Genomic DNA, 56872 nt, shown 5'->3' on the forward strand with positions numbered 1-56872 from the left:
GGTTACCTTTCGTTCACCTGGTAGTTGGCAGGGAGTTGAGATCCGGCGTCGAACATCTCCTACGGTCGCAGGGATCCGCCCCGGAGAGAGCCCAGGTGTACGCGTGACCAACCGCCCCCCGACACTGTCCGTGATCGTCCCCTGCTACAACATCGAGTCGTACGTCCCCGAGACCGTGACCAGCCTGGTCAACAACGAACGGGACGACTTCGAGTTCATCTTCGTCGAGGACCGGTCCACCAAGGACAAGACGTACGAAGCGCTGCTGACGCTGACGAAGAGACTCAAGAACAGCAGGGTCATACGGCACGAGAAGAACGGCGGACTGGCCACCGCGCGCAACACCGGGATCGACGCCTCGGAAGGCCGCTACCTCACCTTCCTCGACGGCGACGACTGGCTGGCGCCGGGCTATCTCACGGATCTGGTGGACGCCATCGAGCGGTTCGACGTCGATTTCGTACGCACCGACCACGTCCAGGTGACGGGTGTCGAACGGACCGTGCACCGGGCACCCGAGGGCCGCCGCCACACCCCCCTCGACCCGCGCTCCTCGATCCTCCCTGTCGACGACACCACCATGGTCGACTACCCGTACGCCTGGGCCGGCGTCTACCACCGCCGCCTCCTCGACCAGGGCATGCTGCGCTTCCACGACGGACTGAAGACCGCCGAGGACCGCCCCTGGATCTGGGACCTGCACCGCAGGGCCGACTCCTACGCCGTGGCCAGCCTGCGCGGCGTCTTCTACCGCCGGGGCGTGGCCAGTTCGCTCACGCAGATCGGTGACGTCCGCCAGCTGGACTTCTTCCGCTCCTTCGACCTCGTCCTCGCCGAACTCGCCGAGGACCCGGAGGTCGGCCGCCTGCGCAAGAAGGCGCTGCGCAACTACTGCGTCGTCATCGCCCACCAGCTGCTCAGCCGGGGCCGGTTCGAACGCAGCATCGCCGCCAGGCTCAAGCAGATGGCCGCCGAGGCGCTGGGCAGGATGTCGGAGGACGAGCTGGAAGAGGCCCTCGTCGGGATGGGCGAGGAGCGCGTGTACATGCTGCGCCGGATACGGGGCGGCATGAAGGGAGTGGCGGCATGATCCAGATCTTCTTCTCGGCCACGCAGTACGCGGCCGCGACCGTCACCGCCGCCATACGGGCCGGCCAGTTCGGCCCGCGCGAGGGCGTCCGCCGCATCCTCGTCGTCAGCAACACCGCCGCCATCCCCGAGGTCGGCACCCCGCTGGACCGGATGGCCGGCTTCGAGAAGCTGCGCCCCGAGTTCGACGAGGTGCGCTCCTGGAACGAGTTCATCTCCCCGCACCACCCGGCCGGCTGGTCGCCGCGCGGCCAGGACACCCTCCTGTGGGAGAAGGCCGTACGCCTCGCCTGGAACCTGGGCGACGAGCCCGTCGAGATCGCCTGTGAGTCCATCCAGGCCAACCCCTCCCGCGCCGTCGCGGACATCTTCGCGGACAGCCCGATCCATGTGTACGCGGACGGCCTGATGAGCTACGGCCCCACCCGCAACCGCATCCCGCACGGCATGAGCAGCCGCATCAAGCGGGTCCTGCACCTCGACCTGGTGCCGGGCCTTACGCCCATGCTGCTGGCCGAGTACGGCGTCACACCCGAGGCGGTGCCGAACGACGCGATCGTCGACGTCCTCGCGCAGATCGGCGAGTCCGGCGCCGGCATCCTCGCCGAGCGCCTCCCGGCCGACGCCCCGCCCACCGCCGTGCTCCTCGGCCAGTACCTCTCCGCCATCGACCTGATCACCCAGGACGAGGAGGAGCAGCTCCACATCCGCTTCCTGCGCGCCGCCGCCCGGGCCGGTCACCAGGACGTGCTGTTCAAGCCGCACCCGAGCGCGCCCGCCGTCTTCAACGAGTCGCTGGAAGCGGTCGCGGCGGAACTCGGCGTCAATCTCACGGTGTTGAACGAGCCGGTCCTCGCCGAGACCGTCTTCGCCTTCCTGAAGCCGAAGCTCGTCATCGGCTGCTTCTCGACGGCCCTGATGACCGCCGCCGCCTTCTACGGCATCCCGGTCGCGCGCGTCGGCACGGACCTGCTCCTCGAACGCATCACCCCGTACGAGAACAGCAACCGCATCCCGCTGACCATCATCGACGCGGCCCTGCCCGACGCGGAGCAGGCCGAGCTCGGCTCCCCGCTCGAACTCGCCGGTATGGCCGAGGAACTGGCCCCGCTGGTGCGCAGCGTCGGCTACTGCATGCAGTCCCGCAAGCACCACGCCCTGCGCGACGAGGTGACCACCTGGCTGGCGGCCAACCTGACCCAGTACCAGGGCTACTTCAAGCGCCGCCGCCTCACGAGCCTGCGCCTCCCCGGCGGCAGCGCGGTACGTGCGGAGGCGCTGCGCAGGCACCCGGCAGTGCGGAAGGCCGTGCGCCAGCTGCGGCAGACGACGCGGAAGTAACGGACGGTTCCGAAAAGCGCGTTCGGCGCGTCTCCCCACCGGGGAGACGCGCCGAACGCGTCCAGGGGCGCGGGGCTGTATCAACATGCGGCTCCGCCGCGTGGGCGCGACCAGCCCCCACCGGGCCGCAGGGGAATTCGGCCCTCCTAGCGGAGCGGCACCGCCGGCAAAGCCTTCTTCAGCTTCGGCCCGAACGGCTTCTCCACGAACCGGTTCATCAGATACGCCAGCCCCAGCAGGCTCAGCACCGACAGCGCGAGCGTGGCATAGGAACCCATCCCGAGCCCCCGGTGCAGCACCCGGATGAAGAACCAGCCCAGGTGCTCGTGGATCAGGTAGAAGGGGTACGTCAGCGCCCCCGCCACCGTCAGCCAGCGCCAGTTGGCCCAGCTCATCCACCCCAGCGCGACCACCGCGACGGCGGCGAAGGCGAGGAAGACGATGGCCTGGATGACGTACGGGGAGCGATGGAACTCGCCCTGCGCCCCCGGGTGCCACAGCGCCATGACCGAGTAGCGCTGGCCCAGCAGGAAGGACATGCCGACGATCCCCCACAGCAGCAGATCGCTGCCGAAGCGGTGGATCAGGTACAGCGCGAGGCCGCCGATGAAGAACGGCGCGTGGTCGCGCATCACCAGCTCGTCCGTCAGCGGATTGTCGGCGACCCGGGCGAAGGCGGAGGCCAGCGTCCACAGGATGCAGAAGGTGACCACCCGCTTGTAGGTGACGCCCTTCCAGATCACGAACAGCGCGAAGAGGACGTAGAACTTCAGCTCCACCCAGAGTGTCCAGCACACACCGAGGACCCGCGGCACGCCGAGCGGCTGCTGCATCATCGTGAGGTTGACCAGGAGCTCGTCCGGCCGGACCGGGTGGACGACCACCGGCAGCAGCACCGCCGCGCCGGTGACCATGACGATGGCCACCCAGTACGCCGGGTAGAGGCGGGAGATCCGGGAGCGGAAGAAGTCGCCGAGGCTGCGGCCCCAGCTGCTCATGCAGATCACGAACCCGCTGATGACGAAGAAGAACTGCACACCCAGGCTGCCGTAGGTGGACAGCTGCGACAGCGTCGGGAACATGACGCCGGGGGACTGGTCCCAGGAGGCGGCGACCTCGCCGTTCTTGCCGGTGAAGTGGTACATGCAGACCATCAGGGCCGCCATCAGCCGCAGACCGTCCAGGGCGCGCAGCCGGCTCGCTCCCCGGGGCCGCGCGGAAGGCCGCTCGGCGAGGACCTGGTTCAGCCGGGGTGCCGGCGGCGCCGGTGCTGCCGGCGGTGCCGTGGCCTGGTCAGCCGCGCTCATCCTGGGGCCCTTCCACTGGGAGTCTCGAGGTGCGTTCGGTCGTACGTGACGGCTGTTGCCGTTTAATACGATGACCGAACGCTAAGTCCCTCGGACGGGTGAAAGGTGAGTGACGGCTGACGCTCAGGGAGCGCAAAGGTGTCACACGGATGAACAACCACCCCTTGTTTCTGGCTACTTTCGGCCGGCCACCTGCTTCAACGCCCGCGCCCGGCGCGCCAGTCGGCGCACGGTCGCGTTCCGCGGGATGAAGGAGAGCTGGGCGGGTACGGCGCCGGGCAGGGCCAGCGACGTCAGGCGCTTGCGCTTGAAGTAGCGCCAGGTGTGCGGGTTCAGGTGCTTGGCGAGGTACGCCTCGGCGGCGCCGCGCAGCCCCGGGTAGATCTTGGGCTGCATCGCGAAGCCGACCGCCCCCAGCAGCGCGGCCAGTTCGTCCACCCGCTCGCGCGTGGGCATCGCCCAGGCGTTCACCGCGGCGGTGTCGGCGATGTCCGGCAGCAGCACGTCGACGATGGTCAGCGGCACGCGGTTGCTGTTCTGGTACGGCGCGAGGCGGGCCAGCAGGGTGTCGGTGCCGACCCGCGCGACCGGGACGCCGTACAGACCGGCGGCGGTCAGCAGTGCGGTCGAGAAGCAGCCGACGACCAGCGCGGGCCGCAGCCGCTGGAAGGCCACCTCGGCGAGGACGGGCCGGTCCAGGAGGGTGAGTTCGGCGCCCAGCCTGCTCGCCTCGTCCTCCAGGAGCTTCGTCCAGCGGGCCGGCGCGACGGGGTGTGGCTTGAACACGATGCTGCGGTGGCCGAGCGCGACGGCGCCGCGCACCATCCGCAGGTGCAGGTCCTCCTCCTCGGCGTCGGTGAGGATGCCGAGCGCGGAGAGGTACTGGCCGAGCAGCAGGGCCGGCCGGCCCTCGGAGTCGTCCGCCGCGACCGCGGGCAACTCGCTCTCCGCCTCGGAGAGTTCACCGAGCACCTTCAGGAACGCCTCCGACGGCACCAGTTCGGACGGGACACCGAACTCGGTGAGCAGCAGCGGGGTGAGGCCCGGGACGAGATCGAGGTGCAGCAGGCGGCCGATACGGGTGCCGACCAGCGGGTCGATCTTGTCGCGCGTGGGGCCATAGCTTATGAGGCCGTCCGCGTAGACGTCGACGGGAGCGCCGGTGAACAGCTGGCACAGCGCGAGGGCCGGATTGACCTGGACGGACTCGACGGCCAGCTGGATCTCGTCGTCGCCGAGGTGCCACAGCAGCCGTACGTACCGCTCCCACATGGGTACGTCGTCGGCGCGGGGCGACCAACCGCTCGGGTGGAACGGGGAGATGGTCTCGTTCCAGGACAGCACCTCGTCGAAGCGCTCACGCAGCCGGTCGAAGCCCGGCATCGCGTCGACGGACGGGGTGGTCTCCGGGTTGGTCGCGTTGTTGGTGACCAGCAGCAGCCGGCGGTCGGCCGGTTCGAAGAGCCCGGCGTCCAGGGCGGCGGCCAGCGTCGCGGCGCCGTACAGCGTCGAGGCGCAGAAGATCTGGGTGGTGCGCGGCATCAGGCGGCCACCGTCCGGGTCCCGACCGCCCTGCGGCGCACCCGCCGCAGCCGGGCCGCGCGCTGCGCGTCCATCGAGTCCATTACCTCCGCGAGCACGTCCTGCGGCATTCTTTTCAGGGCGGAGGCGCTCATCGAGCGCAGTTTTCGAGCCACGGCGGGTTCGAACCTCTCGATTTGTCCGAGATGATGAGCCATGATCGCGCAATAAGTGCGCACGGCTTTCGGAAGCAGCTTATCGGCCTCGGGGTCAGCCGCCGTTTCCTCGATTACCTGATCGAACGCACGAATGAAATCCAGCTGTCGTACGTCACCGATCTGGGTGAGCGAGGACGCCACTCCGCGCCGGTAGTAGACACCGAGCAGCCCCACCGCGGCGAAGGATTCCGCCTCCCGGTGCAGCTTCCAGATCCACGGCCGGTCCTCGGCGGTGCGCAGCCCGTGGGTGAAGTGCAGGACCCCGCGGTCGACCAGGCGGCGGTGGTAGATGCCCGCCCACGCGTACGCGTAGTCCACGGACGTCGACCGGTCGGCGGGCAGGATCGCCTCGCGCGGGTTCATCACCGTCCAGCGCCGGCCGTGCGGCACCCGGTGGATGCTGCGCGCCCGCCCGGTGCACTGCACATGGTCGGTGCGCACGAAGTCGCAGCCCAACTCCTCGATCGCGGAGAGGAGTTGCGGGAAGTAGCCGGGCGCCAGCCAGTCGTCGCCGTCCAGGAACGTCAGGTATTCGCCGCGCGCCCTGTCGATGCCCGTGTTGCGCGCGGTGGCCAGCCCTCCGTTCTGTTCGTGTCTGACGACCACCGCTCCCGGCAGCTCGCGCTCCGCGCGCGCGAGGATGTCCGGTGTCCCGTCCGTCGAGCAGTCGTCGACGAGGATGAACTCGAAGTCCTCGCGTGTGTTCGCACGCAGGCTCTTCAGGGTGTCTGGCGCGTATTGCTGCACGTTGTAGAACGGCACGATGACGGAGAGCTTGACCACGCGAAGGACGTTAGGGGGCGGTCCGGCACCCGTCTTTACCCGGAGCTTGATGTCAGGTGAACGACGCGTGGCGATGCCGTGAACCAGGCTTTTTTACAACGACTTCGGACCCCGATTCGCCGTTCGTCGATGTGCTGTTAACCGTTTGTTGCATTCGGGTTGGGCAGAACCTCGAAATCGCTTCCTAGCGTCTTCGACGTGCCAGCAAGTGCGACTAAGACCCGGCGAGTGGCCGTACTCGCGGATTCCGACACCCGGTGGAAGTGGGGCGCGCTCACCGCGAACCGCATAGCTCCGGATAATTCGGACATCCGTCTGGACGGATTCCTCCTGCGTGGCCGGGCCACCCCCACCGCGCGCCAACTCCAGGAAGTCGGCGTCCACGCCGACTCCCTCCGTGAGGTGACCGCCGTCGAGTTCCTGCGCGTCATGGCGCAGGAGTCGTACGACGTCCTGGTCCTCTCCCTCGTCGGCGGCGGCGTACAGGCCATGCTGCACGGCCTGAAGCGGGTCTGGGAAGGGCGCGCCGAGCGGCCCGTCGTCGTCACCGGCTATGTCGGCGTCGTCTACGAGAAGCTCGCCGACGGTCTGCTGCTGCGGCACGGCGCGGACCTCGTCCTCGCCAACTCCCGCCAGGACGCCGAACGTTTCCGCGCGGTGTACGAGGGGGTCGGCGCCGACGCCACGTCGGTGACCGAGGTCGCGCTGCCGTTCCTCGGCGGGGAGCCCTACACCGGTGAGCACGACCCGTACACGGTCGTCTTCGCCGCCCAGCCCTCCGTGCCGGACAGCCGCAAGGACCGTACGTACCTGCTGAACCGCCTGATCCAGCACGCCCGCAAGCACCCCGAGCGCGAGGTGCTGCTCAAGCTGCGCTCCAAGCCGGGCGAGCACACCACGCACATCGAGGAGCTGCCGTACCAGAAGCTGGTCCAGCCGCTCGACCCGCCGGCCAACTTCAAGCTGGTCTACGGGAACATGGGCGAGGTCCTCGACCGCACCGACCTGCTGGTCACGATCAGCTCCACGGCGGCGCTGGAGTCGCTGCACCGCCGTATCCCCACCGTCGTCCTCACCGACCTCGGCGTGCGCGAGACGCTCGGCAACCACCACTTCGTGGGCTCCGGCTGCCTCGCCTCCTGGGACCGGCTGGACGACGGGCACAGCCCGAGGCCCGACGAGGAGTGGGTCTCCCGGCAGGGCGTGTGCGCCGACGGCTCGTACGCCACCGCCTTCGACGCGGCCCGTGAGCGCATCGCCAAGCTGCTGGACCGCCCGGGCGGCCTGCCCGCCCTCACGCCGTACTACACGCCGGCCACCGCGCCCGGCTATCTGCCCGGCATCCTCGCCCGCCACCACCTCGGCCCGGACGGCACCCCGCTGCCCGGCGCCCCCGCCCATGACAAGGAGCCCGGCCCGGTCCGCCAGATAGTGCGCCGGGCGGCACGCGGCGCCTACCGGCACGGCGTGCAGCGCGTGGCACCGGTCATCCGGCGGATGGGGGAGCTGTGAGCGACCCGACCGGGGCGCCGGGACGCGCCCCGAAGCCTCTGCAAGGAGCCCAAGGAGTGGAGCCCATGTCCAACCCGGAAGCAGACCAAGGCACTTCGGTGCCCCGCGTGCTCGCCGTGATCCCCGCGCGCGGCGGCTCCAAGGGTGTGCCCGCGAAGAACCTGATGCCCGTCGGCGGCGTACCGCTGGTGGCGCGGGCGGTGCGCGAGTGCCGGGCCTCCAGACTCGTCACGGACGTCGTAGTCTCCACCGACGACCAGGGCATCGCGGCCGCCGCCCGGCAGGCCGGCGCCGAGGTCGTGCTGCGCCCCGCCGCCATCGCCGGTGACACCGCCACCTCCGAGGCGGCCGTACTGCACGCCATGGACGCCCACGAGGCGCTGCACGGCGCCCCGGTGGACGTCGTCCTCCTGGTGCAGTGCACCAGCCCGTTCATCATCCGCGAGGACCTCGACGGTGTCGTCAAGGCGATCGTCGCGAACGGCGCCGACACGGCCCTGACCGTCGCCCCCTTCCACGGCTTCGTGTGGCGCCACGGCGACGACGACGCCACCGCCGCCGAGTCCGAGCGCGCGGCCACCACCGGCGGCTACGGCGTCAACCACGACAAGACCTTCCGCCCGCGCCGCCAGGACCGCCCCCAGGACTTCCTGGAGACCGGCGCCGCCTACGCGATGGCCGCCGACGGCTTCCGCGAGCACAAGCACCGCTTCTTCGGCCGCACCGAACTCGTGCGCACCGACCCCGCCCGGGTCCTGGAGATCGACGATCCCCACGACCTGGCCCGCGCCCGCGCGCTGGCTCCGCTGTTCGACGCGGACCGGCCCGGCGCCCTCCCGACCACGGACGACATCGACGCGGTCGTACTGGACTTCGACGGCACCCAGACCGATGACCGGGTGCTGATCGATGCCGATGGAAAGGAGTTCGTCTCCGTGCACCGCGGAGACGGCCTCGGCATCGCCGCCCTGCGCAAGAGCGGGCTGAAGATGCTGATCCTGTCCACGGAGCAGAACCCGGTGGTCGCCGCCCGCGCACGGAAGTTGAAGATCCCCGTGCTGCACGGCATCGACCGGAAAGACCTCGCACTGAAGCAGTGGTGCGAGGAGCAGGGCATCGCGCCTGAGCGCGTGCTCTACGTCGGCAACGACGTCAACGACCTCCCGTGCTTCGCCCTCGTGGGCTGGCCCGTGGCGGTCGCGAGCGCCCATGACGTCGTGCGCGGCGCCGCACGCGCGGTCACCGCCACCCCGGGTGGCGACGGCGCGATCCGAGAGATCGCCAGCTGGATCCTCGGCCCCTCTCTCGACTCCCTCACCAAGTAAGGACATCTCTGCAATGAGCACCTACTCCCGCCTCCGTAACTTCGGCTCGCGCGAAGTCGGCCCGGGCAAGCCCGTCTACATCTGCGGCGAGATCGGCATCAACCACAACGGTGAGCTGGAGAACGCCTTCAAGCTCATCGACGTGGCCGCCGAGGCCGGCTGTGACGCCGTCAAGTTCCAGAAGCGCACCCCGGAGATCTGCACCCCGCGCGACCAGTGGGACATCGAGCGCGACACCCCCTGGGGCCGGATGACCTACATCGACTACCGCCACCGCGTGGAGTTCGGCGAGGACGAGTACCGCCAGATCGACGAGTACTGCAAGAGCAAGAACATCGACTGGTTCGCCTCCCCGTGGGACACCGAGGCCGTCGCCTTCCTGGAGAAGTTCGACGTCCCGGCCCACAAGGTCGCCTCGGCCTCCCTGACGGACGACGAGCTGCTGCGCGCCCTGCGCGCCACGGGTCGCGCGGTCATCCTCTCCACCGGTATGTCGACGCCGAAGCAGATCCGCCACGCGGTCGAGGTCCTGGGCTCGGACAACATCCTGATGTGCCACGCCACCTCGACGTACCCCGCGAAGGCCGAGGAGCTCAACCTCCGCGCGATCAACACGCTGGAGAAGGAGTTCCCGAACGTCCCGATCGGCTACTCCGGCCACGAGACGGGCCTGCAGACCACGCTGGCCGCGGTCGCCCTCGGCGCCGTCTTCGTCGAGCGTCACATCACCCTGGACCGCGCGATGTGGGGTTCGGACCAGGCCGCCTCGGTCGAGCCGCAGGGCCTGACGCGCCTGGTGCGCGACATCCGCACCATCGAGGCGTCCCTCGGTGACGGCGTCAAGAAGGTCTACGACTCCGAGCTCGGCCCGATGAAGAAGCTGCGCCGCGTCGCCGGTGTGGTCGCCGAGGCGGAGATCGCCGCGGCGGCGGGCGAGCCGGTCTCGGTCTGAGACAGATCCTGCTGACTCCGGGTCCGAGTGCCGCCAGTGCGGGCGCTCGGACTCGGAGCCGGTTCTAGCGACTTCTGAGCGACTTCTGAATACGAGCGCCGCATGAGCGCCTTACGACGGGACGGTCGTACGTCGATGAGCCACCGAGCCGGGAACACCGGACCCCGCACTCTCGCCTTCGTCGAGAGCCCGGTACAGCTCCTGAACGTGCTGGAGTGGGCGCATGCCCACGCGGACACCCTCGGCGCGGGGCTCACCCTCGTCGTCCTGTCCCCGATCGACCCCATGTCCCGCGGCCAGCTGCGCCGGATGGCCGAGCTGGCGCGCGACGACGGGCACGAGGTCCGCTGGGAGGAGGCACGGGGCGGCGCGGCGGCCCCCTTCCAGACGATCGGCGGCCTCGCGGGCCTGCTCCGCCGTGCCGACCGGATCGTCCTGGGCGACCCCTTCTCCCGCTACGTACAACTCCTGCTGACCATCACCAGGGCCCGCGACCTGGTCGTGGTCGACGACGGTACGGCCACCATGGAGTTCGTCGCCCAACTCGCCCGCGGCGAGCGCCTGGTGCGCTGGCACCGCAAGGGCGGCCGCCCGGGCCCCCGGGACCTGGTCTTCGCCCCGGTGTCGTCGGCGGCCCGCAAGCGCCTGACGCCGAGCGCCCACCGCAGGGTCGAGATCTTCTCCTCGATGCCGATGGAGGAGACGCCGGACGGCGTGACGGTCACCGCCAACACCTTCGCCTGGACCCGCGACCGCTTCGGCCCGCCCCGCATCACCAAGGGCGCGGACATGGTCGGCACCTCGCTGGTGGAGACGGGCGTGGTGGACGGCGACCGTTACCTGGAGGCCGTCAGCTCCCTCGCCAAGACACACGGGGCCACCCGCTACTTCGCCCATCGCAGGGAGAGCGCGGAGAAGCTGCACCGGCTGGCGGTGGAGACGGGCCTGGAGGTCGTACGCCCGGACCTCCCGCTGGAGCTGATCGCCCGCCGCGGCCCCATCGGCCGTACGATCCTGAGCTTCCCGTCGACGGTCGTGCACACCTTGCCGCTGGCGCTGTCCGGTACGCAGGTGCGGGTGGCGGTGTGCGACATCGACCCGGCGTGGCTGACGGAGAACGCGTCGCCTCGGGCGCAGGGGTTCTTGTCGGGGGTCACGGGGACGGCCCGGGATGTGCACCGGCTGTCGGCGGTCAGCGCGGTGTGATCCAGTGGCCTGGCGCCAACTGCCCTGCCCTGCCCGGAGTTGACCGCTTGTTACCCTCTGACCTGCGAGGTTGGGCAAGGTGAGAGGCGGGTCGTGGCGGCTGCCGGACATGACGACGACACCGACGCTGCGTCGAGCAGGGCAGAGGCGCTGCGCCGCCAGGCCGAGCGGGCCTTCCGTCACGGCCGGGCCGATGAGGCCCACCAGATCGCCGTCCGAGCACTGACCGAGGCCGGGCGGACCTCGGACTCCCGCGCTCTGCTCCTGGAGCACCTCGGCCGCTACCTCGACGCGGGAAGCACCAGCTGGGAGCACGACTACTTCGAGCAGTCGCTGGCCGAGCTGGGTCCGAACGCGCCGTCGCACGAGCGGATCCGGGTGCTGTGCTCCTCCGGTCTCGCCGGGCTGCGGCGGGGCCGCACCGACGACGGCGTACGGCTGCTCCAGGAGGCCGCGGAGCTGGCCTCCGAGGCCGACGACACCGAGCTGGAGACCGTCGTCTGCACGGTCGTGGCCGAGGCCGCCCTCACCCTGGGCCACCTCGACGAGTCCCTGCACCGCACCCGGCGCGCCCGTCGGCTGGGCATCGAATCCCGGCAGCATCACCTGGTCGTGCGCTCCTACTTCAACGAGGCCCGCGCCACCTACCTGCGCACCGGAAACGTCGCCGACGCCGCCCGCATACGCAGCGCCGGCCTGGCCTACGCCACCGAGCACGGCGAACTGGCCACTGAGGAGGGCAACACGCTGCGCCTGGCCCTGATCGAGGACCTGATCGAGGCCGGCCGCTGGCCCGAGGCGGACGATCTGCTCAGCGAACCGGCAGCGCACGAGCGGCACGGATCCCTCAACGAGGTGGAGGAGGCGCTCGTCCGGTCCTGGCTGCTCAGCTGGCGCAGCCGGGACGCGGTCCCGGCGCCTTCGCTGGTCCGGCTGGTGGCGACCAGCAGCCCACTGCACGAGGCGTACTTCCTCAGCCTGGCGCTCGCCGCGGCGGCCCGGCTCGGCGACCACGCGGCCGTCGAGGAGCTCACCGGTCGCGCGCTTGTCCTGGCCGGCGGCCACCTCGCACCGCCCAGCAGCGGCCTGTACGTCATCGACGCGCTCGCCTCCGCGATCCACGCCCAGACGGCCGGCCCCCGGCCACCCATGCTGCACCCCGACACCGCGCCCGACCGGCTGCTGCAGACCCTGGAGAGCGTCTACGCCCGGGTACGCCACCATGTGGCCGCACCCTACGAACTGACGGATGGTGTGGTGGCCGTGGCGCGTGCGGAAGCGGCACATGCCGGGGCCCGCGCGCAGGACGAGGCGGGGCACTGGGACACCGCCATCTGGGTGTTCCGGCGCACCCATGCCCGGGCCCGCCTGATCCACGCCCTGCTGGGACGGGCGGCCGGGTACGGACCGGGTGACGAGCGCGCGACCGCGCTGCTCGACGAGGCGGAGCGCATCGCCGTGCCCATGGGCGCGGAACCGTACCTGGAGCGGATCACCCGGCTGCGCGCGTGCCCACCACCCCCGAGCCCCTCTCCGGAAGCCGACCGGCCCACCCCGGCGCCGCCGACCGACCTGACACCACGCCAGCGCGAGGTGATCGCCCGCCTCGCCGAGGGACGCACGGACCGGGAGATCGCCGAGGAACTGCGCCTGAGCGTCCGCACGGTCAACGCGCATGTCGCCCAGCTCCTGACCAGACTCGGCGTGCGCAACCGTGCGGAGGCCGTGGCGTGGTACTACCGCTCCGAAGACGGACGCGGTGCCGACGGACGCGGTGCCGACGGACGGGGTCCGGAACGCACGTCGGGCTGATCCACCGTGGGCCGGATCGCCGCCGGGTCGGTCGCCGTGGGCCCGGCCGGCCTCGGCGTATCGCTCCTCGTCCCGCCGCGGCAGGCCGCCGTGCCCGCCACGCACACCAGCACCACGCCGGCCAACTGGCCGGCGTCCGGGGTCTGGGCGAGGAGGAGGAAGCCGATGCCGGTGGCTACCGCCGGTTCCAGGCTCATCAGCGTGCCGAACGCACCCGCCGTCAGGCGGCGCAGCGCGAACAGTTCCAGCACATGCGGGGCGATCGGCAGCAGCACCGCGGCGAGCGCGGAGACGGCCAGCACATGCGGGCTCCACCAGTCCGCCTCCGCCCCGCCGACCGCCACCGCTCCGGTGCACAGGGCCGCCACGGCCGTGGACAGCGCGACGCCCTGCTGGCCGGGCAGCCGGTCGCCCACCCGCTGGGTCAGCACGATGTAGCCGCCCAGCCCCGCCGCTGCACCCAGCGCGTACCCGATTCCCGACCAGTCCGCGGACGCCTCCCAGGGCCGGGTCAGCAGCAGCACCCCCGCCAGCGCCAGCAGGGGCCACACCAGGTCGGCGCGTCGCCGCGACCAGACGACGGCGACCAGCAGCGGCCCGGTGAACTCCACGGCGCTGACAGTGCCCAGCGGCAGCCGGTCGATCGCCTGGAAGGAACACAGGGTCATCACCGCGCTGGCGCAGCCGAGCGCCGCTGCCGCGACCAGGCCGCGGCGGGGAAGACGATGGATTCGCGGCCGGGTCCACACGAGCAGCAGGACAGCCGCGCAGCTCAGCCGCAGCCAGGCCGTCCCGGCCGGCGACATCCGGTCGAAGAGCGGGACGGCGAGCGAGGCGCCGGTCTGCACGCTGACCATGGCGCAGACGGTGGCGGCCATGGCGGGTGCGGCCGTACGGACGGGCGAGGCGGCGGGAGCGGTGGGCGCGGCGGACGTCATGCCAGGACGGACGCGTACGCGGCGGTCGCCCGGACGAGGAACGCGGTCTCGGCGTAGAAGAACTCCCCGTCCCGCGCGGACCGTTCCACCGACGCCGTCCACTCGTCGATCTCGGCGATCGACAGCGGTCCGGTGCCGTTGGCCGCGCGTTGCCGCAGGGCCGCGGCGATCTGCTCCACCCGGTGCAGGGCGAACCCGGTCAGCTCCGTCCCCACCGTCACATGCGTGTCGACGTGCTCCACCTCCAGCAAGCTCTTGCGCACCAGAGCCGCCGCCTTGCGCCCCATCCAGGCGTCGCTGAACTCCATCCACTCCTCGGGGAATTCGGCCCACCCATGGCATACGGCACGCGTCAGCTCCGGGTCGCCCGCGCGGATCACCAGAGCGTCGTAGTCGGTGTGAGAGATCACCGCCGTACCGCCCGGCCGCAGCAGCCGGGCCACTTCGTCGATCAGCGCCGCCGGGTCGCGCAGGAACTCCAGCACGTCGTGGCAGACGACCGCGTCCATGCTGCCGAGGGCGTACCGGGTCGGCTTGTTGAGGTCGTGCACCTCGATCTCGGCGTGCCCGCTCAGCAGCGTCCGCGCGGCCGCCACGGCCTCCGGATCGACGTCGCACCCGTGAAGCAAGGCCCCCGGCGCCCGCTCCGCCACCGCCTGCAGTGTCCCGCCGGTTCCGCACCCGAGGTCCAGCACACGCTGTCCGTCGGCCACGTCCAGGCTCGTGGCCAGCGCACGGTGTATCGAGTGACCAGGCATGGGCATACGAATGTCCTCCAAAACTCTGCGACGAGCAGCACCGGTGACGTTTCTACGGGTGCTTGTGGGAGGAGCGCTTCGGTAGTTCTACCTAGGCGTGATCGCTTGGCTGAAACTCGTTCTTCAGTAGGTCACGGCTGCTTGCGGGCCAGGACGAACGCGCGCGCGTACTTCTCCTCGCCGACCGGTTCGCGCTGGACGCGGGCCTGAAGCCGGAGGTCCGCCTTGTCGAGGTGGGCGGCCACTGCCTCTGGGGTGCGCCAGTAGTAGTCGAGCGAGATCTCGTGACCGAAGCGTTCGGCGAGGTGGAGGTGTTCCTCGTCGTGGTCGTCGGGCCGCCCGGACTGGAAGCCGAGGAGTACGTGGCCGCCGGGGACCAGGACGCGGTGGAACTCGGCGAACGTGGCGGCGAGGTGCTCGGTCGGGATGTGGATGATCGAGTACAGCGCGAGGATCCCGCTCAGTGTCTCGTCCGGGAGGTCCAGCGACGTCATCGAGCCCACGTGGAACCGGAGTTCGGGGTGCGCTCGGCGGGCAAGGTCCACCATCCGCGGCGAGAGATCGACACCGAAGACCGGTGTGCCGAGGGCGTGGAGGTGGGCGGTGACGGACCCGGGCCCGCTGCCGAGGTCGGCGACGGGGGCGGGGGAGTGGTCGCGGGCGAGTTCGGCGAAGGCGGTCACCAGGGACCGGTCCAGGGGGTGACTGTCGGCCGGCCAGTCGGAGAAGCGGTCGGTGTAGGCGGGGGCGATGGCGTCGTACGAGGTACGGGTGGCTCGGAGGAATTCCGGCTGCGCGTCGGTCACGGACGCACCCTAGTGCGGGTGCGGGGCGGGCGTCCGGGGGTTCAGAGCCTGTGAACAAACCCCCGCCTGCGCTGCGGCGTCCGGCACGCACGCTCGCCGCGTTGCCGAACCGCCCACGTGGCTCCGCCACGAGGGCGCCCCGGCGCCTTGCGATCGCACGCACCGGACGCCGCAGCGCCCGCCCTCCGGGCGGACGACGGGGGTTTGTTCACAGGCTCTCACCTGAGCGATGCGCGGAGTTCCCGGCGGCCGGTGATCAGGGCCGGACAGCACAGCCACCCCGCCGGAGCCGAGGCTCTCGGAGCGGCCCGGTGGCACCGCCCCGGCGGGGCGGCGGCAGGCGCCTCCGGAGGTGGGCGCGCCCGGCTGCGGCTCGGGCATGCGGCAGATCCGCGCCGCCGCGCGCTTCAGGCTCGGCGGCTTGTCCCGCGTCTCGCAGGGCTGAGTCGGGGCGGCCAGGACGGCGACGCCGCCGGTCGCGGCCGCCGGCAAGGACTCCGGGAGGGACATCGGTGGAATGAGCGCCGTCCCGACTCCGGCCGCCATGGCCCAGCGGCGAGTGGCTAGGGCCGGTCCGGGCCCAGGGCGTCGCGGACGGCGGCCATGATGGCCTCGGTATCGGCGCCCAGCGCACGGGCGGAAGAGGTGAAATCGCGTGCAAGGGTGGCGAGTTGGGAGGCGTATGGGCGGGTCGGGCCGGCTGGCGGTGCCGCGACCCGGGAGCCCGCCCCGCGGCGGGTGCGGATCAGCTCGGCGGCCTCCAGCTCGCGGTAGGCGCGGGCTACGGTGCCCGGTGCGAGGCCGAGGTCCGTGGCCAGCTGGCGCACGGTCGGCAGCCGGTCGCCCTCGGCCAGCTGACCGGTGACGATCAGCGCGCCGAGCTGCGCGCGGATCTGCGCGTACGGCGGTACCTGGCTGGCGGTGTCGACGCGGACGGCGGGCTCATTCATCGTTGGGGGTACCCCTTCGCCGCATCGTCGTCGACGGCCCGGGGGGCCACCACGGTGATCAGGGACCAGGCGACGGTGAACAGGTTCAGCAGGGCCAAAGGGTAGAACACCCAGAAGGTGAGCGCGCCCATCGCACCGGCGCAGCCCGTCTCCGTGAGCGAGACGGAGATCATCAGCACGGCGTACAGCTGCTGGCTCGACACCAGCAGGCCCCAGGCCCCCGTGACGGCCCACGCGCGGTCGCGACGCTGCTGCTCCCCGCCCGGTCCGTGGGCGATGCGGCGCAGGGCCCACACGCAGCACGGGGTGGCTATGGCGAGGGCACCGAATGTCGGGAGGCTGTAGTACATGCCTGGCCAGGGGCCCAGGGTTGCCGGCATCCCATTGCAGGTGACGGCGATGACCTTGCCCGTGCTGAAAATACGGTCGGGGTCGACGGAGGCCGTGGCGGCCGTGATGGCCAGCAGCACGGCGAGCGAGACCCCCTGAAGGGCGATCAGGGGGCCCATGCGGGGTGGCACATGATCTCTGACCAGGCGCGGGGCGAGACTGGCGATGCGTACCGCGTCCTGGGGGAGCAGGGTCAGCGCGTCGGCGAGAAGGACGCCTGCCACCGCGCACAGGCCGAAGGCCGTGATGCAGAACACGAGGCGCTGCTCGAACTCGACGTGCCCCAGTGTGGACAGCGCCTGCGCGGCCACGATGCCGATGGCCAGACCGGACCAGCGGGCGAAGTGGTTGGCGTGATCGAGGAAGCGGCGCTGGAACGGGGCGGCGTCGAGCATAGGGAGATCCCCCTCAGATCATCTTGTACCAAGTAGAAAGCACAAGATGCCCTAGGTGGAGTCTTGTGTCAAAAACCCGATACAAGGCGGTGGGCGAGCGGGATGCGGCGCAACTGGTCGAAGACGCCGACCTGTTGCCGGCTGGGTCAGCGCCCGCAGGTGGTCGTCCATGATCCACGGCCGAGTGCTCACACCGTCCCGACCGGCCGAATCGTCACACCGGTCACGCCCGGCCAGGGCGGTCCTTCACTCGCCGCGCGCGATCCCGACAGGTGAACACAGCCGACGGTTCTGTTCGCGGCGTGGTATGCGTTGAGGTACGGGTGACCGGCGTCGTCACTCTCCGTTGCTGTCGGTCGGTGATCGGCCTGCGGCGAAGAGGCGCGAGTTTACCCACCCAAATCGATACCTATGCGTCGGGCGGCCAGATTTTCTTCCCCAAACGGGTTGAACTTTTGTTGATCGAGGGTCAGTTGGCCACCTCGGCGTCCTACCCTTCAGAGGGTGAACCAACTGATGTCCCCAGAGTCCGAGGCCGATCACCCAGGGGGCGCCGCCCTCCCCGGCACCCTGCCGGAGGCGCTCCGTGCCGAACTCGTGGAGTTCCGGCGCGACTTGCACATGCACCCGGAGCTCGGCAACCAGGAGTTCCGTACGACCGCCGCGATCAAGGCCCGCCTGGAGAAGGCCGGCCTGAAGCCCCGCGTGCTCGCCATCGGAACCGGGCTCATCTGTGACATCGGGGAGTGGGACGGGGGGCGGCCCATGCTCGCCCTGCGTGCCGACATCGACGGCCTGCCCATTCCGGACACGAAGAGTGAGTGCCCGTATCGGTCGAGGGTCCCCGACCGGGCGCACGCCTGCGGGCACGACGTCCACACGGCCGTGGTCCTGGGCGCCGGGCTGGTACTGGCCGAACTGCTCAAGCGCGGGCAGCTGTCCCGTCCCGTCCGGCTGATCTTCCAGCCCGCCGAGGAGGTGCTTCCCGGGGGCGCCGCCGACGTCGTGGAGTGCGGGGTGCTCGACGGCGTGGGCCGGATGCTCGCGGTGCACTGCGATCCCAAGGTGGATGCGGGGAAGATCGGGCTGCGGGCGGGCGCCATCACGTCCGCCTGTGACCGGCTCGAGATCGCCCTCGACGGACCCGGCGGCCACACCGCCCGCCCCCACCTGACGACCGACCTCGTCACCGCGGCCGCCCGGGTCGTCACCGACGTGCCCGCACTCGTCGCCCGGCGCGCCGACGCCCGCAGCGGCCTGGCCGTGACCTGGGGCCGAGTCGAGACCGGCCACGCGCCCAACGTCATCCCGCAGCACGCCGAGCTCTCCGGGACCGTGCGCTGCCTCGACCTCGACACCTGGCGGCAGGCGCCCGACCTCGTCGTCGCCGTGATCGACGAGGTCGCCAACCTCCATCGCGCCAAGTCGGAGATCAACTACATCCGCGGGGTTCCGCCCGTCGTCAACGACCCCGCCGTGACCGACCTCCTGCGCGACGCCATGATCGCCCGCCGGGGTGCCGACTCCGTCGAGGGCACCGAGCAGAGCCTCGGGGGCGAGGACTTCTCCTGGTACCTGGAGCACGTCCCCGGCGCCATGGCTCGTCTCGGCGTGCGGGTGCCGGGTGACCGGGTCGGTCGTGACCTGCATCAGGGTGACTTCGACGTCGACGAGTCGGCCATTTCGGTGGGGGTGGAGATGTTCACGGCGGCGGCGCTCCTCGACGCCGCGGGTTAGGCAGGCCGTACACCAGGAGGCGCCCTCGCCGTACGGGGTGCGGTCGTTTGGCGTATGCGGGCCCGTCGTGGCCGGTCGCGCAGTTCCCCGCCCCCCCTTTGCGGCGTTCCCGCCCACGACGTCGCACCCGCGCCCCCGCTCCGCTTGCGGCCGACGCGCGGCGGAGGGAGTCTGGCCCCATGGCGGGCCGTCCTGAGCGCCATCACGGTGAAGGCATGCCTGGAGCATGTGGAACGCGGAGTGCGCCTCGCGCCACGGCTGCAGACGTCCCATGCGTGCCTTTCGATCCGATGGTTCACAAGGGCGTAACCGGCCATCGGCACGAATGGATAACGGCAAGACGAAACCCCGTTCCCAGGAGTGTCTACGCGCGTTAATGTGCGCCGAACTCAGCACCCACTGCGGGGCTTGGAGAATGGGGACTTCACGATGCGTCGGATATCCAAACTGACCCGTGTCGCGGTGGGGGTCGCGTCGATCGCGCTCGCTGCCACGGCCTGTGGCGGTACCAGCAGTGACAGCGGCAGCGACAGCGACAGCACTGGTGAGACCAAGGGCCTCGCCATCGCGTACGACATCGGCGGCAAGGGCGACCAGTCCTTCAACGACGCCGCGTACGCCGGCCTCCAGAAGGCCCAGAAGGAGTTCGGCTACAAGACCGCCGACATCGAGCCCACCGAGGGCGAGACGGACGCCGACAAGGAGCAGCGTCTGGCCTCCCTCGCCAAGCAGGGCTACAACCCGGTGATCGGCGTCGGCTTCGCGTACGGCCCCGCGATGGAGGCCGTGGCCAAGAAGTACCCGAAGACCACCTTCGGCATCGTCGACTCGGTCGTCGAGGGCGACAACGTCGCCTCCCTCGTCTTCGCCGAGGAGCAGGCCTCGTACCTGGCCGGCGTCGCCGCGGCCAAGGCCACCAAGACGAACACGGTCGGCTTCGTGGGCGGCGTGGACATCCCGCTGATCCACAAGTTCGAGGCCGGCTACAAGCAGGGCGTCCAGGACACCAGCGGCGGCAAGGTCAAGGTCGTCTCGCAGTACCTGACCCAGACCGCGGAGGAGGGCGGCTTCTCCAGCCCCGACAAGGGCAAGGCCGCCGCCGAGGGCCAGATCGAGAAGAACGCCGACGTCGTCTACCAGGCGGCCGGCCTTTCGGGTCAGGGCGTCATCGAGGCCGCGGCCAAGGCCAAGGTCTGGGCGATCGGCGTCGACTCCGACCAGTACAAGCAGGCGGCCCTCGCCAACTACAAGAGCTACATCCTCACCTCCGCCCTCAAGGACGTCGGCGGCGCGGTCTACGCGCTGGCCAAGTCCGTCGAGGACGACAAGCCGCTGACCGGCGTCCAGACCTTCGACCTGAAGGTCAACGGTGTCGGCCTGGCCGAGTCCAACCCGGAGTTCGCGAAGATCGCGGGTCTCTCCGACGCGGTGGCGAAGGCCAAGGAAGGCATCATCGACGGCTCCATCAAGGTCAAGACCGAGTAGTAGCAGTCGTGGCAGCCGCCGTAGGGCGGACGGAGCGGGCGGGCATCCGGGGGGTGCCCGCCCGCTCCGTCGTTCCCGGCGCCCGCCCGGATCGTCCCGTCATCCGGATCACCCACGGCCACCCTCCCTTTGCTGTCGGCAAGCCCTTGGTCAAGGCCCCGCGTTGAGTTGGCCACGGGCGGATAACAAGGTGAACAGAAGGGGTGTTCCGGCGGGTCTACGCGCGTTACTCTGCGACGAAAGCCAGCGCCGTAGCTGCAAGCTGTACCGAGCTGTACCGTCCGGCGCTTGTACGACAGGAGCATCGACACATGCGCCGGATTTCCCGGATCACGGTCGCAGGCGCAGCGACCGCCTCTCTGGCCCTCGCTCTCTCCGCCTGCGGCGGCACCTCGACCGAGGCGTCCTCGGACTCGAAGGGTGGCGACAAGGGTCTCGCCATCGCGTACGACGTCGGCGGCAAGGGCGACCAGTCCTTCAACGACGCCGCGTACGCGGGCCTGGAGCAGGCGAAGAAGGAGTTCGGCTATTCCACGGCCGACGTCGAGCCCACCGAGGGCGAGACGGATGCCGACAAGGAGCAGCGACTGGTGTCGCTGGCCAAGCAGGGCTACAACCCGGTCGTCGGTGTCGGCTACGCGTACGCCGCCGCCGTCAAGGGTGCCGCGGAGAAGTTCCCCGACACCACCTTCGGCATCGTGGACGACTCCACGGTCGAGTCGAAGAACGTGGCCGACCTGGTCTTCTCCGAGGAGGAGGCCTCGTACCTGGCCGGTGTCGCCGCCGCCAAGAGCACCAAGACGGACACGGTCGGCTTCGTGGGCGGTGTGGACATTCCGCTGATCCACAAGTTCCAGGCCGGCTTCGAGCAGGGCGTCAAGGACACGAACCCCCAGGTCAAGGTCCTCTCCCAGTACCTCACGCAGACCGCGGAGGAGGGCGGCTTCTCCAGCCCCGACAAGGGCAAGTCGGCCGCCGAGGGCCAGATCGAGAAGAAGGCCGACGTCGTCTACGCGGCCGCCGGTCTCTCCGGCCAGGGAGTCATCGAGGCCGCCGCCGCCAACAAGGTGTGGGCGATCGGTGTCGACTCCGACCAGTACAAGCAGGAAGCTCTCGCCAAGTACAAGGACTCGATCCTGACCTCGGCGATGAAGGACGTCGCCAAGGCGGTCTACAACCTGGCGAAGTCGGTCGAGGACGGCAAGCCCGAGACCGGTATCGTTCGTGGCGATCTGAAGTCGGGTGAGGTGAGCCTGGCGAACTCCAACCCGAAGTTCGCGGACGACACCGAGCTCCAGGACGCCATCAAGACGGCCAAGGAGAAGATCATCAGCGGCGAGATCAAGGTCAAGTCCAGCTGACTCAAGCAACACCCTGAGCAGCGGTAACCCCGGGGTTACGTCCGCTCAACGGGGTACGGGGAGGATCTCCTCGTACCCCGTTGTCGCGGTGCGTCGGCCCCTATCAGGCCATAGGGGCGCTACGCGCGTAGACGACCCCCGTCCCCAGGAGAGTGCGCCATCAACGCGTCCAGCAGCCCTCCGGCCGGAGCGGCGGTCAACGGTCAGGTGACCGCCGTCGAGCTCGCCGGGATCACTAAGCGTTTCCCGGGCGTCGTGGCCAACCACGACATCCACCTCACCGTCCGCAAGGGCACCGTCCACGCCCTCGTCGGCGAGAACGGTGCCGGCAAGTCGACGCTGATGAAGATCCTCTACGGCATGCAGAAGCCGGACGAGGGCACCATCGCGATCGACGGACAGCAGGTGACCTTCTCGTCGCCGGCCGACGCCATCGTGCGCGGCATCGGCATGGTGCACCAGCACTTCATGCTCGCCGACAACCTCACCGTCCTGGAGAACGTCGTCCTGGGCAGCGAGAAGCTGTACGGCATCGGCGCCAAGGCCCGCAAGAAGATCAAGGAGATCTCCGAGCGCTACGGCCTCGGCGTGGAGCCCGACCGCCTGGTCGAGGAGCTCGGCGTCGCCGCCCGCCAGCGCGTGGAGATCCTCAAGGTCCTCTACCGCGGCGCGACCACGCTGATCCTCGACGAGCCCACGGCCGTCCTGGTGCCGCAGGAGGTCGAGGCGCTCTTCGACAACCTGCGTGAGCTGAAGGCCGAGGGCCTGTCGGTCATCTTCATCTCCCACAAGCTCGGCGAGGTGCTCTCCGTCGCCGACGAGATCACCGTCATCCGCCGCGGCACGACGGTCGGTACGGCCGTCCCCGCCGAGACCACTTCGAAGCAGCTGGCCGAGATGATGGTCGGCAGCGAGCTGCCCACGCCGGAGACGGCCGAGTCCACGGTCACCGACCGCCCGGTCATCACCGTCGACAAGCTGCGTCTGGAGGCGGCCGGCGGCAAGGCCCTGCTGGACGACATCACCTTCACCATCCACGCGGGCGAGGTCCTGGGCATCGCCGGCGTCGAGGGCAACGGCCAGACCGAGCTGGTCGACGCGCTCATCGGCCTCAAGCACGCCGACTCCGGCACGATCACGCTGATCGAGGAGGAGATCACCGGCTGGGCCACCCGCAAGCGCCGTGAGCAGGGCATCGGCTACATCCCCGAGGACCGCCACCGCCACGGCCTGCTCCTGGAGGCCCCCCTCTGGGAGAACCGCATCCTCGGCCACGTCACCGAGAAGCCCAACGCCAAGGGCGTATGGCTCGACCCGAAGGCCGCGCAGGAGGACACGCGCCGCATCGTCGAGGCGTACGACGTCCGCACGCCCGGCATCGACGTCACCGCCGCCTCGCTGTCCGGCGGCAACCAGCAGAAGCTGATCGTCGGCCGCGAGATGAGCCACAAGCCGCGCTTCCTGATCGCCGCCCACCCCACCCGTGGTGTGGACGTCGGCGCGCAGGCCGCGATCTGGGACCACATCCGCGAGGCCCGCCGCGAGGGCCTGGCCGTGCTGCTGATCTCCGCCGACCTGGACGAGCTCATCGGCCTGTCCGACACCCTCCGCGTGATCTACAACGGCAAGCTGGTCGCGGACGCCGACCCGGCCACCATCACCCCGGAGGAGCTGGGCTCGGCCATGACCGGTGCCGCGACCGGCCACCTGGAACACGACGAGACCGCCGAGCCCGGCGCCGACACCCCCGAGATCCGTAAGTCTCCCGAGGCTCCGGAAGACGAGGCCCGCTGATGAAGAAGTTCGACAAGGAGCGCGTGCTCCTCGCGGTGGCCGGACCGGTCATCGCGCTCGCCGTGGCCTTCGTGCTCAGCGCGATCGTGCTGATCGCCTCGGGCAAGAGCCCGGTCGAGCCGTACACCCTGATGTTCGAGCAGGCCTCGTTCTCCGACATCCAGGTCCTGATCATCAACCAGGCCTCGATGTACTACATCGCGGCCCTCGCGGTGGCCATCGGCTTCCGGATGAACCTGTTCAACATCGGCGTCGACGGCCAGTACCAGCTCGCCGCCATGATGGCCGCGATCGTCGGCGCCCACGCCAACCTGCCGGCGGCGCTGCAGATCCCGCTGCTGATCCTCACCGCGGTCTGCACCGGCGCCTTCTGGTCCGGCATCGCCGGTGTCCTCAAGGTGACCCGCGGCGTCAGCGAGGTCGTCGCGACGATCATGCTGAACGCGATCGCGACCTCGGTCATCGCCTACCTGTGGCTGCCGAACGTCTTCGGCGTCAAGGTCGGCAACAACAACACGACCGGCGAGATGTACGAGTCCGGCTGGGTCCCCGGCATCGACATGGGCGACGCCGGCGAGATCTACGGCCTGGTCTTCCTCGCCGTCCTGCTCGGCATCGCCTACTGGATCGTCCTCAACCGCACCCGCTTCGGCTTCGACCTGCGCGCCTCCGGCGCCTCGGAGTCCGCCGCCGCGGCCAGCGGTGTCGACCCCAAGCGCATGGTGCTCACCGCCATGCTGCTCTCCGGCGGCATCGCGGGCCTCGCCGGCCTGCCGATCCTGCTCGGCGACACCCACACCTACAGCCTGAACTTCCCCACCGGCATCGGCTTCCTCGGCATCGGCATCGCCCTGCTCGGCCGCAACAGCCCCGTCGGCATCGCGTTCGCGGCCCTGCTGTGGGCCTGGCTCGACAAGGCCTCGCCCGAGCTGGACTTCCACGGGTACGACAAGGAGATCGCGGTCATCATGCAGGGCCTGATCGTGCTCTCGGTCGTCGTCTCCTACGAGGCCGTCCGCGAGTGGGGCCTGCGCCGCCAGCAGCGCCGGGTCGGCGCGGAACTCGCCGCCGGCCACGTGCTCGGCGCCGACAACAACACGAAGGAGGTGGCTGGCCGATGACCACCGCCACCGACGTCAACCAGCCCACGCTGCAGCCCGCCGCGCCGACCGGCCGCCGCCTGTCCTGGCCCGTCCTGCTGCTGGTCATCGCCGGAGCCCTGGCACTGACCTCGATCGTCCGCATCATCACCGGCGCCGACGGCATCACCAACGTCAGCCAGATGTCCACCGCCCTCCAGCTCGCCGTGCCCATCGGCCTCGCCGGTCTCGGCGGTCTGTGGGCCGAGCGCGCGGGCGTCGTCAACATCGGCCTCGAGGGCATGATGATCCTCGGCACCTGGTTCGGCGCCTGGGCCGGCTTCCAGTGGGGCCCGTGGACCGGTGTGGTCGTCGGCATCATCGGCGGCTGCATCGGCGGCATCCTGCACGCCATCGCCACCGTCACCTTCCGGGTCAACCACATCGTCTCCGGTGTGGCGATCAACATCCTCGCCCTCGGCATCACCCGCTACCTCGCGCCCCTCGCCTTCGAGGGCCACGCGGGCGGCTCCGCCAAGCAGTCCCCGGCGATCGACTCGCTCGGCCACTTCACCGTGCCGGGCCTGTCCGACGGGCTGCGGGACCTGAACAACCAGGGCTGGTTCTTCATCTCGGACATCGCCGGCCTGCTCGGCGGCCTGGTCACCAACGTCTCCTGGCTGACCCTGATCGCCATCGCGCTGATCCCGGCGACCTGGTGGATCCTGTGGCGTACGGCCTTCGGTCTGCGGCTGCGTTCCTGCGGTGAGAACCCGGTGGCGGCCGAGTCCCTCGGTGTGAACGTCTACAAGTACAAGTACATCGCCGTGGTCATCTCCGGCGGCCTGGCCGGCCTCGGTGGCGTCTTCCTCTCCATCGTGGCCAACCCCTTCTACCTGGAGGGCCAGGTCAGCGGCCGCGGCTATATCGGCCTCGCCGCGATGATCTTCGGTAACTGGATGCCGGGCGGCCTCGCCCTCGGCGCCGGCCTGTTCGGTTACACCGACAGCCTCAACCTGCGCGGCGGCTCCCAGAACGTCCACGCCCTGCTGCTGCTCGGCGCGCTCCTGCTGATCATCGGCGCCATCTGGCTGGTGATCCGCAAGAACTACGCCTCGTCGATGATCACCGCGGTCGTCGGTGCCCTGGTGTACGCCTGGTACGCCACGACCAACGAGGTCCCGAACCAGGTCGTCTCCGCCACGCCGTACGTCATCACGCTCATCGTCCTCACGCTGTCCGCGCAACGCCTGCGCATGCCGAAGGCGGACGGACTGCCGTACCGGAAGGGGCAGGGCAAGTGAGCACGGCCGCCTCCCACGACGTCGACTGGGACAAGCTGCGCGCAGCGGCCCGGGACGCCATGTCCCGCGCCTACGCCCCGTACTCCGGCTACCCGGTCGGCGTCGCGGCCCTGGTCGACGACGGCCGTACGATCACCGGCTGCAACGTCGAGAACGCCTCGTACGGTCTCGCCCTGTGCGCCGAGTGCGGGCTGGTCTCGGAGCTGCAGAACACGGGGGGCGGCAGGCTGACGCACTTCACGTGCGTCGACCGCAAGGGCGAGGTCCTGGTCCCGTGCGGCCGCTGCCGTCAGCTGCTGCACGAGTTCGGCGGCCCGGAACTGCTGCTGGAGACCCCGGCGGGCATCCTGCCGCTCTCCCAGATGCTGCCCCAGGCCTTCGGGCCGGACCACCTCACCAGGTAATTCCCGTGCGGCCCTTCCGAGTTGCTCCAGTGAGCCGCTCGGAGGGGCCGTGCCGTTTGAAGAATGCTCGGCCGGAAGGAAAGCCATGGCCATGGACGCAATCTCTGTCATCCGCACCAAGCGGGACCGCGGTGAGCTCAGCGACGAGCAGATCGACTGGGTCATCGACGCGTACACCCGCGGGGAGGTCGCCGACGAGCAGATGTCCGCGCTCGCGATGGCGATCCTGCTCAACGGCATGAACCGCCGCGAGATCGCCCGCTGGACCGCGGCGATGATCGCCTCCGGCGAGCGCATGGACTTCTCGTCCCTGTCCCGCCCGACGGCCGACAAGCACTCCACGGGCGGCGTCGGCGACAAGATCACCCTCCCGCTGGCCCCCCTGGTCGCGGCCTGCGGCGCTGCCGTCCCCCAGCTGTCGGGCCGGGGCCTGGGCCACACGGGCGGCACGCTGGACAAGCTGGAGTCGATCCCCGGCTGGCGCGCGCTGCTGTCGAACGAGGAGATGCTGTCCGTCCTCGACGGCACCGGCGCGGTGATCTGCGCGGCGGGCGACGGCCTGGCCCCCGCGGACAAGAAGCTGTACGCCCTGCGCGACGTCACCGGCACGGTCGAGGCGATCCCGCTGATCGCCTCGTCGATCATGTCGAAGAAGATCGCCGAGGGCACGGGCTCGCTGGTCCTGGACGTGAAGGTCGGCACGGGCGCCTTCATGAAGACCATCGAGGACGCGCGCGAGCTGGCGTCCACGATGGTGGGCCTGGGCACCGACCACGGCGTGAAGACGGTCGCGCTCCTCACGGACATGTCCACCCCGCTGGGCCTGACGGCGGGCAACGCGCTGGAGGTCCGCGAGTCCGTGGAGGTCCTCGCGGGCGGCGGCCCGGCGGACGTCGTGGAACTGACGATCGCCCTGGCCCGGGAAATGCTGGAAGCGGCGGGTGTCCGTGACGCCGACCCGGCGAAGGCCCTGGCCGACGGCTCGGCCATGGACGTCTGGCGCCGCATGATCGCGGCCCAGGGCGGCGACCCGGACGCGGAGCTGCCGGTGGCGCGCGAACAGCACGTGATCAAGGCCCCGTCGTCCGGCGTCCTGACCCGCCTCGACGCCTACGACATCGGCGTCGCCGCCTGGCGCCTGGGCGCCGGGCGCGCCCGCAAGGAGGACCCGGTCCAGGCGGGCGCGGGCATCGAGCTGCACGCCAAGCCGGGCGACACGGTGACCGAGGGCCAGCCCCTGCTGACCCTGCACACGGACACGCCGGAGCGGTTCGAGTACGCGCTGCAGTCGGTGGAGGGTTCGTACGACATCGCGGCGGCGGGGACGGACTTCACGGCTTCGCCGGTGGTGCTGGAGCGCATCGCCTGACCTGGAATTTCCTCATCTGGGTGAACGGGATCGGTGGACCGGCGCCGGTCCCGTTCGGCATGTTGGCTGTTCTCATGGACGTGTTTGAGGGCGACTACATCAGCGCTGACAGCGAGTGGGACGAACTCGCCTGGGTCTGGAGGCAGACGGATGTCCCCAAGGGCTGCAAGGTGGAGATCATCGATGGGCTGATCACTGTCACGCCCTATTCTGCGTGCGCTCACCACGGCATCGTCGAGCGCGTGCAGCGGTACCTCTATGAGGTGATTCCGGAGGAATGGGGCATCTACCAGAGGCTGGCGACAGCTGTGCCGTCGAGGCTCGGGCTGTACGTCCCCGACCTCGCGGTGGTGCCCAAGGATGCGCTGCGTACGGGCGACGACCACTTCGTCCCGGCTGCGGCGTCCCAACTCGCAGTGGAGGTCACCTCGAAGGCGACCGCGAACAATGACCGGACGACGAAGGCGGCAGGTTATGCCGAGTCAGGTGTCCCGCTCTACCTTCTCATCGACCCCCTGGCATCGGGCGGCCCCAAGATCACGCTGTACGGCGAACCGAAGAACGGTGTCTATCGCGTCCTGCGTACGGGCAAGTTCGGTGATCCGGTGATCCTGCCACCGCCCTTCCACATCACGCTCGACACAGGTGAGTTTCGCGGCAGCTGACACGACTCAGCCCAACAACGCCGCCACCACCACCAGCACCGGCACCGAAATCACCGTCGACAGCAGAATCGAGTCCCGCGCCAGCCGCTCACCCACCCGATAACTCGACGCATACGTGAACAGGTTCTGCGCGGCCGGCAACGCCGACGTCACCACCACGTCCAGTAGTTGAGCCCCGCGCAGCCCGAACACCCCCACCGCCAGCGCCCAGGCCACCGCCGGCTGGCCCACCGACTTCAGCGCGACGGAGAGAAACACCGGATGCCGGTCCGGGCCCCGGCCCGGCATCGTGCTGCCGCACAGCGAGATCCCGAAGGCGAGCAGAACCGCGGGGACCGACATGCCGCCGATCAGGGTCAGCGGGTCCATCACAGGGGCCGGGACCTTCACCCCCGCCGCCGACACCGCCACCCCCGCCAGTGAGCCGACCGCGATCGGATTGCGCAACGGCGTCAGGAGCCGGCGCCACAGCGGTCCCTTCGCGCCCTCGCCGGACAGGTCGAGGATCGTCAGGGCGATGGGTGTGACGCCGACCAGCTGGAAGAGCAGGACCGGCGCCACGAGGGAGGCGTCGCCCAGGACGTACACCGCGATGGGGATGCCGAGGTTGCCGGAGTTGACGTAACTGGAGCACAGCGCGCCGATCGTCGTACGCCCAGCGCCCCACCGCCGTACGACACCCACCGCGACGAAGACCCCGGCCGCGGCGGCCGTGCTCAGCGCCGTGACCAGGAGGCGGCTGGAGAAGATCACCGAGAGGTCGGTCTGGGCGAGCGTGGTGAACAGCAGGGCCGGGGAGGCCACGTGGAAGGCCAGCTTGGTGAGGACCTCGCGGCCCTGGTCACCGAGGTGACCGCGGCGGCCGATCACATAGCCCACCCCGATGACGACCGCGATCACCGCGAACCCCGTCAACACCCCCTGCACGGGACCTCCTTGGCGGGGAGTGGACCGAGGGGTATTCGGGGACACGCTGATACGTGGGGCATGCAGCTAACCCTCCGGGGCGGGAGGGGAGCGGGTCAACGTGATCTCGGTCGGCGGACACCGCACGTGCCGTGAGCAGCACACATCGACGACCGGCGCCCGGTCCGATGAGTTATGTCCCCCCGCCCGGTCTACCGATCGTGGACGCGATGACACCCGCTGTACTCGTGCTGGCCGGCCCCGTCACCCGGGATGAGGTGGCGGGGCTGTGCGACGAGGCGCGGATGCGGCTGGAGGCCAGTGGGACGGGCGTGCTGGTGTGTGATGTCGGTGGGCTCGGGCCACCGGGCCTGGGCGTCGTGGACGTGCTGGCCCGACTGCAGCTGGCCGCGCGGCGCGCCGGGGGACGGATCCGGCTGCGGGACCCGGACCCCGCGCTACACGCCCTCCTCGACCTTGTCGGGCTCCGCTTCGAGGTGGAGGGGGAGCCCGAACAGCGGGAACCAGCGCTGGGTGTCGAGGAAGAAGTGGAACCCGGTGAGCCGGCCGTCTGAGATCTCCAGGACCTGGACCGCCCAGGGGCTGAAGCCGCCCTTCTCCGGATCCGGCTTGTACTGCGCGAACCCCGGCAGCCCGTTGACCTGGACCGGCACCAGACGCGAGCCCGCGCAGGGGGCGCCGAGCGTCGTCATGAAGCCCGTGATGTCCTCGACGCCGGTCAGCCACAGGTCGAACGGCGGCATCGTCATGATGGCGTCCTCGTGCAGCAGGGCCGTGAGCGCCGTCATGTCGTAGCCCTCGAAGGCCGCGACATAGCGCTCCAGGAGCTTTTGCTGCTCCTCGTCCAGCGGGTCGGAGACGGTCGCCTCCGCCCCCGGCTGCTCCCGCTCGGCGAGCGTCGCGCGCGCCCGCTGCAGCGCGCTGTTGACCGACGCGACCGTGGTGCCGAGCAGCTCGGCGACCTCGCTCGCCTTCCAGGCCAGCACCTCGCGCAGGATCAGCACCGCCCGCTGCTTGGGCGGCAGTTGCTGCAGCGTGGCCATGAAGGCGAGCCGCACCGATTCCTTGGCGACGGCCGCCTCGGCCGGGTCGTCGGTCGTGGGCAGCACCCGGTTGTCCGGCATCGGCTCCAGCCAGGTGTTGTCCGGCCGGGGCGAGAGCGCGGCCTGGGCGAGCGGCGTGGACTCCGTCAGGTCCATCGGCCGGGCCCGTTTGTTGCCGGCGTTCAGCATGTCCAGGCACACGTTCGTCGCGATGCGGTACAGCCACGAGCGGAGGCTTGAGCGCCCCTCGAACCGGTCGTAGCTCCGCCAGGCGCGGACCATCGTGTCCTGCACCGCGTCCTCGGCCTCGAAGGACGAGCCGAGCATGCGGTAGCAGTACCCGGTCAGTTCGACGCGGTGTTTCTCCAGCCTGACGTCGAGGTCCGTTGTCGTAGTCGCCGTGCCGTCGCTCATCGTCCACCCACCCCTGTGGCCGTGTCCCGTCGGGCGCTTGGTCGCGCCCGACACTTCGGAAGCTACCGCAGCCCACTGACAATGGCCCCCGGAGCGAACAAAGGCGCAGGTCGAATGCCCTGTCGACGACACGCCGCCGGGGCGCACCCCGTGTTCAGGAGTGCGCCCCGGCGTTGTGGTTCCCCGGTGGTGATGTGGTTCCCCGGTGGTGCGGCGGGCTCAGCCGAGCGGGAGGCCGTTCACCGGCAGGCCCTGGAGGGGCAGACCCTGGGTGGGCAGAGCCTCGGTGGTCAGGCCCTGCACCGGCAGACCGCCGAGCAGCCCGGCGACACCGGTCGGGCCGCCCGCCAGCGCCTGCTCGGCAGCCGGCTGCGCGGCGGCCACGCCGGTGGTGACCGCCTCCTGGCCCTTGGCCAGCCCTGAGGTGGCGGCCGGGGTGGCCTGGGCCGCGAGGCTCTCGGCCGGCAGCGTCTGGACAGCGCCCAGCGCCGTGCCCGCGGCGTCCGGGGCGGCCGGGGCGGCGTTCGCGGCGCCGGCGCCCGCGGCGGCGAAGGCGGCACCGAGAGCGGCGACACCGAGGGTCTTGGCAGCAGACTGCTTCATGAAATGCGTCCTCGAAATTCGTTACGGGGTTGTGAGCGGTTCTCGACCGTAAACACGCCCCGCATGCCGCCGCAAACATCGAAATGAGGACGGATTGTGAATGGCGTTCGCATTCCGCGCACGCGAAGGTGCGCCGATCAGGTCTCTTCGGTGGCAGAGTCGCTGGTAGACGTGGTCTGCCGGAACAGCCACTCGGACTTCAGTTCGGCATATCCGGGCTTGATCACGTCATTGATCATGGCTAGGCGTTCATCGAAAGGAATGAACGATGATTTCATCGCATTGACGGAGAACCACTGCATGTCGTCGAGCGTGTAACCGAATGCGTCGACAAGATGCTCGAATTCCCGGCTCATGCTGGTGTGGGACATCAGGCGGTTGTCGGTGTTCACGGTGGCGCGGAAGTGCAGCCGCCGCAGCAGGCCGATGGGGTGGGCGGCGTAGGAGTCGGCGGCGCCCGTCTGGAGGTTGGAACTCGGGCACAGCTCCAGCGGGATGCGCTTGTCCCGTACGTACGAGGCGAGCCGGCCGAGCTTCACCGAGCCGTCGGCGTGCACCTGGATGTCGTCGATGATCCGCACCCCGTGCCCGAGCCGGTCCGCGCCGCACCACTGCAGGGCCTGCCAGATGGACGGCAGGCCGAAGGCCTCGCCCGCGTGGATGGTGAAGTGGTTGTTCTCGCGCTTGAGGTACTCGAAGGCGTCGAGATGCCGGGTGGGCGGGTGGCCGGCCTCGGCGCCCGCGATGTCGAAGCCGACGACGCCCAGATCGCGGTAGCGGTTGGCGAGTTCGGCGATCTCCAGCGCGCGGGCGGCGTGCCGCATGGCGGTGAGCAGGGCGCCCACGCGGATACGGTGGCCGTTCTCCCGCGCGATCCGCTCGCCCTGCCGGAACCCCTCGTTCACGGCCTCGACGACCTCTTCGAGGCCGAGCCCGGCTTCGAGGTGCTGCTCGGGCGCGTAGCGCACCTCGGCGTAGACGACCCCGTCCTCCGCGAGGTCCTCGGCGCACTCGCGGGCGACCCGGACCAGGGCGTCGCGGGTCTGCATCACGCCGACGGTGTGGGAGAAGGTCTCCAGGTACCGCTCCAGCGAGCCGGAGTCGGCGGCCTCGTGGAACCAGACGCCGAGCTTGTCCGGGTCGGTCTCGGGGAGCTGGGTGTAGCCCGACGCGCGGGCGAGCTCGACGATCGTGCCGGGGCGGAGCCCGCCGTCGAGGTGGTCGTGCAGCAGAACCTTCGGTGCCCGGCGGATCTGGTCCGAGCTCGGGGTGTTCGCCTTCTGGGCAGTCTCGCTCGTCATTTTCGCACTGTAACGCCTACGCGCGTAGAGATCCCGTTCCGTCGCCCGTCCTGTTTTCTGCTTTACGCATCCGTCGATACGTAACGGTGACCCCACGGACAGGGCACGTACACCCGTCCTTCTGACACTGTTCTGTCATGGCACAGCAAGCGACGCCGGTTCGCAGGGCCCGGCTGGGCAGGGCGATCGGGCCGGAGCCGACAGCGGTGAGCGGCGTGGTGCTCCTGCTTCCCGGTGGTGACGAGGTCTCACATCGCAAACCGGCGACGTTGTTGGCGACCTCGTACGTACGGTCGTTGGGGCGCCGTCTGGTGCGGGCGGGCCGCGGGGAGGGGATCGCCGCGCATGTGGTCCACTACCGCTTCCGCGGGTGGAACGGCAGTGCCGCGAACCAGGCGAGCGACGCGTTGTGGGCCGCGGACGAGGTCGTACGGCGCTATGGGGACGTCCCTGTGTGTCTCGCCGGGGTGGACATGGGCGGGCGGGCAGCCCTGCACGCGGCGGGTCATGAGGCCGTCAACTCCGTGCTCGCCGTGGCGCCTTGGCTGCCGGAGGAGGACCTGGCGGCCTCGCCCGAACCGGTGAAACAGCTCGCGGGGCGGCAGGTGTTGATCGTGCACGGCACGAACGACGAGCGCACCGATCCCGAGCTGTCGTTCCGGCTGGCGGCGCGGGCGAAGAAGGCGAACCGGGATGTGTGCCGGTTCGAAGTGCATGCCGATGGGCACGGGTTGCACCAGTACCGGGACGAAGTCCTCGCGCTGGCCGAGGACTTCGTCATGGGGGTGCTGTTCGGGCGGGTGTTCTCGCGGCCGGTCGCCGATGCGTTCGCGGCTCCGCCTCCTTTGGGACTTCGGATGCCGTTGGCTGCCGGGTTCGGTAAGTCGTTGCGGCGGTAGCGCCGTTGGGGTTGATGGTTCGTCGGCGGGTGCGGGTGGTTTGTGGTTGCTCGCGCCCACGCGGCGGATCCGCATATCGACACAGCCCCGCGCCCCTTTAGGGCAACAGACTTCCCCTTCTTGAGAGCAGGAACTTCTTGAAGGCCGCCACCGGGGGTGTGTCCGGGCGGTCCGCCAGCCAGGCCACGCCGATTTCTCGTGCCGCGCGTGGGGCCGTGACCGTCAGTTCCGCCACTCCCGGGCGCGGCACCGCCGGTGGTGGCAGCAGGGCCACCCCCAAGCCCGCCGCGACCAGGCCTCTCAGGGTCTCCGCCTCCTCGCCCTCGAAGGCGATACGGGGCCTGAAGCCCGCCTCCTTGCACAGGTCGTCCGTGATGCGGCGCATGCCGTAGCCGGGCTCCAGGGTCACGAAGATCTCGTCGGCCGCCTCGGCCAGGCGGATGCGTTTGCGGGCGGCGAGGCGGTGGTCGGCGGGGACGACCAGGCGGAGTTTCTGTTCGTCGAGGCGGCGGGCGACCAGGTCGGGGGCGTCCGGGACGGGGGAGGTCAGACACAGGTCCAGTTCGCCCGCCCGCAGGCGTTCGAGCATCGCCTCGCCGTAGTTCTGGACCAGGCTGAAGCGGACGCGCGGGTGGTCGGCGCGGAAGTCGTGCAGGAGGCCGGGGACGGTTTCCGCGCCCATGGTGTGCAGGAAGCCGAAGGCGACCTTGCCGGTGGCCGGGTCGGCGTCGGCGCGTACCTCCTCGGCGGCGCGCCGGACCTCGGCGAGGGCGCGTTCGGCCGAGGCGAGGAAGGTACGGCCGGCGGGGGTCAGGGAGACCGTACGGCCGTGGCGGGCGAACAGGTCGACGCCCAGGTCCTGTTCGAGGCGGACCATGGCCCGCGACAGGGTGGACTGCGGGACCCGCATCTCCTGGGCGGCCCGGGTGACGTGCTCGGTGCGGGCGACGCCGGCGAAATAGGCGAGGCGGGGTGCGAGCAGCCTCGACAGATCTTCCATGTCTTCTGTGTCACTGGATGGTGACAGTCGAGCCTGTGAGCTGTGTTGATGCGCCATGGGAACGATTATGGCGAATCCATGCATTGGACGGATGAGTGGGCGGGTACGTAGCTTCGAAGCATGTCTCCCGCCAGTACCGGGGCGTCCACCATCGTGGGCGCCGCACCCGCTGTCCCTGTCGTCGACTCCCGTATGGCCCCGGGCGGCCCCGGCTACCGCCGGATGAGCTTCGCCCTCTTCCTCGCCGGTGTCGCGACCTTCGCCCTGCTGTACTCCACCCAGGCCCTGCTGCCGCTGATCTCCGGTGAGTTCGGGGTGGCGGCGAGCGAGGCGAGCTGGACGGTCGCGGCGGCGACGGGCGGTCTGGCGCTGTTCGTGCTGCCCATGAGCGCCCTGTCGGAGCGCTTCGGACGCCGTACGGTCATGACCGCGTCGCTCGCGGTCGCGGTGACGGTCGGGCTGCTGGTCCCCTTCGCGCCGAACCTGACCGCCCTGGTCGTGCTGCGGGCGGTCCAGGGCGCCGCGCTGGCGGGTCTGCCGGCGTCGGCGACGGCGTATCTCGCCGAGGAGGTCCGGCCGAAGGCGCTGATCACGGCGATCGGGCTGTTCGTCGCGGGCAACAGCGTCGGCGGGATGAGCGGTCGCGTGATCACCGGCTGGGTCGCGCAGGAGTGGGGCTGGCGGGTCGCGGTCGGCGTGATCGGCGCGATCGCGGTGGCGTGCGCCGTCGCCTTCCGGCTGCTGCTTCCGGCGCCGCGCAACTTCAAGCCGGGCTCGCTGCGGCCGCGGGTGCTGGCCCGCACGGTCCGCGACCACCTCTCCAACCCGCTGCTGTGCCGTCTGTACGCGATCGGCGCGCTGTTCATGACCGTCTTCGGCGGCGTGTACACGGTGATCGGCTACCGCCTGACGGAGGCCCCGTTCGGCCTGCCGCAGGGGATCATCGGCTCGATCTTCCTGGTGTACCTGGTCGGTACGGTGTCGGCGTCGACGGCGGGGCGGCTGGTGGGCCGTCTGGGCCGGCGCGGTGCGCTGTACGCGGCGGGGGCCACCACCGCGCTGGGGCTGCTGCTGTCCCTCGCCGGCTCGCTGCCGCTCGTCCTGCTGGGCCTGGTCCTGATCACGGGCGGCTTCTTCGCGGGGCACGCCGTGGCCTCGTCGGCGGTCAGCAAGACGGCCACGCACGGCCGCGCGCAGGCCTCGGCCCTGTACCAGTCCGCCTACTACGTCGGCTCCAGCGCGGGCAGCACGGTCGGCGCGATCGCCTTCCACGCGGGCGGCTGGGCCGGGACCGTCGGGGTCGGGCTGCTGGCGGTGCTCGGCGTCGTGACGATCACGGTGTTCGGGACGCGGGCGGCACGGCTGCAGCGGGAGCGGCTGGCGACGGCTGCCTGAGTTCTGGGTTCTCGTACACGAAGTGGGTGCGCCCCGGCCGCCAGGCGGTGCCGGGGCGCGCTTGTTCGGTGGTCACCAGGCCGTGCGTGCCTTGTTCGCTTTGTCCTCCGACGGGAGCAGGAGCCACAGGGCTATGTAGAGCAGGAACTGCGGGCCGGGGAGCAGGCAGGAGATCAGGAAGATCACGCGCATCGTCGTCGCGGAGGTGCCGAAGCGTCGCGCCAGCGCGGCGCACACTCCGCCGATCATGCGGCCGTGGGTGGGTCGGGCGAGCGCGGTCATGGTGCGGCTCCTTCGCGAGCGTGGGCCGAAGGCCCCTGGTGGGCCTTCCGAGTGGTTGCCTCATCTGACATCCACGCTAGGGCGACGAAGCGGGCAAAGCGTCGCTCTACGGGGCTATCCCGACCCTGGGAATCGTCGGGGTCCGACCCTGAGAGGGCTCCTCCTGGAGGACCGTCGGCCGTGGGCGCCGGGACCTGCGGCGGAGCCAGGTGCGGGTGGCGGGGACGATCGTCGCGTGCGCGAGGGCCACGCCGACCGTGTTCAGGAGCAGGGAGTCGACGTCCACGACCTGGCCCGGGACGCCGGTCTGCAGCAGCTCGATGCCCAGGGAGACCAGGGCGCCGGCGGCGACCGTGCGGACCAGGGAGCCGAGCGGGGAGGTGTTGTGGAGCCTGCCGTGGGCCATCGGGATCAGGACGCCGAGCGGGGCGAGCAGGGCGAGGCCGTCGATGAGGCTGCGGGCGGCCTCCTGCCAGCCCAGGGCCAGATCGGCTCTTATCCCGGCGAACGGCCGCAGGTTGGCCGGCATCACCCAGGGGACGTCCAGGGGGCGCAGGGTCAGCCAGGCGACGAACGCGAGGTGTGCGACCAGGAGGACACCCCCCGTCGCACGGATGCGGATCGCGGCGCTGCCGCCGATGGAGCCTTGACGCTGCACGCCCCCCTAGACGCGCCCCCCGGCGGGATCGGTTCCGGGACACGCCCCGGTGGGGTGAGGCGTCCGCCACACGGGCCTGCGGCGCCAGGGGCTCTGCCCCCTGGACCCCGCTCCTCAAACGCCGGAGGGGCTGGATTTCACCGGCCCAGGCATTTCAGCCCGTCCGGCGTTTGAGGACGAGGCCCTTCAGGGCCGAAGCGGGGGTCTGGGGGGCCGCAGGCCCCCAGCGGGGGCGGCACCAACGTCACCCGCCCGAAACGTCGCTCGCCGGAGGCTCGTTGCTGCCCGGCCGCGTGCGGACCTCGTCCGTGCACTCGTAGCGGCGCGGGGGCGCGGCGGTCGGGCCGCCCAGGATGACCGAGCCGTCGCCCTCGGCGGCCGTCGAGTCCGAGAACGTGCAGACGATCTGGGCGAGGGCGTACGACGTCAGGTCGCCCGGCGGGGTGCTCAGGCGCAGTGTCTCGTCGGGGTCGTCACGGCGGGGGCCGCTCACGCTCATGGCGCCGCGGACGTCCGTGGTGTAGCCGGCCTCCTTCTCGTCGGCCGACGGGGTTTCCTCCAGCTCGTCCAGCAGGCCCTGGGCGACCAGCACACGGCGCTCTGAGTCCGCCGTGCCGTCCGGGACCCGTACGGTCCGTTCCACGGCCACCAGTTGGGAGCCGCACAGGAGGAACACCTGCACCGGAAGGCCGCGCGAGGCCTGCGTCGAGACGTCCGGCTCGGAGAGCGAGCAGTGCACGCGTGAGGGGGCCGGGCCGAAGTCGGTCGGCACCTCCGTGGCCCGTATGCCGCACCCGGTGAGGAGCGTGGCGGTGAGTACGGAGAGCGTCAGCAGGCGGCGTACGGGAACGCCCGTCGAGTCGCGCACGTCCATCAGGCGTCCCCCTTCTTCGCGTCGTCGGCGTCCTTGCCGTTGCCCCCGGCGCCACCGTTGCCGTTCGTCTGCTCGGCCAGCTCCGACGCGTCCCGGGGCAGCCGCAGGGTGAACACCGCGCCGCCCTCGGGGGAGTTGGCGGCGGTGATCTCGCCGCCGTGGATGTGGGCGTTCTCCAGGGCGATGGACAGGCCGAGTCCGCTGCCCTCGGAGCGGGGGCGGGAGGCGCTGGCCTTGTAGAAGCGGTCGAAGACGTGCGGGAGGACGTCCTCGGGGATGCCGGGGCCGTGGTCGCGGACCTCGATGACGACGGAGTCGTCCGCCGCACGGACCGCGACACGCACCGGCGAGCCGCCGTGCTTGAGCGCGTTGCCGATGAGGTTGGCCAGGATGACGTCCAGGCGGCGCGGGTCCAGGCGGGCCATGATGCCGCGCTCGGCGTCCAGGTCGACCGCGTCCAGCCAGGCGCGGGCGTCGATGCAGGCGGTGATCTGGTCGGCGACGTCGACGTTGTCCAGGACCAGGCGGGCCGTGCCCGCGTCGAAGCGGGTGACCTCCATGAGGTTCTCGACGAGGTCGTTCAGGCGGCGCGTCTCGCTGACGACGAGGCGTACGGCGGGTTCGATCATCGGGTCCATGGACCCGGACTCCGCCTCCAGCTCCTCCTCCAGCACCTCTGTCACGGCGGTGATCGCGGTGAGGGGCGTACGGAGCTCGTGGGACATGTCCGCGACGAACCGGCGGGACGCCTCGTCGCGTGCGGCCATGTCGTCGACCCGCTTCTCCAGCGCCTCGGCGGCGTTGTTGAACGTCCGGGAGAGGTCGGCCAGTTCGTCCGTGCCGGAGACACGCAGGCGGGTGTCCAGCTTGCCCTCGCCGAGGCGGCGGGCGGCGACGCCGAGGCGCTGCACCGGCTTCAGTACGGTCGTGGCGGCGGCCTGCGCGAGCAGCGCGGAACCGATCAGCGCGAGGCCCGTGGCGATACCGAGCGACCAGGCCAGCGAGTTGAGGTCCTTGGCCTCCTGCTCCAGGGACTTGAGCATGTAGCCGGTCGGACCGCCGCCGTTCACGCGCGTACCGGCGATCAGGTACGGGGTGTCGTCCACCACGATCCGCTGCCAGTACAGGTGGTACTCGGACTCGCCGCCGGTTTTGGCCTCCTGCTTCTCGTTCACCGCCGTACGCAGCGACTTGGGCACGTCCGTGAGCGTGAAGCCGTCCAGGCCGCCGGAGCTGCTGTAGACCGGTTTGCCGTCGGCGTCCTGGGCGACCAGCAGGACGGAGAAGCGCTGGCTGCTGTTGGCCATCTGACCGGCGGTGTGCTGCAGTTCGTCCTGCGTCGGCTGCTGGGGCAGCAGGCCCGCGCGGTTCTGCATCTGCTGCTCGAAGTCGCGCAGCACCGCGTCCTGCGTGCGCCTGAGCACCGCCTCGCGGTTGAGCCAGTAGGCGATGCCGGACGCGGACACGGCGGCCGTGAGCGCCACCAGGCCGAAGACGACCACGAGCCGCAGCCGCAGACTGGTGAAGCGCAGCCGTGACCACACTCCCTTACGAGCCGCGAACCAGCCGCGGAACCCCCCTTGCGCGTCGGTCACTGAGGTGTGTCCAGCCGGTAGCCGACACCACGGACCGTACGGATCAGCGTGGGGGAGGACGGTACGTCCTCGACCTTCGCGCGCAGCCGCTGGACGCAGGCGTCCACGAGGCGCGAGTCGCCGAGGTAGTCGTGCTCCCAGACCAGGCGCAGCAGCTGCTGGCGGGACAGGGCCTGGCCCGGCCGGCGGCTCAGTTCGAGCAGCAGGCGCAGCTCGGTCGGGGTGAGCTGGAGGTCCTCGCCGTTCTTCGTCACGGTCATCGCCGCACGGTCGATGACCAGGCTGCCGAAGGTCGCCGCGTCGTTCGACTCCCGCTCCCCGCGCCGCAGCACGGCCCGGATGCGGGCGTCGAGGACCCGCCCCTGCACGGGTTTGACGACGTAGTCGTCCGCGCCGGACTCCAGTCCGACCACGACGTCGATGTCGTCGCTGCGCGCGGTCAGCAGGATGATCGGCAGCTGGTCGGTGCGCCGGATGCGGCGGCACACCTCGAAGCCGTCGATGCCGGGCAGCATCACATCCAGCACGATCAGGTCCGGACGCTGCTCACGCAGCAGTTTCAGACCGTCCTCGCCCGTGGCAGCGGTGGCCACGCGGTGTCCCTGGCGGGTCAGTGAGAGCTCCAGGGCCGTGCGGATGGCGTCGTCGTCCTCGATCAGCAACAGGGAAGGCACGGGGCTCATTCTGGCCCATGCGGGGGTGGTCTTTCGACACCTGTACGAGCTGTACGCCTACGCGCACGTAGCGCTCATGTCTGTGGTTGTGCTGTCCCGCGCCTGGGGGCGACCTCTGGCACAGGCCGCTGTGACAGGTCTGTGACAGTCGGCGGACACGGCGATGAAGGTGCCCGGGCAAGCTTTTCGGCACAGGCAGAACAGCAAGCCGCACCACAGCAAGACGAACGACCAGACACCGGAAGTCCACGACGGGGGGCGCGAGATGAACACGCTGCACGGCACCAGCAACAGCGCAGTGATCACGCGTCTGCACGACGTGAACGGGGGCCGGGGTTCGGAGAAGTCCGGTGCCGTGAGCGGGCGGGGGTGCGCTCGCGGCACCGGGCGTCAGCACACCGCGTACATGACGGTGGTTGACGGTTTCACGGGGGAACCGCACGGGGGAACCGCGTACAGGGAGGACTCGGGGGAGCGTCGCCGCTCGCTGTCGGAGACCGTAGACGCCGAAGCGGCGTTTACCGCCTACGTCCAGGAGCGTCGCGCCTCCCTGTACGCAACCGCCTACCACCTGACCGGTGACCGCTTCGAGGCCGAGGACCTGCTGCAGAGCGCGCTGTTCTCGACGTACAAGGCCTGGGACCGGATCAGCGACAAGGCCGCGGTCGGGGGCTACCTCCGCCGCACCATGACGAACCTGCACATCAGCGCGTGGCGCCGCCGCAAGCTGAACGAGTACCCGACCGAGGAGCTGCCGGAGACGCCCGGCGACACGGACGCGATGCGCGGCACCGAACTGCGCGCGGTCCTGTGGCAGGCGCTCGCCCGGCTGCCCGAGCTCCAGCGCACGATGCTGGTCCTCCGCTACTACGAGGGCCGCACCGACCCGGAGATCGCGGAGATCCTCGACATCAGTGTCGGCACGGTGAAGTCCAGCATCTGGCGCTCCCTGCGCCGGCTGCGCGAGGACGAGGTCCTCAGCTTCGGCCGTGACGAGGAGGACGCCTTCGGGGAGCTCGTCGCCTGAAGGTCCGGGGGGACGCACCAGGGGGAGCGGTAAGAGTGGGGGGACCCACGGGGGTCGGGGGGCCCACGGGGGACCAACGGGGGAAAACGGGGGGTGCTCCACCACGGGGGACGAGGTGGAGCACAACGAGAGCGGGGCTGGAGGGCCGGGGGGTCCATCCAGTCCCGTTCTTGCTGTGCGCTCAGCGGGCCTTCATGAGCGTCGCTTCGGCGGGCGTGTCACCGACGGCGATGGCGACGGCCGGGTCCGTCCCCTGGACCGCGTACGCGGTGATCCTGCCCTCGGGGACGGTGACCCCGGGATCGTTCGGCGTGTCGTCGCACTCCGGGACCGTGGCGGTGCCCAGCCTCTCCCCCACGGCGAAGTCGATGTTCGCGACACCCAGATAGGAGCGGCCCCCGTACGTCACCATGTGCGCGCAGGACGCCTCGGCCGCACCACCCGACTCCGCACAGCCGACGACCGCCGAGAGAAGCAGGGCCGTCACGACCAGCCGTCGGCCGGCCCGTTGCGCAGTGGTCATCGGCTTCCTTTCCGCAGGACCGCTATTCCGGTCCTACGACGGAGCAGTCGCCGTCTTCGTTCAGCCGGCCGGGGTCGCCGCCGGGCACCGGCCCGCCGCGGCCGCGGTGAGGCGGCCCAGGGCCTCGTCCCGGTCGCAGGCGTACGCGCCCAGTGCCGTCTGGCGGGCGATGATCGACCGCTCCAGGCGCATCAGGCGCCAGCCTCGGCGCAGCAGGAACGGGACCGACTTGCGGCCCTCCTTCAGGTCGCGCAGGAAGCGGCGGCGGAACGTCTTGACCGGGCCGCGGCTCAGGCACAGCGCGTCGGCCAGCACGCCGAGTTCCCGGCAGCGGGTCACGATCTCGGCCGCGAAGATGCCCTCCGCGATGAACAGCGGGGTCCGCCCGATCTCGACGCTCTCCGCGCCGGTGCGGGCGCTGAGCGAGATGTCGTACAGCGGGACGTTCGTACGGCCCGTGCGGCACAGCTCCACGACCGCCGCCACGGCCGTGTCGGCGTCCCACGAGTCGGGGTGGTCCCAGTCGATGTCGGAGCTCCCGGGGACCTGCGGCAGGGTCGGGTCGTCGCCCTCCTTGTAGAAGTCGTCGAGCCGCAGTACCGGAAGACCGGAGCGGGCGGCGAGGAGGGACTTGCCGGAGCCGGAGGGGCCGCAGAGCAGCACGACTCGCGTCGGTATGGGCGGTTGGGAACTCACGGGACACCAGTGTGAGGCATGGACCTGCCAGGGGACGACCCGGTGGACCGCGTTTGAAGCGTGCGTCACACCCCGACTACACCTCGCGTTCACCTGGCTACCTTGCGCGGCGGGAACGGCAGAGAGCCGCGCCTCCCCCGGACGGAGGGGAAGCGCGGCTCTCCGGTCTCTGTGCCGGCCGGTCCGGTGCTCAGTACGACGAGCCGGACGCGCCCAGGGAGCCCGTCGGGTGCCAGACCGTCTTCGTCTCCAGGAACGCCGTCATGCGGTCGATGCCCGGGGTCTCGGTCCAGTTGTCCACAGGCTGTGGACGAAGGACGCGCTTGAGGTTGTCCGCCGCGGCGATCTCCAGCTCCTTCGCCAGGACGTCGTCGGCACCGGCCAGATCGATCGCGTTGACGTCCTGGTGCGCGGCGAGCGGCGTCGCGATCTCCGCCGTACGGCCGGACAGGACGTTGACCACACCGCCGGGCAGGTCGGACGTGGCCAGCACCTCGCCGAGGGACAGGGCGGGCAGCGGGGACCTCTCGGACGCCACCACGATCGCCGTGTTGCCCGTGGCGATCACCGGGGCGACGACCGAGACCAGGCCCAGGAACGACGACTCCTGCGGGGCCACCACGGCCACCACACCCGTCGGCTCGGGGGAGGAGAGGTTGAAGTACGGGCCCGCGACCGGGTTTCCGCCCCCGACCACCTGGGCGATCTTGTCGGTCCAGCCCGCGTACCAGACCCAGCGGTCGATCGCCGCGTCGACCTGCGCCGCCGCCTTCGACTTCGACAGGCCCTCCGCGTCGGCGACCTCGCGGACGTACTGCTCGCGGCGGCCCTCCAGCATCTCGGCGATGCGGTAGAGGATCTGGCCGCGGTTGTACGCCGTCGCGCCGGACCAGCCGCCGAACGCCTTGCGTGCGGCGACCACGGCGTCACGGGCGTCCTTGCGGGACGACAGCGGGACGTTCGCCAGCCAGTTGCCCTTCGAGTCGGTCACCTCGTACACCCGGCCGCTCTCGGAACGCGGGAACTTCCCGCCGACGTACAGCTTGTAGGTCTTGAAGACGCTCAGACGCTGCTGCTCGGACTTGTCAGACATCGAGGTACGCCTCCAGGCCGTGGCGGCCGCCCTCGCGGCCGAAGCCCGACTCCTTGTAGCCGCCGAACGGCGAGGTCGGGTCGAACTTGTTGAACGTGTTGGACCAGACGACGCCCGCACGGAGCTTGTTCGCGACCGCGAGGATGCGCGAGCCCTTCTCCGTCCAGACGCCCGCCGACAGGCCGTACGGCGTGTTGTTGGCCTTGGCGACGGCCTCGTCCGGCGTACGGAAGGTCAGGACCGACAGCACCGGGCCGAAGATCTCGTCGCGGGCGATCCGGTGCGCCTGGGTGACGTTCGTGAAGAGCGTCGGGGCGAACCAGTAGCCGGCGGACGGGATGTCGCAGGCCGGGGACCAGCGCTCGGCGCCCTCCGCCTCGCCCTGCTCGACGAGCGAGGTGATGCGGGTGAGCTGCTCCTCGGAGTTGATCGCGCCGATGTCGGTGTTCTTGTCGAGGGGGTCGCCGAGGCGGAGCGTGGAGAGGCGACGCTTCAGCGACTCCAGCAGCTCGTCCTGGATCGACTCCTGGACCAGCAGCCGGCTGCCCGCGCAGCAGACCTGGCCCTGGTTGAAGAAGATCCCGTTGACGATCCCCTCCACGGCCTGGTCGATCGGGGCGTCGTCGAAGACGATGTTGGCGCCCTTGCCGCCGAGCTCCAGGGTGAGCTTCTTGCGGCTGCCGGCGACGGTCCGGGCGATCTCCTTGCCGACGGCCGTGGAACCGGTGAAGGCGACCTTGTTCACGTCCGGGTGGGCCACGAGCGCGGCGCCCGTGTCGCCGTATCCCGGAAGGATGTTGACGACGCCCTTGGGCAGGCCCGCCTGGCGGCAGATGTCCGCGAAGAAGAGCGCGGACAGGGGGGTCGTCTCGGCGGGCTTGAGCACCACCGTGTTTCCGGTGGCGAGCGCGGGGGCGATCTTCCAGGCCAGCATCAGCAGCGGGAAGTTCCACGGGATGACCTGCCCGGCCACACCCAGCGGCTTCGGGTTCGCCCCGAAGCCGGCGTGGTCGAGCTTGTCCGCCCAGCCCGCGTAGTAGAAGAAGTGCGCGGCGACCAGCGGAAGGTCCGCGTCGCGGGTCTCCTTGATCGGCTTGCCGTTGTCCAGGGTCTCCAGGACGGCCAGCTCGCGGCTGCGCTCCTGGATGATCCGGGCGATGCGGAACAGGTACTTCGCGCGCTCCGAGCCCGGCAGCGCCGACCACTTCTCGAAGGCCTTGCGGGCAGCCTTCACGGCGCGGTCCACGTCCGCCTCGCCGGCCTGGGCGATCTCGGAGAGGACCTCCTCGCTGGACGGCGAGACGGTCTTGAAGACCTTGCCGTCGGCGGCCTCGGTGAACTCGCCGTCGATGAACAGGCCGTACGAGGGAGCGATGTCGACGATTCCGCGGGACTCGGGGGCCGGTGCGTATTCGAATACCGATGCCATGGTGATCAGTCCACCGTCACGTAGTCGGGGCCGGAGTAGCGGCCGGTGGCCAGCTTCTGACGCTGCATCAGCAGATCGTTCAGGAGCGAGGAGGCGCCGAAGCGGAACCAGTGGTTGTCCAGCCAGTCCTCGCCGGCGGTCTCGTTGACCAGGACGAGAAACTTGATGGCGTCCTTGGTCGTCCTGATCCCGCCGGCCGGCTTCACGCCGACCTGGATGCCGGTCTGGGCGCGGAAGTCCCGCACCGCTTCCAGCATAAGGAGCGTGTTCGCGGGGGTGGCGTTGACGGCGACCTTGCCGGTGGACGTCTTGATGAAGTCGGCGCCCGCCAGCATGCCGAGCCAGCTCGCCCGCCGGATGTTGTCGTACGTCGACAGCTCGCCGGTCTCGAAGATGACCTTGAGCCGGGCACTCGTCCCGCAGGCCTCCTTCACGGCGACGATCTCGTCGTACACCTTCATGTAGTTCCCCGCGAGGAACGCCCCGCGGTCGATGACCATGTCGACCTCGTCCGCACCGGCCGAGACGGCGTCCCGGACGTCGGCCAGCTTCACGCCGAGGGCGGCGCGGCCGGCCGGGAAGGCGGTGGCGACGGAGGCGACCTTCACTCCGGACCCGGCGACGGCCTCCTTGGCGGTGGCCACCATGTCCGGGTAGACGCAGACGGCCGCGGTCGCCGGGGTCGTACGGTCGGTGGGGTCGGGGTGGACCGCCTTGGCGCCGAGCGCCCGGACCTTGCCCGGGGTGTCCGCGCCTTCCAGCGTCGTCAGGTCGACCATCGAGATGGCGAGGTCGATGGCGTACGCCTTGGCGGTCGTCTTGATGGAACGGGTACCGAGCGACGCGGCGCGCGCCTCCAGGCCGACCGCGTCGACGCCGGGCAGCCCGTGAAGGAAGCGACGCAGCGTGCTGTCGGACGCGGTGACGTCCGAGAGGGTGTGAGCTGCGGTGGGTGCATTGGTGGGCATGGTCACCAGACGAGCATATCTACGCGCGTAGCGGCTGTACACCCCGGAGGGATGGATCTGAGGTGCGGATCCTGATGACGCCGGGGAGCCGTCTCACCCAAGGGGCGCGGGGAACTGCGCGACCAGCCCCCACAACCCGCACCCGCGAACAGAACGCGCCCCCCACGGCGAGTGGGCGCCCCCGCCAAGCCGCCGGCAGGCATGCGGCACAATCGGGCTCATGACGACCCCCGAGCCCCAGCCCCCCACCCCGGACCCCGTATCCAGGGACCGGATCTACCGCTCACCCATGGGCATCGTCGGCGGAGTCCTCCTCCTGGTCGTCGTGCTCTGGCTCGGCATCGACGCCCTGGTCCGCGGCGAGGGCCGCACCCAGTGGCTCGCGCTCGCGGCACTGATCCTCATCGTGCCGCTCGTGTCCGCGTTCACCCTGCGCCCCGCCGTCTACGCCAACGAGGAGCGACTGCGCATCCGCAACCCGCTCCGCATCATCGTGCTGCCCTGGGGCCAGATCGCCTCGCTGCGGTCCGGCTACACGAACGAGGCCATCGCCAAGTCCGGCACCAAGTTCCAGCTCTGGGCGATCCCGGTCTCGTTGCGGGCCCGCAAGAAGGCGGCGCGCCGGTCGGTCTGGGAGGCCGCGGAGCGCAACGCCGCCGAGCGCAGTGAGCGGGGTGGCCGCGGGGGCGGCGGAACGGGGTCCGGAGGGTTCGGGTTCGGGACGTCGCGGGCGGACTTCGACGCCGACGGACCGGCGCGTGCCGAGTCCGACAAGATCATCGCTGAACTGCGGGACCTCCTGGCGCACCGGGAGAACGAGGAGTCCGCGCAGGGCGAGGTGACCGTGCGGTGGGCCTACGAGGTGGTGGCACCGGCGTTCGCGGGTGCCGTGCTGCTGCTGATTCTGCTGCTCATGCCCTGACGGGCCGCCCCGCCCGGCCCTCCGAGGACTCTCCCACCCGAATACCGGACCGAGGAGCGCAACCACCCCCGCGGTCCGATCGTCTGGCATTCGATGAGTACGCATCCTCGGCAGCCCCTCGCGCTGCCCGCCTCCGCCATACCCGACGGCTGCCTCCCCTGGGACGGTGAGCAGACCCGGCGCTGGATCGGTGCCCTGCCGCCTCGGTACACGCCGTTGCGGCTGAGGGCATCCGCCGTGGTGGCCGTCGTGCCGGCCGCCGGAGTCCTCGCCGGTGCCCTGGCACCTCTCGCCGGGCTGCCGGGGTGGGTCGCCGCGTTCGTCGCCCTGCAGATCGTCTGGGCGGTGGTACGGCCCGAGGCCGCACGGCTGACGGCGCCCGCCCTCGTCGTTGTCGTGCTGTTCCAGGAAGTCGCCCTGGCGTGGGCGGTGGGCCTGGCCGTCGTCCTCGTGCTGCTGTGGCTGTCCGCCGTGCTGCGGCTCCTCGCGCGGGGCCGGCAGCGGGTGGCGGCCGGCGCTGCCGCCGCAGGCGTCACCAGCGCCCTGCCGGTCGGTGACGCACCGCTGCGGCGCGGGAAGTTCCTCGCCCGGCTCGGAGTCGTACCGCTCGTGGCCGGTGCCGTACTGGTCGCCACCTCCGGTGGCTGGGAGCTCGCCGACGACCGGCAGAGCGCCCCGGCCGTCGGCTGGTTCGTCGTCGGTCTCGGCGTCACCGTCCTGGCGTCCGCCGCGCTCGGCCGGTGGCGTGCCGCCGGGCTGCGCCGGGAGCCCGTGCCCGTGCTGCGGGTGCTGATGCGGGTGAACACCGACGTGGACACCGAGGTGTACGCCGCCGACGACCTGGAGGCGGTACGGCCGCTGTTCACTGTCGCGACGTCGGAGCTCGACGAGGACGACGAGGATGACGACGACGAACACGAGGACGAACCCGAGGACGAAGACGGCGACGACCGCGAGGACGAGGACCACGCCGACCCGGACGACGCGGAGGTCCGGGAACTCCTCGACCGCCTCGACACCGACGAACCCGGCCCGCTCCGCGAAGCCGTCCTGCACGGTCTGCCCTACGACGGCGCCGAGGTGCTGCTCGTCATCGCCCCGACGGAGCCCGACGAGCCGGCGGTCGTGGAGTGGTCCACCGGGCCCGTACGGCCGTTCTCCGAGGGTGCCGTCCGGCGTCGGCTCGCGCGGGAGAAGCGTGCGGAGGCGGACGAGGCGCGGCAGCGCGGCGCCGCCGAGGACGTGGCCGGGCGGCTGCGCGGGCAGGGGCATGTCGAGGTGCGGCGGTGGCGGGCCGGGTGGCCGGACTGGCTGTCGGCGGCGATCGGGACCGTATGGGTGGGGGTCCTCTTCGTGACCGACGGCGGGCTGTGGCGGTACGTCCTCGCTGCGCTGCTGGGACTCGGTATGGCTCTGCTGGTGCCGCGCCAACTGGCCTGGAGTGTCACGGCCGACCGCGAGGGGCTGTGGTTCAACGGGCTGCGCAGGATCCGGCACATCGCCTGGGACGAGGTGCGGATCGTCGAGTCCAAGGGGCCGGAGCTGAGGATCGGCAGTCGCCGCAGCGTCTTCGGGGAGTGGTCGGTGGACACGCTCCGCTGGCGGTGGCTGGAGCGCAGGGCGGGCCTCGTCCACCCCTACGACCGGCTCGCCGCCGAGGTCACGGCGATGTGGCGCGACCCGGACACGAGGCCGGCCGCGGTGAGCGACGAGCGCCGGCGCGGGCGCCCGCTGTGGCCGCTCGCGGTGCTCATCGCGCTGGGCTGGACGGCGCTGGTGCTCTGGGTGTGACCGGGACGTCGCCCCCGTGGGCGCCATGGGCCCCGAGTTCTGGTGCACCGGCCTGCGTAGGGCCGCCTCAGGGCGCGGCCGGCCACACCAGCGTCATGTACGCGCCGCAGTACGCCGAGCCGGCGACCGCCGCCGCGAGGACCAGCGCGCGGTAGCGGGGGGAGGCGCGGGACAGGTGCAGGGCGAGGGGGAGCAGGAGCGGGAAGGCGGGCAGGAGGAAGCGGGCGCGCGGGAAGTAGACGCCGCCGCTGCCCAGGACGATCGCCAGCAGGACGGCCGTGAAGACCAGCAGCGCCACCGGCTGCCGGTCGCCCACCGACAGCCCGAACAGCACCACCGACGCGACCAGCGTGAACGTCACCAGCACCAGGAACAGGTCGGGCGTCGGGTCGTACGCCAGCAGCTGCCGCATCCGGCGCAGGGTCTCGCGGCCGCCGTCCAGCTCGTTGTGCCACAGCCGCTGTACGGCGAAGTAGCCGTCCCAGCGGCCCACCCGCAGGCCCACCCAGCCGACGTATCCGCACCAGCCGAGCGGCGCGATCACGGCGGCCGCGAGGGCACGCGGGGAGAAGCGGCGGCGCAGCGCGAGCAGTGCCGCCACGGTGACCGCCGCCGCCACCGCGACGCCGGTCGGACGGGTCAGGCCCGCGAGCGCCGCGAGCCAGGCCGCGGTGAGCAGGCGGCCGGTGAGCACGGCGTACAGGGACCAGGCCGCGAGGGCCGTGAACAGGGACTCGGTGTAGCCCATCCACTGCACCAGCCCGACCGGGAGCGCGGCCCACAGGACCGTGACGATGATCCCGGCCCGGCGGCCGTACAGCCGGTCGCCGACGGCGAAGACACCCCACGCGGCGACGGCGGAGGCGACGACGGCGATGGCGAGGCCGGTGCTGGCGCGGGTGCCCGGGGTGAGGGCCGCGACCGCCTTGACCAGGACCGGGTAGAGCGGGAAGAAGGCGAGGTTGTTGGCGTCGTACGCGGTGCCGAGTTCGTGCGCGTACCCGTGGTCGGCGATGCCGAGGTACCAGTCGGCGTCCCACTGCGTCGCCAGGATCGGCCAGACGCCGTGGTGCCGGCGGTGCGCCCAGACGGTGAGGAGCGCGAGGCCGGTGCCGCGTACGGCTAGGTAGGCGAGGAGGGCGGGCGCCGCGCGGTGCAGGGCGTGCAGGGACGCGTGCAGGGGAGCGGGGAGCGCGCGCCGGGGTGACGGGCGCGGGGAGCCGGGGGTGGCGGTCGCTCGGGGTGTCGGCCGGGATGCGGTCGTGGACACGGCGGCGGCTCCAGGCGGCTCGGTGGTGCGTTCCCTTCCACCGTTGCGGGGGTGCCGGTGCCGGGCGTGGAGCTCGCGTCAACCGTCGTGAAGAAATCACCCGAGGGGGTGCCTCCGGATGGGGGCACCCCCTCGAGAATCCCCCTCGGGAACCCTCAGATGCCTGCCGCCGCCGACAGATCCCGCTTGATCGTCGCCAGCAGGTCGTTGGCCGTGGCGCGGGCCGCCGGGAGACCGTCGTGCGCCGCGACCGGGACGACGACCTCCAGGTAGCACTTGAGCTTGGGCTCCGTGCCGCTCGGGCGGACGATGACGCGGGCGCCGTCGAGGGTGTAGCGCAGGCCGTCGGTGGGCGGGAGCGTCTCGGTGCCCTGGGTGAGGTCCTCGGCGCGGGTGATGGCCAGACCGGCGAGCTCGGTCGGCGGCTGCTCGCGCAGGCGCCGCATGGCGTCGGCGATGACCGACAGGTCCTGGACGCGGACCGAGAGCTGGTCGGTGGCGTGCAGGCCGTGCTCCACGGCGAGGTCGTCGAGCAGGTCGAGCAGCGTGCGGCCGCCGGCCTTGAGGACCGAGGCCAGCTCGGTGATCAGCAGCGCGGCGGTGATGCCGTCCTTGTCGCGCACGCCCTCGGGGTCGACGCAGTAGCCGAGGGCCTCCTCGTAGCCGTAGCGCAGGCCGTCGACGCGGGCGATCCACTTGAAGCCGGTGAGGGTCTCCTCGTACGGCAGCCCCGCCTTCTCGGCGATACGGCCGAGGAGGGAGGAGGAGACGATCGACTCGGCGAAGGTGCCCTGTGCCCCGCGGTTGACCAGGTGGGCGGCCAGGAGGGAGCCCACCTCGTCGCCGCGGAGCATCCGCCAGTCCTCGCCGTCCTTGACGGCCACGGCGCAGCGGTCCGCGTCGGGGTCGTTGGCGATGACGAGGTCGGGGTCGCTCTCGCGGGCCTTGGCGAAGGCCAGGTCCATCGCGCCGGGCTCTTCCGGGTTGGGGAAGGCGACGGTCGGGAAGTCCGGGTCGGGGTCGGCCTGCTCGGCGACGAGGGCGGGGGCGGGGAAGCCGGCGCGCTCGAAGGCGGCGAGGAGGACGTCCTTGCCGACGCCGTGCATCGCCGTGTAGACGGTGCGGGCGGTGCGGGGGGAGTCGGGGGCGAGGACCGCGTCGGTACGGGCGAGATAGGCGTCGAGGACGCTGTCGTCGAGGGTCTCCCAGCCGGACTCCGGGCGGGGGACGGCCGCGAGGGACGGGACGGCGGCGATCTCCGCAGCGATGTCGATGTCCGCGGGCGGGACGATCTGCGAGCCGTCGCCCAGGTAGACCTTGTAGCCGTTGTCGCGGGGCGGGTTGTGGCTGGCGGTGACCTCGACTCCGGCGGCGGCGCCGAGGTGCCTTATGGCGTAGGCCAGGACGGGGGTGGGCAGGGGGCGCGGGAGTACGGCCGCGCGCAGGCCGGCGCCGGTCATCACGGCGGCGGTGTCGCGGGCGAAGTCCTCCGACTTGTGGCGGGCGTCGTAGCCGATGACGACGAGGCCGTTGTCGTGGCCGTGCTTCTTGAGGTACGCGGCGAGTCCTGCCGCGGCGCGGATGACGACGGTGCGGTTCATGCGCATCGGGCCGGCGCCGATCTCTCCGCGCAGGCCCGCGGTGCCGAACTGGAGGGTGCCGGCGAAGCGGTCGGCGAGCTCGGTGAGGTCTCCGGCGTCGATGAGCTTGGCGAGCTCGTCGCGGGTCTCCGGGTCGGGGTCCTCGGCGAGCCAGGCCTGGGCCCGGGCGATGAGATCGTCGTGCACGTCGGTCAGCCTCTCGTTGTGTGTCGTTCGGAGCGGGTCGGGTGCGGGCCCGGAGCTTTTTCGCCCCCGCCGCCCCTACCCGTCCCGTCCCTGGGGCTGCCGCCCCCAGACCCCCGCTTCGGCCCGAAGGGCCTCGTCCTCAAACGCCGGACGGGCTGAAGAACCAGCCCCTCCGGCGTTTGAGGAGCGGGGTCTGGGGCGGAGCCCCAGAAGGACGGGAAGGGTAGGGGCGGCGGGGGCGAGGAAAACCCCTTACAGCCGCCCCAGCACCTGCGCCAGCAGCGAACCCATCTGCGTCGCCGAGTCACGTCCGGCCTGCAGGACCTCCTCGTGGTTGAGGGGCTCGCCCGTCATGCCGGCGGCGAGGTTGGTCACCAGCGAGATGCCCAGCACCTCGGCCCCCGCCTCACGCGCCGCGATCGCTTCGAGCACCGTCGACATGCCCACGAGGTCCGCACCGATCACCCGAGCCATCCGGATCTCCGCCGGCGTCTCGTAGTGCGGGCCGGGGAACTGGGCGTAGACGCCCTCCTCCAGCGTGGGGTCGATCTCCTTGCACAGGGCCCGCAGCCGCGGCGAGTACAGATCGGTGAGGTCGACGAAGTTCGCGCCGATGATCGGGGACGTCGCCGTGAGGTTGATGTGGTCGCTGATCAGGACCGGCTGGCCGGGGCGCATGCCCTCGCGCAGACCGCCGCAGCCGTTGGTGAGCACGATCGTCTTGCAGCCGGCCGCCACCGCCGTACGGACGCCGTGCGCCACGGCGGCGACACCGCGGCCCTCGTAGAAGTGCGTGCGGCCCAGGAACACGAGCGCGCGCTTGTTGCCGATCCGGTAGGAGCGGATCTTGCCACCGTGTCCTTCCACCGCCGGCGGGGGGAACCCGGGCAGCTCGGTGACCTGGAACTCGGCCTCGGGTGCGCCGAGGGCGTCCACGGCCGGAGCCCAGCCGGAGCCCATCACGAGGGCGACGTCGTGGGTCTCGGCGCCCGTGAGTTCGCGCAGGCGCGCGGCGGCGGCGTCGGCGGCCGCGTGAGGGTCGCCCTGGATGTCGTCCGGAAGAAGAGATGCGTTCACGCGACTGAGGGTAGCCGGTTTGGGCCTACGCGCGTAGATGACAGAGCTCACGGGATGGCGATCGTTGTCTTGTCGTTTCCAACGAAGAGTGTGACGGGAGGGGGTGGTGAGGCCGGTGGTCCTCAGCAGGGCCGCTTCCGCAGCTCCATCACATAGTCGTGCGGTGCCCCCGCCGACTCCGCCGCGTCCGCGACCTCACCCAGATAGCGGGCCGACGGCAGCCCGCCCTCGTAGGCGTTCAGCACGTACACCCACGCCGGCTCCTCGCCCTCCAGCGTGTGCACCCGTACCCGCAGGCGGCGGTATATCCCGAGACCGACGCCCTCCCAGCGGTCCAGGGACTCCTCGTCCATCGGGGCGATGTCGTACAGCGCGACGAAGACCTGCTCGTCCGGCTCCTCGACGAGCGTGGCCAGCGCGCCGTCCCAGCCGAGCTGCTCGCCCCCGAACGTCAGTCGCCACCCGTTCAGCCAGCCGGTGGCGCGCAGCGGCGAGTGCGGGGCGCGGCGGGTCATCAGCCGCGCGTCGAGATTGCCGGCGTACGCGGCGTAGAGCGACATGCAGAGAGGGTACGGCAGTCGAATCGCTCGCCCCTCCCGTAACAGTGGTGTCTCGGGCGGCCCCCCAGGCAGTACCACGCTGATGCGTGCGGGACAATGGAGTACGTGACTCGGATCGTGATCATCGGTGGCGGACCCGGCGGATACGAGGCGGCCCTGGTGGCCGCCCAGCTCGGCGCGGAGGTGACCGTCGTCGACTGCGACGGTCTGGGCGGGGCGTCGGTACTCACCGACTGCGTGCCGTCGAAGACCCTTATCGCTACGGCCGAGGTGATGACCACCTTCGATTCGTCGTACGAGGAACTCGGCATCATCGTCGCCGACGACACCCCGCACATCGACACGCCCGCGCGCGTCGTCGGTGTCGACCTGGGCAAGGTCAACCGGCGTGTGAAGCGGCTCGCGCTCGCCCAGTCCCACGACATCACCGCCTCCGTCACCCGCGCCGGCGCCCGGGTCCTGCGCGGCCGCGGCCGGCTGGAGGGCATGCAGGGCCTCGACGGGTCCCGCAAGGTCGTCGTCCGTGCCGCCGACGGCACCGAGGAGACCCTCACCGCCGACGCCGTCCTGATCGCCACCGGCGGACACCCGCGCGAACTGCCCGACGCCCAGCCCGACGGCGAGCGCATCCTCAACTGGACCCAGGTCTACGACCTCAACGAGCTGCCCGAGGAGCTCATCGTGGTCGGCTCCGGTGTCACCGGTGCCGAGTTCGCCGGCGCCTACCAGGCGCTCGGCTCGCGGGTCACCCTCGTCTCGTCCCGGGACCGCGTGCTGCCCGGCGAGGACCCGGACGCCGCCGCCGTCCTGGAGGAGGTCTTCCGGCGCCGCGGCATGAACGTCATGGCCCGCTCGCGCGCCGCCGCCGCCAAGCGCGTCGGCGACCGGGTGGAGGTCACCCTCTCCGACGGCCGTGTCATCAGCGGCAGCCACTGCCTCATGGCGGTCGGCGCCATCCCGAACTCCGAGGGCATGGGCCTGGAGGAGGCCGGCGTCAAGCTGCGCGAGTCCGGGCACATCTGGACGGACAAGGTGTCGAGGACCACGGCCCCCGGTGTGTACGCCGCCGGTGACGTCACCGGTGTCTTCGCCCTCGCGTCGGTCGCGGCGATGCAGGGACGTATCGCCATGTACCACTTCCTCGGCGACGCGGTGGCCCCGCTGAATCTGAAGACCGTCTCCTCCAACGTCTTCACCGACCCCGAGATCGCCACCGTCGGCTACAGCCAGGCGGACGTGGACGCGGGCAAGATCGACGCCCGGGTCGTCAAGCTGCCGCTGCTGCGCAACCCGCGCGCCAAGATGCAGGGCATCCGGGACGGCTTCGTCAAGATCTTCTGCCGCCCGGGCACCGGCATCGTGGTCGGCGGTGTGGTCGTGTCGCCGCGCGCCTCGGAACTGATCCATCCGATCTCGATCGCGGTCGACAACAATCTGACGGTCGAACAGATCGCGAACGCCTTCACCGTGTACCCCTCCCTTTCGGGCTCGATCGCCGAGGTGGCACGGCAGTTGCACACACGGAAGTCCGGCGGCGAACTCTAGGCGAACACCGGCGGCCGGAATCAACTCCTCGCTGGTCACGGGGAGTTGTCGAGCATGCGTACGGCATAGGCGGCGGGACTAGGCCCTATACCACTTCTCGCCCTTGCGTGCGAACAACTTCTGTTATTCGGCGCAAACTGCTGAAACCAGACGGTCGTTGGGGTTACTGTCAGTTTCGTGTTCGCTGCAGAACGTCGCCAATTGATCCTCGAAATGGTGCGAGCGAACGGAGCCGTGTCGCTCCGTGAGCTCGCCCGCGTCGTCCAGACCTCCGAAGTGACCGTACGGCGGGACGTGCGCGCACTGGAGGCAGAAGGACTCCTCGACCGCCGACATGGCGGTGCGGTATTGCCGGGCGGGTTCACGCGGGAGTCCGGCTTTCCGCAGAAGTCACATCTCGCGACCGCCGAGAAGACGGCCATCGCCGACCTCGCCGCGAACTTCGTGGAAGAGGGCGAGGCTATCGTCGTCGGGGCGGGGACCACCACGCAGGAGCTGGCCCGTCGGCTCGCCCGCGTCCCCGGTCTGACCGTCGTCACCAACTCCCTGCTGGTGGCCCAGGCGTTGGCCCATGCCAACCGGGTCGAGGTCGTGATGACCGGCGGTACGCTCCGCGGCTCGAACTACGCCCTGGTCGGCAGCGGTGCCGAGCAGTCCCTGCAGGGACTGCGGGTGTCGCGGGCCTTCCTCTCCGGGAGCGGCCTCACCGCCGAACGTGGCCTGTCCACGTCCAACATGCTCTCGGCGTCCGTCGACCGGGCGCTCGTCCAGGCGGCCGCGGAGGTCGTCGTCCTCGCCGATCACACCAAGCTCGGCACGGACACGATGTTCCAGACGGTGCCGACGGATGTCATCACGCGGCTGGTCACCGACGAGCCGCCGGGCCATGACGACCGTGCCCACACCGAGCTGCAGGCTCTCGCCGACCAGGGGGTGCAGATCGCGGTGGCGGGCGCGAGCGGGAACCCGGGGGGTGACGAGGTCCCCGCCCGGCGTCAGCAGCGGCCTGCGCTGCCGGGGCCTCGGCGGGGGCAGGCCCCTCCGGGGGGTGGGCCGGGGTTGCGGTCCGCCGCCACTGTGCTCGGGGAGCCCGGGGGCGAGAGGGAGCGGGCGCGCGTCGCGGATCTGCGGCGGCGGTAGTCTGCCGACGGCTCGGCCGGCCGCCGCTTCGCCGTAGGGCTCTGTGTCCTGGCGCGGGTGCGGGTTCGCTGTGGCTTGTCGCGCCCACGCGGCGGAGCCGCACATCGATACAGCCCCGCGCCCTTGAGGGCACTGCCCCCCGGGCGCGTCGGCTCAACTGTCTTTCAAACCCCGCAGCGTCAGGTGCAGCAACCTGTCCGCCAGTTCAGGATCCCCCGGGGTCTCCTCCGCCGCCAGCGCGATCCCGTGTGTCAGTTGGAGGAGGTCGCCGATTGCTACGTCCTCCCGGACCGTGCCGGCCTCCTGTGCCCGTGCCAGCAGTGCGCCGCCCGCCTCGCGGATCGGGCCGCTGCAGCGGGCCAGGGCCGAGGTGTTGTCGTACGAGACGGACATCAGGGATCTGGCCAGGCCGCGGTACTCGCCCGCATGGGTGACCATCTCGCGCAGCCACGTCACCAGGGCCGCACAGGGCTCGGGGGCGTGCAGGAGTTCGCGGGAGCGGGTCAGCAGGCCGGCGGCCGCGTCCTCGAAGACGGCGCTCAACAGGGCGTCCCGGTTGGGGAAGTGGCGGTAGAGGGTGCCGATGCCGACGCCCGCCCGACGGGCCACGTCCTCCAGGGAGGCGTCGGTGCCGTGCTCGGCGAAGGCGGAGCGGGCCTCGGTGAGCAGGCGCTCGTGGTTGCGGCGGGCGTCGGATCGCATGGCGCGCGGCTGGGCCGGCGTCGCCGCGTCCTCGTGCTCCGCGGCCCCGTGCTCCGCAGCCTCGTGTGAGGTCGCGCCCACCATGGCTCCCACCTGCCTTCTCTCGCGCCCTCGGCGTGCCTCCAGGATGCCACCCGGACGAAAACGGGGCGCCCGGCGGACCACTGCTCCAGTCC

Annotated in this window: 52 protein-coding genes; 24 read left to right on the top strand and 28 right to left on the bottom strand. The window is 70.9% G+C overall.

The window, feature by feature from the left end:
• Positions 1-103 precede the first annotated feature (103 nt).
• On the top strand, positions 104-1090 hold the full coding sequence (locus EJ357_RS28890; RefSeq protein ID WP_126394449.1) for a glycosyltransferase family 2 protein: 987 nt from the start codon (positions 104-106) through the stop codon (positions 1088-1090).
• On the top strand, positions 1087-2430 hold the full coding sequence (locus tag EJ357_RS28895; RefSeq protein ID WP_126394450.1) for an alpha-2,8-polysialyltransferase family protein: 1344 nt from the start codon (positions 1087-1089) through the stop codon (positions 2428-2430). The genes EJ357_RS28890 and EJ357_RS28895 overlap by 4 nt, the downstream gene beginning before the upstream one ends.
• 146 nt (positions 2431-2576) lie before the next feature.
• Here EJ357_RS28895 and EJ357_RS28900 read toward each other — a convergent pair whose 3' ends face one another.
• The 3 genes from EJ357_RS28900 to EJ357_RS28910 form a co-directional block, all read right to left on the bottom strand.
• Positions 2577-3737, bottom strand: a complete 1161-nt coding sequence (locus tag EJ357_RS28900) for an acyltransferase family protein (protein WP_175647556.1) — start codon at positions 3735-3737, stop codon at positions 2577-2579.
• A gap of 174 nt (positions 3738-3911) precedes the next feature.
• Positions 3912-5279: a polysialyltransferase family glycosyltransferase gene (locus EJ357_RS28905; protein ID WP_126394451.1), complete on the bottom strand. Its 1368-nt coding sequence runs from the start codon at positions 5277-5279 to the stop codon at positions 3912-3914.
• Positions 5279-6259 carry a glycosyltransferase family 2 protein gene (locus EJ357_RS28910; RefSeq protein ID WP_126394452.1) on the bottom strand — a complete coding sequence of 327 codons (981 nt, stop codon included), beginning with the start codon at positions 6257-6259 and terminating at the stop codon, positions 5279-5281. Before EJ357_RS28910 ends, EJ357_RS28905 begins: the two co-directional genes overlap by 1 nt.
• Positions 6260-6457: 198 nt before the next feature.
• Between EJ357_RS28910 and EJ357_RS28915 the strand changes: the two genes are divergently transcribed.
• The 5 genes from EJ357_RS28915 to EJ357_RS28935 all read left to right on the top strand — a co-directional run bounded on the left by EJ357_RS28915 (position 6458) and on the right by EJ357_RS28935 (position 13066).
• The gene (locus EJ357_RS28915) at positions 6458-7771 is read left to right on the top strand and encodes a DUF6716 putative glycosyltransferase (protein ID WP_126394453.1); all 1314 of its coding nucleotides are present in this window, start codon (positions 6458-6460) and stop codon (positions 7769-7771) included.
• Positions 7772-7836: 65 nt separating this feature from the next.
• On the top strand, positions 7837-9096 hold the full coding sequence (locus EJ357_RS28920) for an N-acylneuraminate cytidylyltransferase (protein ID WP_126394454.1): 1260 nt from the start codon (positions 7837-7839) through the stop codon (positions 9094-9096).
• A 13-nt stretch (positions 9097-9109) separates the two neighbouring features.
• Positions 9110-10048, top strand: a complete 939-nt coding sequence (locus tag EJ357_RS28925) for an N-acetylneuraminate synthase family protein (RefSeq protein WP_126394455.1) — start codon at positions 9110-9112, stop codon at positions 10046-10048.
• A gap of 135 nt (positions 10049-10183) precedes the next feature.
• Entirely contained in the window at positions 10184-11254 is a 1071-nt protein-coding gene (locus tag EJ357_RS28930) for a hypothetical protein (RefSeq protein WP_126400179.1), read from the top strand.
• Between the two features lie 93 nt (positions 11255-11347).
• Positions 11348-13066, top strand: coding sequence for a LuxR C-terminal-related transcriptional regulator (locus EJ357_RS28935; protein WP_126394456.1), 1719 nt, complete (start codon positions 11348-11350; stop codon positions 13064-13066).
• On the opposite strand, the gene EJ357_RS28940 is transcribed toward EJ357_RS28935, so the two are convergent.
• The 5 genes from EJ357_RS28940 to EJ357_RS28960 all read right to left on the bottom strand — a co-directional run bounded on the left by EJ357_RS28940 (position 12991) and on the right by EJ357_RS28960 (position 17303).
• The gene (locus EJ357_RS28940; RefSeq protein ID WP_228472638.1) at positions 12991-14004 is read right to left on the bottom strand and encodes an EamA family transporter; all 1014 of its coding nucleotides are present in this window, start codon (positions 14002-14004) and stop codon (positions 12991-12993) included. The two genes, EJ357_RS28935 and EJ357_RS28940, sit on opposite strands and share 76 nt — an antisense overlap.
• Positions 14001-14768, bottom strand: coding sequence for a methyltransferase (locus EJ357_RS28945; RefSeq protein WP_126394457.1), 768 nt, complete (start codon positions 14766-14768; stop codon positions 14001-14003). The genes EJ357_RS28940 and EJ357_RS28945 overlap by 4 nt, the downstream gene beginning before the upstream one ends.
• Positions 14769-14893: 125 nt before the next feature.
• Positions 14894-15568 (bottom strand): class I SAM-dependent methyltransferase, encoded by a 675-nt coding sequence (locus EJ357_RS28950; protein WP_126394458.1) that lies wholly within the window; start codon positions 15566-15568, stop codon positions 14894-14896.
• Positions 15569-16131: 563 nt separating this feature from the next.
• On the bottom strand, positions 16132-16518 hold the full coding sequence (locus EJ357_RS28955) for a GntR family transcriptional regulator (RefSeq protein WP_126394459.1): 387 nt from the start codon (positions 16516-16518) through the stop codon (positions 16132-16134).
• Entirely contained in the window at positions 16515-17303 is a 789-nt protein-coding gene (locus EJ357_RS28960) for a hypothetical protein (RefSeq protein ID WP_126394460.1), read from the bottom strand. The genes EJ357_RS28955 and EJ357_RS28960 overlap by 4 nt, the downstream gene beginning before the upstream one ends.
• A 516-nt stretch (positions 17304-17819) precedes the next feature.
• On the opposite strand from EJ357_RS28960, the gene EJ357_RS28965 reads away from it, so the two are divergent.
• From EJ357_RS28965 to EJ357_RS29005, 9 genes are all read left to right on the top strand, one after another.
• A complete protein-coding gene (locus tag EJ357_RS28965; RefSeq protein ID WP_126394461.1) occupies positions 17820-19040 on the top strand; it encodes a M20 family metallopeptidase in 1221 nt (406 codons plus the stop codon).
• A 429-nt stretch (positions 19041-19469) separates the two neighbouring features.
• Positions 19470-20525, top strand: coding sequence for a BMP family lipoprotein (locus tag EJ357_RS28970; protein ID WP_126394462.1), 1056 nt, complete (start codon positions 19470-19472; stop codon positions 20523-20525).
• A 311-nt stretch (positions 20526-20836) separates the two neighbouring features.
• Positions 20837-21886, top strand: coding sequence for a BMP family lipoprotein (locus EJ357_RS28975; protein WP_126394463.1), 1050 nt, complete (start codon positions 20837-20839; stop codon positions 21884-21886).
• A gap of 207 nt (positions 21887-22093) precedes the next feature.
• On the top strand, positions 22094-23680 hold the full coding sequence (locus EJ357_RS28980; RefSeq protein ID WP_126394464.1) for an ABC transporter ATP-binding protein: 1587 nt from the start codon (positions 22094-22096) through the stop codon (positions 23678-23680).
• A complete protein-coding gene (locus EJ357_RS28985) occupies positions 23680-24801 on the top strand; it encodes an ABC transporter permease (protein ID WP_126394465.1) in 1122 nt (373 codons plus the stop codon). The genes EJ357_RS28980 and EJ357_RS28985 overlap by 1 nt, the downstream gene beginning before the upstream one ends.
• Positions 24798-26063 (top strand): ABC transporter permease, encoded by a 1266-nt coding sequence (locus EJ357_RS28990; protein ID WP_126394466.1) that lies wholly within the window; start codon positions 24798-24800, stop codon positions 26061-26063. Before EJ357_RS28985 ends, EJ357_RS28990 begins: the two co-directional genes overlap by 4 nt.
• Complete coding sequence (locus EJ357_RS28995; protein WP_126394467.1) at positions 26060-26467, top strand: cytidine deaminase; 408 nt, start codon at positions 26060-26062, stop codon at positions 26465-26467. Before EJ357_RS28990 ends, EJ357_RS28995 begins: the two co-directional genes overlap by 4 nt.
• A gap of 91 nt (positions 26468-26558) precedes the next feature.
• Positions 26559-27836: a thymidine phosphorylase gene (locus EJ357_RS29000; RefSeq protein WP_175647557.1), complete on the top strand. Its 1278-nt coding sequence runs from the start codon at positions 26559-26561 to the stop codon at positions 27834-27836.
• A 74-nt stretch (positions 27837-27910) separates the two neighbouring features.
• Positions 27911-28501 (top strand): Uma2 family endonuclease, encoded by a 591-nt coding sequence (locus EJ357_RS29005; RefSeq protein WP_126400185.1) that lies wholly within the window; start codon positions 27911-27913, stop codon positions 28499-28501.
• Positions 28502-28507: 6 nt separating this feature from the next.
• On the opposite strand, the gene EJ357_RS29010 is transcribed toward EJ357_RS29005, so the two are convergent.
• Positions 28508-29428 carry an AEC family transporter gene (locus EJ357_RS29010; protein ID WP_126394469.1) on the bottom strand — a complete coding sequence of 307 codons (921 nt, stop codon included), beginning with the start codon at positions 29426-29428 and terminating at the stop codon, positions 28508-28510.
• Positions 29429-29595: 167 nt separating this feature from the next.
• Between EJ357_RS29010 and EJ357_RS29015 the strand changes: the two genes are divergently transcribed.
• Positions 29596-29982 (top strand): STAS domain-containing protein, encoded by a 387-nt coding sequence (locus tag EJ357_RS29015; RefSeq protein WP_126394470.1) that lies wholly within the window; start codon positions 29596-29598, stop codon positions 29980-29982.
• Here the strand turns inward: EJ357_RS29015 and EJ357_RS29020 are convergent.
• From EJ357_RS29020 to EJ357_RS29030, 3 genes are all read right to left on the bottom strand, one after another.
• The gene (locus EJ357_RS29020; protein WP_126394471.1) at positions 29866-30885 is read right to left on the bottom strand and encodes a sigma-70 family RNA polymerase sigma factor; all 1020 of its coding nucleotides are present in this window, start codon (positions 30883-30885) and stop codon (positions 29866-29868) included. The two genes, EJ357_RS29015 and EJ357_RS29020, sit on opposite strands and share 117 nt — an antisense overlap.
• A 219-nt stretch (positions 30886-31104) precedes the next feature.
• The gene (locus EJ357_RS29025; RefSeq protein ID WP_126394472.1) at positions 31105-31488 is read right to left on the bottom strand and encodes an ATP-binding protein; all 384 of its coding nucleotides are present in this window, start codon (positions 31486-31488) and stop codon (positions 31105-31107) included.
• Positions 31489-31625: 137 nt separating this feature from the next.
• Positions 31626-32789, bottom strand: coding sequence for an adenosine deaminase (locus EJ357_RS29030; protein WP_126394473.1), 1164 nt, complete (start codon positions 32787-32789; stop codon positions 31626-31628).
• Positions 32790-32926: 137 nt separating this feature from the next.
• Between EJ357_RS29030 and EJ357_RS29035 the strand changes: the two genes are divergently transcribed.
• On the top strand, positions 32927-33688 hold the full coding sequence (locus EJ357_RS29035) for an alpha/beta hydrolase (RefSeq protein ID WP_126394475.1): 762 nt from the start codon (positions 32927-32929) through the stop codon (positions 33686-33688).
• Positions 33689-33785: 97 nt separating this feature from the next.
• Here the strand turns inward: EJ357_RS29035 and EJ357_RS29040 are convergent, their stop codons facing one another.
• Entirely contained in the window at positions 33786-34745 is a 960-nt protein-coding gene (locus EJ357_RS29040) for a LysR family transcriptional regulator (protein WP_126394476.1), read from the bottom strand.
• A 63-nt stretch (positions 34746-34808) separates the two neighbouring features.
• Between EJ357_RS29040 and EJ357_RS29045 the strand changes: the two genes are divergently transcribed.
• Positions 34809-36083, top strand: coding sequence for an MFS transporter (locus EJ357_RS29045; RefSeq protein WP_126394477.1), 1275 nt, complete (start codon positions 34809-34811; stop codon positions 36081-36083).
• Between the two features lie 72 nt (positions 36084-36155).
• Here the strand turns inward: EJ357_RS29045 and EJ357_RS29050 are convergent, their stop codons facing one another.
• From EJ357_RS29050 to afsQ1, 5 genes are all read right to left on the bottom strand, one after another.
• Positions 36156-36365, bottom strand: a complete 210-nt coding sequence (locus EJ357_RS29050) for a PspC domain-containing protein (RefSeq protein WP_126394478.1) — start codon at positions 36363-36365, stop codon at positions 36156-36158.
• A 106-nt stretch (positions 36366-36471) separates the two neighbouring features.
• Entirely contained in the window at positions 36472-37023 is a 552-nt protein-coding gene (locus EJ357_RS29055; RefSeq protein WP_126394480.1) for a VanZ family protein, read from the bottom strand.
• 244 nt (positions 37024-37267) lie between these two features.
• On the bottom strand, positions 37268-37897 hold the full coding sequence (locus EJ357_RS29060) for a hypothetical protein (protein WP_175647558.1): 630 nt from the start codon (positions 37895-37897) through the stop codon (positions 37268-37270).
• The gene (locus EJ357_RS29065; RefSeq protein ID WP_126394481.1) at positions 37897-39492 is read right to left on the bottom strand and encodes a sensor histidine kinase; all 1596 of its coding nucleotides are present in this window, start codon (positions 39490-39492) and stop codon (positions 37897-37899) included. The genes EJ357_RS29060 and EJ357_RS29065 overlap by 1 nt, the downstream gene beginning before the upstream one ends.
• On the bottom strand, positions 39489-40166 hold the full coding sequence (gene afsQ1, locus EJ357_RS29070) for a two-component system response regulator AfsQ1 (protein ID WP_067017699.1): 678 nt from the start codon (positions 40164-40166) through the stop codon (positions 39489-39491). The genes EJ357_RS29065 and afsQ1 overlap by 4 nt, the downstream gene beginning before the upstream one ends.
• Positions 40167-40431: 265 nt before the next feature.
• Between afsQ1 and EJ357_RS29075 the strand changes: the two genes are divergently transcribed.
• Entirely contained in the window at positions 40432-41193 is a 762-nt protein-coding gene (locus EJ357_RS29075) for a SigE family RNA polymerase sigma factor (RefSeq protein WP_126394483.1), read from the top strand.
• A gap of 181 nt (positions 41194-41374) precedes the next feature.
• On the opposite strand, the gene EJ357_RS29080 is transcribed toward EJ357_RS29075, so the two are convergent.
• The 5 genes from EJ357_RS29080 to deoC all read right to left on the bottom strand — a co-directional run bounded on the left by EJ357_RS29080 (position 41375) and on the right by deoC (position 45902).
• The gene (locus EJ357_RS29080; RefSeq protein ID WP_126394484.1) at positions 41375-41716 is read right to left on the bottom strand and encodes a DUF6281 family protein; all 342 of its coding nucleotides are present in this window, start codon (positions 41714-41716) and stop codon (positions 41375-41377) included.
• A 60-nt stretch (positions 41717-41776) separates the two neighbouring features.
• A complete protein-coding gene (locus EJ357_RS29085) occupies positions 41777-42412 on the bottom strand; it encodes a uridine kinase family protein (RefSeq protein ID WP_228472639.1) in 636 nt (211 codons plus the stop codon).
• Between the two features lie 190 nt (positions 42413-42602).
• Positions 42603-43505: an aldehyde dehydrogenase family protein gene (locus tag EJ357_RS29090; RefSeq protein ID WP_126394488.1), complete on the bottom strand. Its 903-nt coding sequence runs from the start codon at positions 43503-43505 to the stop codon at positions 42603-42605.
• Positions 43498-44934, bottom strand: a complete 1437-nt coding sequence (locus EJ357_RS29095; protein WP_126394490.1) for an aldehyde dehydrogenase family protein — start codon at positions 44932-44934, stop codon at positions 43498-43500. Before EJ357_RS29095 ends, EJ357_RS29090 begins: the two co-directional genes overlap by 8 nt.
• Positions 44935-44939: 5 nt before the next feature.
• Complete coding sequence (deoC, locus tag EJ357_RS29100; protein ID WP_126400191.1) at positions 44940-45902, bottom strand: deoxyribose-phosphate aldolase; 963 nt, start codon at positions 45900-45902, stop codon at positions 44940-44942.
• Positions 45903-46122: 220 nt separating this feature from the next.
• Here deoC and EJ357_RS29105 point away from each other — a divergent pair, with 220 nt between their 5' ends.
• The gene (locus EJ357_RS29105) at positions 46123-46824 is read left to right on the top strand and encodes a PH domain-containing protein (protein ID WP_126394491.1); all 702 of its coding nucleotides are present in this window, start codon (positions 46123-46125) and stop codon (positions 46822-46824) included.
• Positions 46825-46917: 93 nt separating this feature from the next.
• A complete protein-coding gene (locus EJ357_RS29110) occupies positions 46918-48615 on the top strand; it encodes a hypothetical protein (RefSeq protein ID WP_126394493.1) in 1698 nt (565 codons plus the stop codon).
• Positions 48616-48682: 67 nt separating this feature from the next.
• Here the strand turns inward: EJ357_RS29110 and EJ357_RS29115 are convergent, their stop codons facing one another.
• From EJ357_RS29115 to EJ357_RS29135, 4 genes are all read right to left on the bottom strand, one after another.
• Complete coding sequence (locus tag EJ357_RS29115; protein ID WP_126394494.1) at positions 48683-49885, bottom strand: hypothetical protein; 1203 nt, start codon at positions 49883-49885, stop codon at positions 48683-48685.
• Between the two features lie 155 nt (positions 49886-50040).
• Complete coding sequence (locus tag EJ357_RS29120; RefSeq protein WP_126394496.1) at positions 50041-51672, bottom strand: phospho-sugar mutase; 1632 nt, start codon at positions 51670-51672, stop codon at positions 50041-50043.
• A 252-nt stretch (positions 51673-51924) separates the two neighbouring features.
• The gene (locus EJ357_RS29130) at positions 51925-52749 is read right to left on the bottom strand and encodes a purine-nucleoside phosphorylase (RefSeq protein ID WP_126394500.1); all 825 of its coding nucleotides are present in this window, start codon (positions 52747-52749) and stop codon (positions 51925-51927) included.
• A gap of 122 nt (positions 52750-52871) precedes the next feature.
• Positions 52872-53309, bottom strand: a complete 438-nt coding sequence (locus EJ357_RS29135) for a gamma-glutamylcyclotransferase (protein WP_126394501.1) — start codon at positions 53307-53309, stop codon at positions 52872-52874.
• Positions 53310-53405: 96 nt separating this feature from the next.
• Here EJ357_RS29135 and EJ357_RS29140 point away from each other — a divergent pair, with 96 nt between their 5' ends.
• Together EJ357_RS29140 and EJ357_RS29145 are read left to right on the top strand one after the other, a co-directional pair.
• A complete protein-coding gene (locus EJ357_RS29140; protein WP_126394503.1) occupies positions 53406-54854 on the top strand; it encodes an NAD(P)H-quinone dehydrogenase in 1449 nt (482 codons plus the stop codon).
• A 177-nt stretch (positions 54855-55031) separates the two neighbouring features.
• Positions 55032-55994, top strand: coding sequence for a DeoR/GlpR family DNA-binding transcription regulator (locus EJ357_RS29145; RefSeq protein WP_126394505.1), 963 nt, complete (start codon positions 55032-55034; stop codon positions 55992-55994).
• A gap of 153 nt (positions 55995-56147) precedes the next feature.
• On the opposite strand, the gene EJ357_RS29150 is transcribed toward EJ357_RS29145, so the two are convergent.
• Positions 56148-56696 carry a TetR/AcrR family transcriptional regulator gene (locus tag EJ357_RS29150; protein WP_126400194.1) on the bottom strand — a complete coding sequence of 183 codons (549 nt, stop codon included), beginning with the start codon at positions 56694-56696 and terminating at the stop codon, positions 56148-56150.
• Between the last annotated feature and the right edge of the window lie 176 nt (positions 56697-56872).

Origin of the sequence: Streptomyces cyaneochromogenes (genome assembly GCF_003963535.1) — a bacterium.
Lineage (GTDB): Bacteria > Actinomycetota > Actinomycetes > Streptomycetales > Streptomycetaceae > Streptomyces > Streptomyces shaanxiensis.

Bases quoted from the DNA above. Each gene is read 5' to 3' on its own strand.
- EJ357_RS28930 (WP_126400179.1), top strand. From the start codon at position 10,184: ATGAGCCACCGAGCCGGGAACACCGGACCCCGCACTCTCGCCTTCGTC.
- EJ357_RS28965 (WP_126394461.1), top strand. From the start codon at position 17,820: ATGTCCCCAGAGTCCGAGGCCGATCACCCAGGGGGCGCCGCCCTCCCC.
- EJ357_RS29080 (WP_126394484.1), bottom strand. From the start codon at position 41,716: ATGACCACTGCGCAACGGGCCGGCCGACGGCTGGTCGTGACGGCCCTG.
- EJ357_RS28970 (WP_126394462.1), top strand. From the start codon at position 19,470: ATGCGTCGGATATCCAAACTGACCCGTGTCGCGGTGGGGGTCGCGTCG.
- EJ357_RS29090 (WP_126394488.1), bottom strand. From the start codon at position 43,505: ATGTCTGACAAGTCCGAGCAGCAGCGTCTGAGCGTCTTCAAGACCTAC.
- EJ357_RS28990 (WP_126394466.1), top strand. From the start codon at position 24,798: ATGACCACCGCCACCGACGTCAACCAGCCCACGCTGCAGCCCGCCGCG.
- EJ357_RS29135 (WP_126394501.1), bottom strand. From the start codon at position 53,309: ATGTCGCTCTACGCCGCGTACGCCGGCAATCTCGACGCGCGGCTGATG.
- EJ357_RS29110 (WP_126394493.1), top strand. From the start codon at position 46,918: ATGAGTACGCATCCTCGGCAGCCCCTCGCGCTGCCCGCCTCCGCCATA.
- EJ357_RS28905 (WP_126394451.1), bottom strand. From the start codon at position 5,279: ATGCCGCGCACCACCCAGATCTTCTGCGCCTCGACGCTGTACGGCGCC.
- EJ357_RS29020 (WP_126394471.1), bottom strand. From the start codon at position 30,885: ATGAGCGACGGCACGGCGACTACGACAACGGACCTCGACGTCAGGCTG.
- EJ357_RS29050 (WP_126394478.1), bottom strand. From the start codon at position 36,365: ATGACCGCGCTCGCCCGACCCACCCACGGCCGCATGATCGGCGGAGTG.
- EJ357_RS29030 (WP_126394473.1), bottom strand. From the start codon at position 32,789: ATGACGAGCGAGACTGCCCAGAAGGCGAACACCCCGAGCTCGGACCAG.
- EJ357_RS29075 (WP_126394483.1), top strand. From the start codon at position 40,432: ATGAACACGCTGCACGGCACCAGCAACAGCGCAGTGATCACGCGTCTG.
- EJ357_RS28925 (WP_126394455.1), top strand. From the start codon at position 9,110: ATGAGCACCTACTCCCGCCTCCGTAACTTCGGCTCGCGCGAAGTCGGC.
- EJ357_RS28975 (WP_126394463.1), top strand. From the start codon at position 20,837: ATGCGCCGGATTTCCCGGATCACGGTCGCAGGCGCAGCGACCGCCTCT.
- EJ357_RS29150 (WP_126400194.1), bottom strand. From the start codon at position 56,696: ATGCGATCCGACGCCCGCCGCAACCACGAGCGCCTGCTCACCGAGGCC.
- EJ357_RS28900 (WP_175647556.1), bottom strand. From the start codon at position 3,737: ATGAGCGCGGCTGACCAGGCCACGGCACCGCCGGCAGCACCGGCGCCG.
- EJ357_RS29105 (WP_126394491.1), top strand. From the start codon at position 46,123: ATGACGACCCCCGAGCCCCAGCCCCCCACCCCGGACCCCGTATCCAGG.
- EJ357_RS29095 (WP_126394490.1), bottom strand. From the start codon at position 44,934: ATGGCATCGGTATTCGAATACGCACCGGCCCCCGAGTCCCGCGGAATC.
- EJ357_RS28920 (WP_126394454.1), top strand. From the start codon at position 7,837: ATGTCCAACCCGGAAGCAGACCAAGGCACTTCGGTGCCCCGCGTGCTC.
- EJ357_RS28940 (WP_228472638.1), bottom strand. From the start codon at position 14,004: ATGACGTCCGCCGCGCCCACCGCTCCCGCCGCCTCGCCCGTCCGTACG.
- EJ357_RS29040 (WP_126394476.1), bottom strand. From the start codon at position 34,745: ATGGCGCATCAACACAGCTCACAGGCTCGACTGTCACCATCCAGTGAC.
- EJ357_RS28955 (WP_126394459.1), bottom strand. From the start codon at position 16,518: ATGAATGAGCCCGCCGTCCGCGTCGACACCGCCAGCCAGGTACCGCCG.
- EJ357_RS28895 (WP_126394450.1), top strand. From the start codon at position 1,087: ATGATCCAGATCTTCTTCTCGGCCACGCAGTACGCGGCCGCGACCGTC.
- EJ357_RS29140 (WP_126394503.1), top strand. From the start codon at position 53,406: ATGGAGTACGTGACTCGGATCGTGATCATCGGTGGCGGACCCGGCGGA.
- EJ357_RS29005 (WP_126400185.1), top strand. From the start codon at position 27,911: ATGGACGTGTTTGAGGGCGACTACATCAGCGCTGACAGCGAGTGGGAC.
- EJ357_RS28985 (WP_126394465.1), top strand. From the start codon at position 23,680: ATGAAGAAGTTCGACAAGGAGCGCGTGCTCCTCGCGGTGGCCGGACCG.
- EJ357_RS29015 (WP_126394470.1), top strand. From the start codon at position 29,596: ATGAGTTATGTCCCCCCGCCCGGTCTACCGATCGTGGACGCGATGACA.
- EJ357_RS29060 (WP_175647558.1), bottom strand. From the start codon at position 37,897: ATGGACGTGCGCGACTCGACGGGCGTTCCCGTACGCCGCCTGCTGACG.
- EJ357_RS28945 (WP_126394457.1), bottom strand. From the start codon at position 14,768: ATGCCCATGCCTGGTCACTCGATACACCGTGCGCTGGCCACGAGCCTG.
- EJ357_RS28960 (WP_126394460.1), bottom strand. From the start codon at position 17,303: ATGCTCGACGCCGCCCCGTTCCAGCGCCGCTTCCTCGATCACGCCAAC.
- EJ357_RS29035 (WP_126394475.1), top strand. From the start codon at position 32,927: ATGGCACAGCAAGCGACGCCGGTTCGCAGGGCCCGGCTGGGCAGGGCG.
- deoC (WP_126400191.1), bottom strand. From the start codon at position 45,902: ATGCCCACCAATGCACCCACCGCAGCTCACACCCTCTCGGACGTCACC.
- EJ357_RS29045 (WP_126394477.1), top strand. From the start codon at position 34,809: ATGTCTCCCGCCAGTACCGGGGCGTCCACCATCGTGGGCGCCGCACCC.
- EJ357_RS29000 (WP_175647557.1), top strand. From the start codon at position 26,559: ATGGACGCAATCTCTGTCATCCGCACCAAGCGGGACCGCGGTGAGCTC.
- EJ357_RS29025 (WP_126394472.1), bottom strand. From the start codon at position 31,488: ATGAAGCAGTCTGCTGCCAAGACCCTCGGTGTCGCCGCTCTCGGTGCC.